Origin of the sequence: Pseudomonas sp. NCIMB 10586, assembly GCF_023127895.1 — a bacterium.
Taxonomy (GTDB): domain Bacteria; phylum Pseudomonadota; class Gammaproteobacteria; order Pseudomonadales; family Pseudomonadaceae; genus Aquipseudomonas; species Aquipseudomonas synxantha_A.
Genome location: NZ_SPKQ01000015.1, coordinates 103,730 through 161,400, shown reverse-complemented (window position 1 = coordinate 161,400; position 57,671 = coordinate 103,730). Strand labels below are relative to the sequence as shown.

The 57,671-nt window shown below is 59.8% G+C and carries 47 protein-coding genes (2 of these 47 running past the window's edge); 20 read left to right on the top strand and 27 right to left on the bottom strand.

Annotation, left to right across the window (positions count from 1 at the left end; all coding sequences use genetic code 11):
* Window positions 1-3,233, bottom strand: partial view of an NEL-type E3 ubiquitin ligase domain-containing protein gene (locus E4P01_RS07815; protein ID WP_216091541.1) — the start only. It extends 4,018 nt beyond the left edge of the window; 3,233 of the gene's 7,251 nt are visible here — the first part of the coding sequence; the start codon lies at window positions 3,231-3,233; the stop codon falls past the left edge of the window.
* Between the two features lie 179 nt (window positions 3,234-3,412).
* Here E4P01_RS07815 and E4P01_RS07810 point away from each other — a divergent pair, with 179 nt between their 5' ends.
* The gene (locus E4P01_RS07810; RefSeq protein ID WP_248129964.1) at window positions 3,413-8,260 is read left to right on the top strand and encodes a DUF6543 domain-containing protein; all 4,848 of its coding nucleotides are present in this window, start codon (window positions 3,413-3,415) and stop codon (window positions 8,258-8,260) included.
* Between the two features lie 114 nt (window positions 8,261-8,374).
* The gene (locus tag E4P01_RS07805) at window positions 8,375-8,593 is read left to right on the top strand and encodes a DUF2970 domain-containing protein (protein ID WP_032875959.1); all 219 of its coding nucleotides are present in this window, start codon (window positions 8,375-8,377) and stop codon (window positions 8,591-8,593) included.
* Here the strand turns inward: E4P01_RS07805 and E4P01_RS07800 are convergent.
* Window positions 8,590-9,657, bottom strand: a complete 1,068-nt coding sequence (locus tag E4P01_RS07800; RefSeq protein WP_216091543.1) for an ABC transporter substrate-binding protein — start codon at window positions 9,655-9,657, stop codon at window positions 8,590-8,592. The genes E4P01_RS07805 and E4P01_RS07800 overlap by 4 nt on opposite strands.
* A gap of 424 nt (window positions 9,658-10,081) precedes the next feature.
* Here E4P01_RS07800 and E4P01_RS07795 point away from each other — a divergent pair, with 424 nt between their 5' ends.
* The 3 genes from E4P01_RS07795 to poxB all read left to right on the top strand — a co-directional run bounded on the left by E4P01_RS07795 (window position 10,082) and on the right by poxB (window position 14,261).
* Window positions 10,082-11,740, top strand: a complete 1,659-nt coding sequence (locus E4P01_RS07795; RefSeq protein ID WP_122734705.1) for a nitrite/sulfite reductase — start codon at window positions 10,082-10,084, stop codon at window positions 11,738-11,740.
* Window positions 11,724-12,218, top strand: a complete 495-nt coding sequence (locus tag E4P01_RS07790; RefSeq protein WP_005788729.1) for a DUF934 domain-containing protein — start codon at window positions 11,724-11,726, stop codon at window positions 12,216-12,218. The genes E4P01_RS07795 and E4P01_RS07790 overlap by 17 nt, the downstream gene beginning before the upstream one ends.
* 318 nt (window positions 12,219-12,536) lie before the next feature.
* The gene (gene poxB / locus E4P01_RS07785) at window positions 12,537-14,261 is read left to right on the top strand and encodes a ubiquinone-dependent pyruvate dehydrogenase (RefSeq protein ID WP_103734337.1); all 1,725 of its coding nucleotides are present in this window, start codon (window positions 12,537-12,539) and stop codon (window positions 14,259-14,261) included.
* Between the two features lie 51 nt (window positions 14,262-14,312).
* On the opposite strand, the gene E4P01_RS07780 is transcribed toward poxB, so the two are convergent.
* The gene (locus tag E4P01_RS07780; RefSeq protein WP_216091544.1) at window positions 14,313-14,870 is read right to left on the bottom strand and encodes an NAD(P)H-dependent oxidoreductase; all 558 of its coding nucleotides are present in this window, start codon (window positions 14,868-14,870) and stop codon (window positions 14,313-14,315) included.
* Between the two features lie 227 nt (window positions 14,871-15,097).
* Here E4P01_RS07780 and E4P01_RS07775 point away from each other — a divergent pair, with 227 nt between their 5' ends.
* Entirely contained in the window at window positions 15,098-15,334 is a 237-nt protein-coding gene (locus tag E4P01_RS07775) for a hypothetical protein (protein WP_032875971.1), read from the top strand.
* Window positions 15,335-15,396: 62 nt separating this feature from the next.
* On the opposite strand, the gene E4P01_RS07770 is transcribed toward E4P01_RS07775, so the two are convergent.
* Window positions 15,397-15,735, bottom strand: a complete 339-nt coding sequence (locus tag E4P01_RS07770; protein ID WP_032880976.1) for a hypothetical protein — start codon at window positions 15,733-15,735, stop codon at window positions 15,397-15,399.
* 183 nt (window positions 15,736-15,918) lie between these two features.
* On the opposite strand from E4P01_RS07770, the gene E4P01_RS07765 reads away from it, so the two are divergent.
* Window positions 15,919-16,827 carry a LysR substrate-binding domain-containing protein gene (locus tag E4P01_RS07765; protein ID WP_078821516.1) on the top strand — a complete coding sequence of 303 codons (909 nt, stop codon included), beginning with the start codon at window positions 15,919-15,921 and terminating at the stop codon, window positions 16,825-16,827.
* An 8-nt stretch (window positions 16,828-16,835) separates the two neighbouring features.
* Here the strand turns inward: E4P01_RS07765 and E4P01_RS07760 are convergent, their stop codons facing one another.
* The 5 genes from E4P01_RS07760 to E4P01_RS07740 all read right to left on the bottom strand — a co-directional run bounded on the left by E4P01_RS07760 (window position 16,836) and on the right by E4P01_RS07740 (window position 21,911).
* Window positions 16,836-17,405 carry a GNAT family N-acetyltransferase gene (locus E4P01_RS07760; RefSeq protein ID WP_078821556.1) on the bottom strand — a complete coding sequence of 190 codons (570 nt, stop codon included), beginning with the start codon at window positions 17,403-17,405 and terminating at the stop codon, window positions 16,836-16,838.
* A gap of 23 nt (window positions 17,406-17,428) precedes the next feature.
* Window positions 17,429-19,684, bottom strand: a complete 2,256-nt coding sequence (locus E4P01_RS07755; protein WP_248129962.1) for an Orn/Lys/Arg decarboxylase N-terminal domain-containing protein — start codon at window positions 19,682-19,684, stop codon at window positions 17,429-17,431.
* A gap of 105 nt (window positions 19,685-19,789) precedes the next feature.
* Window positions 19,790-20,530: a DNA polymerase III subunit epsilon gene (dnaQ, locus tag E4P01_RS07750; RefSeq protein ID WP_164699548.1), complete on the bottom strand. Its 741-nt coding sequence runs from the start codon at window positions 20,528-20,530 to the stop codon at window positions 19,790-19,792.
* Between the two features lie 84 nt (window positions 20,531-20,614).
* Entirely contained in the window at window positions 20,615-21,067 is a 453-nt protein-coding gene (gene rnhA / locus E4P01_RS07745) for a ribonuclease HI (RefSeq protein WP_034097030.1), read from the bottom strand.
* An 85-nt stretch (window positions 21,068-21,152) separates the two neighbouring features.
* Window positions 21,153-21,911 (bottom strand): methyltransferase domain-containing protein, encoded by a 759-nt coding sequence (locus E4P01_RS07740; RefSeq protein WP_216091545.1) that lies wholly within the window; start codon window positions 21,909-21,911, stop codon window positions 21,153-21,155.
* A gap of 65 nt (window positions 21,912-21,976) precedes the next feature.
* Here E4P01_RS07740 and gloB point away from each other — a divergent pair, with 65 nt between their 5' ends.
* The 8 genes from gloB to E4P01_RS07700 all read left to right on the top strand — a co-directional run bounded on the left by gloB (window position 21,977) and on the right by E4P01_RS07700 (window position 32,787).
* On the top strand, window positions 21,977-22,744 hold the full coding sequence (gene gloB / locus E4P01_RS07735) for a hydroxyacylglutathione hydrolase (protein WP_216091546.1): 768 nt from the start codon (window positions 21,977-21,979) through the stop codon (window positions 22,742-22,744).
* A gap of 98 nt (window positions 22,745-22,842) precedes the next feature.
* Complete coding sequence (locus E4P01_RS07730) at window positions 22,843-24,243, top strand: transglycosylase SLT domain-containing protein (RefSeq protein ID WP_216091547.1); 1,401 nt, start codon at window positions 22,843-22,845, stop codon at window positions 24,241-24,243.
* Between the two features lie 210 nt (window positions 24,244-24,453).
* Window positions 24,454-26,283 (top strand): extracellular solute-binding protein, encoded by a 1,830-nt coding sequence (locus E4P01_RS07725; RefSeq protein WP_078821521.1) that lies wholly within the window; start codon window positions 24,454-24,456, stop codon window positions 26,281-26,283.
* Window positions 26,280-28,118, top strand: coding sequence for an extracellular solute-binding protein (locus E4P01_RS07720; protein ID WP_216091548.1), 1,839 nt, complete (start codon window positions 26,280-26,282; stop codon window positions 28,116-28,118). The genes E4P01_RS07725 and E4P01_RS07720 overlap by 4 nt, the downstream gene beginning before the upstream one ends.
* Window positions 28,119-29,192: a microcin C ABC transporter permease YejB gene (locus E4P01_RS07715; RefSeq protein ID WP_216091549.1), complete on the top strand. Its 1,074-nt coding sequence runs from the start codon at window positions 28,119-28,121 to the stop codon at window positions 29,190-29,192.
* A gap of 1 nt (window position 29,193) precedes the next feature.
* Window positions 29,194-30,213: an ABC transporter permease gene (locus E4P01_RS07710; RefSeq protein WP_216091550.1), complete on the top strand. Its 1,020-nt coding sequence runs from the start codon at window positions 29,194-29,196 to the stop codon at window positions 30,211-30,213.
* Between the two features lies 1 nt (window position 30,214).
* On the top strand, window positions 30,215-31,816 hold the full coding sequence (locus E4P01_RS07705) for an ABC transporter ATP-binding protein (protein ID WP_078821523.1): 1,602 nt from the start codon (window positions 30,215-30,217) through the stop codon (window positions 31,814-31,816).
* Between the two features lie 77 nt (window positions 31,817-31,893).
* Window positions 31,894-32,787, top strand: a complete 894-nt coding sequence (locus E4P01_RS07700) for an AraC family transcriptional regulator (protein WP_078821524.1) — start codon at window positions 31,894-31,896, stop codon at window positions 32,785-32,787.
* Here the strand turns inward: E4P01_RS07700 and E4P01_RS07695 are convergent.
* Window positions 32,729-33,316, bottom strand: a complete 588-nt coding sequence (locus E4P01_RS07695) for a LysE family translocator (RefSeq protein ID WP_032803577.1) — start codon at window positions 33,314-33,316, stop codon at window positions 32,729-32,731. The genes E4P01_RS07700 and E4P01_RS07695 overlap by 59 nt on opposite strands.
* Before the next feature lie 173 nt (window positions 33,317-33,489).
* Between E4P01_RS07695 and E4P01_RS07690 the strand changes: the two genes are divergently transcribed.
* The gene (locus E4P01_RS07690; protein WP_216091551.1) at window positions 33,490-34,947 is read left to right on the top strand and encodes an alpha/beta hydrolase; all 1,458 of its coding nucleotides are present in this window, start codon (window positions 33,490-33,492) and stop codon (window positions 34,945-34,947) included.
* 58 nt (window positions 34,948-35,005) lie between these two features.
* Here the strand turns inward: E4P01_RS07690 and E4P01_RS07685 are convergent, their stop codons facing one another.
* Window positions 35,006-37,075, bottom strand: a complete 2,070-nt coding sequence (locus E4P01_RS07685; protein ID WP_078821526.1) for an EAL domain-containing protein — start codon at window positions 37,073-37,075, stop codon at window positions 35,006-35,008.
* Between the two features lie 343 nt (window positions 37,076-37,418).
* Here E4P01_RS07685 and E4P01_RS07680 point away from each other — a divergent pair, with 343 nt between their 5' ends.
* Both E4P01_RS07680 and E4P01_RS07675 read left to right on the top strand, forming a co-directional pair.
* A complete protein-coding gene (locus tag E4P01_RS07680; RefSeq protein WP_228309798.1) occupies window positions 37,419-37,673 on the top strand; it encodes a hypothetical protein in 255 nt (84 codons plus the stop codon).
* 10 nt (window positions 37,674-37,683) lie between these two features.
* Window positions 37,684-38,013, top strand: a complete 330-nt coding sequence (locus E4P01_RS07675) for a DUF6388 family protein (RefSeq protein WP_032876009.1) — start codon at window positions 37,684-37,686, stop codon at window positions 38,011-38,013.
* A gap of 8 nt (window positions 38,014-38,021) precedes the next feature.
* Here the strand turns inward: E4P01_RS07675 and E4P01_RS07670 are convergent, their stop codons facing one another.
* The 15 genes from E4P01_RS07670 to tssA are packed head-to-tail and all read right to left on the bottom strand — an operon-like array spanning window position 38,022 to window position 55,328.
* Complete coding sequence (locus E4P01_RS07670) at window positions 38,022-38,864, bottom strand: serine/threonine-protein kinase (RefSeq protein WP_078821528.1); 843 nt, start codon at window positions 38,862-38,864, stop codon at window positions 38,022-38,024.
* On the bottom strand, window positions 38,861-39,622 hold the full coding sequence (locus E4P01_RS07665; protein WP_050549295.1) for a PP2C family serine/threonine-protein phosphatase: 762 nt from the start codon (window positions 39,620-39,622) through the stop codon (window positions 38,861-38,863). Before E4P01_RS07665 ends, E4P01_RS07670 begins: the two co-directional genes overlap by 4 nt.
* Window positions 39,589-42,957, bottom strand: a complete 3,369-nt coding sequence (tssM, locus tag E4P01_RS07660) for a type VI secretion system membrane subunit TssM (protein WP_216091552.1) — start codon at window positions 42,955-42,957, stop codon at window positions 39,589-39,591. Before tssM ends, E4P01_RS07665 begins: the two co-directional genes overlap by 34 nt.
* Window positions 42,958-42,973: 16 nt before the next feature.
* Window positions 42,974-43,834, bottom strand: a complete 861-nt coding sequence (icmH, locus tag E4P01_RS07655; RefSeq protein WP_216091553.1) for a type IVB secretion system protein IcmH/DotU — start codon at window positions 43,832-43,834, stop codon at window positions 42,974-42,976.
* A gap of 5 nt (window positions 43,835-43,839) precedes the next feature.
* On the bottom strand, window positions 43,840-45,168 hold the full coding sequence (tssK, locus tag E4P01_RS07650) for a type VI secretion system baseplate subunit TssK (RefSeq protein WP_216091554.1): 1,329 nt from the start codon (window positions 45,166-45,168) through the stop codon (window positions 43,840-43,842).
* A 1-nt stretch (window position 45,169) separates the two neighbouring features.
* On the bottom strand, window positions 45,170-45,655 hold the full coding sequence (tssJ, locus tag E4P01_RS07645; protein ID WP_032876027.1) for a type VI secretion system lipoprotein TssJ: 486 nt from the start codon (window positions 45,653-45,655) through the stop codon (window positions 45,170-45,172).
* Between the two features lie 5 nt (window positions 45,656-45,660).
* Window positions 45,661-46,857 (bottom strand): type VI secretion system-associated FHA domain protein TagH, encoded by a 1,197-nt coding sequence (gene tagH, locus E4P01_RS07640; RefSeq protein ID WP_216091555.1) that lies wholly within the window; start codon window positions 46,855-46,857, stop codon window positions 45,661-45,663.
* Window positions 46,858-46,868: 11 nt separating this feature from the next.
* Window positions 46,869-47,000 (bottom strand): type VI secretion protein, encoded by a 132-nt coding sequence (locus E4P01_RS07635; RefSeq protein WP_078821533.1) that lies wholly within the window; start codon window positions 46,998-47,000, stop codon window positions 46,869-46,871.
* A gap of 34 nt (window positions 47,001-47,034) precedes the next feature.
* Window positions 47,035-48,564, bottom strand: a complete 1,530-nt coding sequence (locus tag E4P01_RS07630) for a sigma 54-interacting transcriptional regulator (protein ID WP_216092169.1) — start codon at window positions 48,562-48,564, stop codon at window positions 47,035-47,037.
* 8 nt (window positions 48,565-48,572) lie between these two features.
* A complete protein-coding gene (gene tssG, locus E4P01_RS07625; protein WP_216091556.1) occupies window positions 48,573-49,586 on the bottom strand; it encodes a type VI secretion system baseplate subunit TssG in 1,014 nt (337 codons plus the stop codon).
* Entirely contained in the window at window positions 49,550-51,337 is a 1,788-nt protein-coding gene (gene tssF / locus E4P01_RS07620; protein WP_216091557.1) for a type VI secretion system baseplate subunit TssF, read from the bottom strand. The genes tssG and tssF overlap by 37 nt, the downstream gene beginning before the upstream one ends.
* Entirely contained in the window at window positions 51,327-51,728 is a 402-nt protein-coding gene (tssE, locus tag E4P01_RS07615; protein ID WP_078821536.1) for a type VI secretion system baseplate subunit TssE, read from the bottom strand. Before tssE ends, tssF begins: the two co-directional genes overlap by 11 nt.
* A gap of 14 nt (window positions 51,729-51,742) precedes the next feature.
* Window positions 51,743-53,221, bottom strand: a complete 1,479-nt coding sequence (gene tssC, locus E4P01_RS07610) for a type VI secretion system contractile sheath large subunit (RefSeq protein WP_216091558.1) — start codon at window positions 53,219-53,221, stop codon at window positions 51,743-51,745.
* Between the two features lie 27 nt (window positions 53,222-53,248).
* Window positions 53,249-53,746, bottom strand: a complete 498-nt coding sequence (gene tssB / locus E4P01_RS07605) for a type VI secretion system contractile sheath small subunit (protein ID WP_078821537.1) — start codon at window positions 53,744-53,746, stop codon at window positions 53,249-53,251.
* A 28-nt stretch (window positions 53,747-53,774) separates the two neighbouring features.
* Window positions 53,775-55,328, bottom strand: coding sequence for a type VI secretion system protein TssA (tssA, locus tag E4P01_RS07600; RefSeq protein ID WP_216091559.1), 1,554 nt, complete (start codon window positions 55,326-55,328; stop codon window positions 53,775-53,777).
* 483 nt (window positions 55,329-55,811) lie between these two features.
* On the opposite strand from tssA, the gene E4P01_RS07595 reads away from it, so the two are divergent.
* A complete protein-coding gene (locus E4P01_RS07595) occupies window positions 55,812-56,327 on the top strand; it encodes an Hcp family type VI secretion system effector (RefSeq protein WP_005788794.1) in 516 nt (171 codons plus the stop codon).
* A gap of 53 nt (window positions 56,328-56,380) precedes the next feature.
* Here the strand turns inward: E4P01_RS07595 and E4P01_RS07590 are convergent, their stop codons facing one another.
* On the bottom strand, window positions 56,381-57,202 hold the full coding sequence (locus E4P01_RS07590) for an aldo/keto reductase (RefSeq protein WP_032876043.1): 822 nt from the start codon (window positions 57,200-57,202) through the stop codon (window positions 56,381-56,383).
* A gap of 106 nt (window positions 57,203-57,308) precedes the next feature.
* On the opposite strand from E4P01_RS07590, the gene E4P01_RS07585 reads away from it, so the two are divergent.
* Window positions 57,309-57,671, top strand: partial view of a DUF1543 domain-containing protein gene (locus E4P01_RS07585; RefSeq protein ID WP_216091560.1) — the 5' portion only. Its footprint extends 132 nt past the window's final position; only the first 363 of its 495 coding nucleotides appear in the window; its start codon is at window positions 57,309-57,311; its stop codon lies off the right edge, out of view.

Here is a 57,671-nt window from a genome sequence, read left to right as displayed (position 1 = left end):
TGATAACCTATCAGTGTGTCGTTGATGCGCACCGGCGGCTTGAACCTGGGCACTTTCGGCTCCAGCCACGCCGAGGCCTCCAGACGATGCGCATCGGCTTGCTCGATCAGTTTGCGTTGCAACACGGCGTGTTGGCTGACCTGCGGCACTCCCAGGCTCTGGCGCGCCTCATCGGGCAAGGCATGCATCAGCGAGGCGAAAAAGTTGTCGCCCTCCGGTGCCAGACTGTTGAGTGCTTCGCCCCGCTCATCGAACGCCTGGTAGCTGGGGCCGTGCTTGACCAAGTATTTTTTCTGCGCCGCGGTGGATGCACCAATGCTGTCGATCAGCGTGCCACGCGTGTGGGTGCTGCGCACTTCCAGGCGCAACGTATCCGGCCAGCCCGGCAGCGTTTGAAGGGCATGCAGCGCCAGCCGTCGGCTGTCGGCCGCGGCAATCGTCTCGCTACGCAGCCCGGCGTAGGCTCGGGCCAACCGTCCTTGTCGCGCATACCAGCGAGCTTCCTCGAGCATGTTCAAGGGTACGCGCGCGGTGGCGGCTAGCCGTTCAAGCTCATCGACACGGGCGTGGTCGAGCACCGTTTGCGCTGCCGCCTTGCTGAGCCCCGGGCAGGTGTGCTGCAGCAGGCTGATACGCTTGTCCAGCGGCTCGGTGCCGCCGTAGATACTGTCGAAAATCGCCGGCCTGCGCTGGCGCGCATAGTCGGCCAGTCGCTGGTTGAACCTCGCCTTGCGCGCGTCGAGGCTGCCTGGGCCGTCGGTGCCGAGCAACTGCACCCGCTCTGAATCGTCCAACGCCAATAGAATCCGCGCAGGCACTTCGCCGCCGAGAATATCGCTGCGCCCCACCTTGATCGGCAGCGCTGCGCGCCCACCTTTAAACGAGCGGTGAGCACCATACTTGACCGACCGGCCGAAGGTACCAGCCCCCTCGAACACTTCCAGTACGCGCCCTCGCGGCCAACCGGGCATTTCAACGATCAACGGCAGCGCATACAGGTACAGGTCATCAATATCACGGGTACCCTCTAGTTGCTCGATCACCCGTGACACATCTGCATCCGCCTTGAACAGGCGCAGCGTATCAATCAGCTCGGGCGGCGCAAGCGTATGGTCCATATGCATCTTGCGCAGCGTGTTGTCGCTGACGCCGCTGACATCGGCGATCTTGAGCAACTCCTGGTCAGTGAATACCTCGGTTTGATGCCCCATGCGCCGCAACAGCGTCAACCGATCCCACTCCAGCGGGCGCTCCAGGGTATGCCGCCAGGCGCCGTGACCGTTGTGCTCAAGCACCGGTTGGTAGGCCTGGGGGTCGGAGGGGTGCTTGATCCGCCACTTCTGAATTGACTCGTCAAAGTATTGCTCGTAAACCTGAGGGCCTTGGCGGATATAGGTCCTGCCCTCTTTCGCATACTGCCCTTGGGCGTTGGGGTAGGCGGCGCGGTCCAGGGTCACGGGGTGTTCATAACCACTCAGGCTCGGCTTCCACAAGCGTTCCTGGCCATCGGGCCGCTTAACCTCGCTCAGTGCCTCGATCACCGGCTCGGCCTTGGCCGCTCGCCAGCGACTGACGCCCGCCCCCACACCGGCCATCACGGCGATCTGTGCCAGGTTCTCGGCCACGTCAATCAAGTGCGCCTTGGCCGCCTTGCGGTCACCTTCGCCCCATTCAATCGCACCTTCCAGGGTTTCATAGAGCAACTGCCCGGCCATCACCCCCATCATGACCTCGCCCAGCACCGGTACGAACATCGACACCATGTTCAACCCCAGCATGCCGATTTCCAGCAGGTGCGCCAGTTTGGCGTCACGGGCCTTGGCATCCACGTCCGCGGTGGGCACGGCATGGGCCCGTGCATCTGCGATTACCTGCTCGCGGTGTTGCTCGTAGAAGTACTGCCAAGGGTCGATGTTCGCCGCCCAGATCCCTTTACCGCGCCGCGTGCGCGTTGAGGGATCAAGGAAAGGGTCGGGGTTGGGTTCAAGCTTGGCAGGCGCCTCGGGCGGCAACTCCTTGATGCCGGTGATGAAGTGCGGCGTGGTGAAATCCAGCAATTTCTTCCACGGTGAGCGCCAGATGTCGGTGGGTGAGTCGGCGGCTTTCTGGGTGAACTGGCTGAAGTAGTAGGGCCGCTTGTCGTAGGGCACGAAGCGACTGAAAAACTGCTGGTACGGCGTCGGCGAGGGATCATTGGCCTTGGCCGGGTCGCGGGCGGTGAACAGGCGCTTGAATTCAGCCTGCATTTGCCGCCAGCGGTAGCGCTTGAGCGGATGCTCAGGGTCCTGGGGCACATAGATGATCAGCTCGTCCGGGTAGCTGTATTTCTTGCAGATCGAGAACACCATGCAGCCGGTCATCCGCAGCCGCATCAGGCCCAGGGTCCTGAACCAGACCTGCTTGTCGCCCATCCAGGGATGAATTTCACCCTCGATCACCGACAGCAGCATGCGGTGATCGGCCGGCTCGATATCGCCGGTCAACAGTGCCTGCTCGGCGGCGGCCCTGACGGCGGCCTTCTGATTGGCGATGAACTGGTCACGTAGGGTGACTTGCGCGCTGGCGTCTTCGGGGTAGAAAAATGATTGCAGGTAGGCCTGGTATTTGGCGCCGATATTGAGGTTTCGACACAGCGTCAAAAACTGGCTGACCTTCAGGTTGATCGCCACCGAGTGGTAGGTGCCGGAGGTGCCGGTGGCTTGCATGAACCCGGAGGTCTTGTGGTAAGCGCCCTCCTTGCACTCGTAGGCCTCAAAGTTGTGCAAGGCCGCTTCCAGCAGGGGCAGTTTCAAAAACTCGAAATCCCCCGCCTCGACTTCGGCAATCCCCACCGCCAGCGGGCGGCGCAGGCACAACAGGGTTTTGTCGACATCGAGGTCCAGTCGGTACTGATCCTTCAGGGCTGTGAGCAGCAAGGGCCGGGCGAAGTCGTCGATGCCCTGGAAGGAGGCCATCGTCTTGTCCAGTTGCGTCTGGGTGGTGAGGTTGGCAAGAAAACGGCCGGTCACCTCATTGCGTTGCTCAGGCGTGGCGTTCGCGAGCCACGCTGGCATGACCGTGCTGGCGTCCTTGAGCGCCTGCTTGCGGGCCGGCGTCGCGCTGATCAGCCAATCAGGACTGCTGCGCTCCAGGAAGTCACCGTGCAGGCTTTGGGTGGCGTTGAGCTTTTTCACCGGCTCAGGTACGTCGTTGGTTGGCACGCCCGGCGAAGAAAGCTGGGATGAAGAGTCCATCGTGTCACTCCTTTGAAATGGACTGACAGCACATCACGGCGCCCGCTAGGCCAGGCGGTGCATATATGACGTCGTGCGCGTTCGGGGCGGGGCGCCGGCAGTGGTATTCCTGTACCGCCTGCGGGGTCACCACATTCGATTTCCTGTCGCTTCTATCAAACAGGTAAAAGGATTTCATCATGCCCACCCCGAGCACCCCCACGACCCTGAGCCAACTGCCCGCCCAGGCCATCCATGCGCATTTCGCTACGCGCCCGGCCTTGTATTCCGTGGTGTTCAACGCCCTGCGCAGCCGTATCCTGGAGCGCTACCCATCGCTCAAGCTGGACTTGGCTACCGTCAAGCTGGCCAGCCCGCACCCCGATGGTGTGTACACCTATCGGTCGTTGATGGAAGTTGCCATCGCCCATGTGCTCAACCCACAGTTGCTCGACCTGCGGCCCAAACACGGAATGGCGTACTACCTGACGCAACAGATCCCCACGATCCTCAAGCCTGATGCCGCGCCGCTGATCGACATGCAGGCAATCGCAAGCATCATTGATGAACTGCCCGAATCGATTCACCTGTATTTCCAGGCTGCGCTGGCCGACTACTGGAGCGAAACCGACAGCCATGGCAGCAGCCGTTGGCAGTGGCTGGGCGAATTTCTCAACGGCCGGATGACGGCAATAGCCGCCAGCCAATCGAGCTTGAACCCGACCCAGCGGGACATGCTCAGGGTCGTCGCTACCTGGCCGGTGCAAGCCGCGCGCCTGCCCCAATCCTCACCCGCCACCTATGTTTATTTGATTGAGAACACATTCACCCATGCCGGCGAACAGGTCAGCCTGCTAACCCCCGACCTGCTGCTGGTGCGCGACAAGCAGGTGCTGCTGTACAGCGTGGCCGGGGATACCCAGGCGTTTGACGGCCTCGATGACTTCGGTGTTGCCTGGGGAGCCAGGATGCAGGCGCGCTTCCAGTTCGACAGCCTTACGTGGCGGCGCAACGAACCGGACGGCAATGTGTTCGAGCAACAGGCCGGCCTGATCCTCAATCAGCAACTGGAAGACCTGGCGACGTTGAAATTTCAGGGCCAGGACGAAAGAACGCTTGAACGACGCCTGGAAAAACTCACCGATCCGGCGCTGCTGTTTACCCAGGTGCCGACAGCCGCTGAGCCGACCTTGCAAAAGGTCAATGAGCAACTGCCGCCATGGCTCGCCCAGGCCAGCGCCACCGACCGTTTTGCCTACCATCGCCACGTACAGGACATGGCGCAGGTGCTGCAACGCAACCAGGGCCGCTCGTTCAACGAGGGCATTGAAAACATCTACGGTTTCAGCCGCGCCGCGCTGCGCAAGCAGATGCAAGCCGATCATGGCGACTGCGACCCTGACGAAGTGGTGCTGGACTTTGCCGTGGCCGCCGGTTATCCAGGCGGCGCCGGTATTATCGAGCATGTGCGCATGTCGCTGACGGAGTTGGCGCTGAAGAACCTGGCCGGCAAACCTAAAGGCACACTGACGCTCTCAGCCAAAGGCTCCCAGGCGCTGCCGACCTGGCTGGACGAAGACTACCTGCTGGGCAGTACCGGGCTGATCCAGCGTGTCGATATCGGCGCCACCTATCCACAAACAGTCAAAGACACCTTGTTGTCCGACACGGTTGACGCGCGCCGCCGGGAAACCCTGTTTACCCGCGAACTCAAGGTCAAGCTGCCGATGCAGGCACTGGAATACAAGATTCGCGGGCAGCATGGCGTCACCGTCACCGGTTATCGCTACGTCAAAGCGTTGATGGGTGAAATGCCCTCGGACCGAATCGTCGACGAACAGGAGATTGTTCTGCGCCCATTGGCCCTGTGCCGCAAGCACGGGGCCGCACCGGATGAAGTCAACAACGCGTTCATTATCGAGCCGCGTGATACGAGTGTCGGCCCGCACCTGCTGTACCAGCCGCTGTATGCCGAGGCCCTGCATGAATCCCCGACCCGCCAGGCCTTGCTCGACGCACTGGCCGCGCCCGGTGCGTTGCAAGACACGGTGCTGGCGTGGCTGAGCGACACGGCCCGCCCCATCTATGACCATGGCGGCATCAAGGAACCGCACATCATTCGTTTCCTGCCCGGGGATGAATTCAGCATCCCTGAAAAGCCAGCACCTGCGACGCTCGCCGTCGATGAAGGCGCGGGCGAATGGCTGCAATCGCAAGTCAACGGTCAACTGCTCAATCATCTGTTCGGCAGCACGGCACGGGCCTTGGTCGACCTGGCGGACCGCGAGTCGGTGTCCAACCACGAAAGCCGCTGGGCCGTCGTGATGGAAGGCGCGTGGTTGCTGTTCAATACCCTACTGTTACCGCTGGTACAGGGCCCGGCCATGCTGGCTGGTTGGTTCATGGTGCTGGTCAGCAGCCTGGAGCAGGATCTGGCCGGCCTGGACAGCAACGATCCCACCACCCGTGAGCTGGCCCTGATCGATCTTTTGCTCAACACCGCCATGGTGCTGCTGCACGCCACTGCCCCTTCCGATCGGTCTCGACAGCCGTTGTCGGAGCCCTCCGCGCAGGAGCATGCCCTGCACCTGGAAACGTGGCGACGCCCGGTGGGCCTGCCCGCTGCGCAAGAAGCGCCCATAGTGCGCCATGGCCCAGTATCGCTGCCCGGTGAACCACCGGCGACCGGCCACACGGCCCTGGACTTCGGTCACTCGATTGCCAGCCCTCAAGCCGGCGCGAAGTTGCTCAAGGCGCTGCTCGATGTGCAAGTTCCGTGGCCCACTCCGCTACCCTCCCCTCTAACACACGGTGTTCTCAAAGGGCTGTACTGGATTGACGGCAAGTGGCACGCCAGCATCGGCGGGTTGTTGTTTCAGGCGAACGTGGTGCCGGGTTTCAACGAGGTCTACCTGGTGCATCCGGACCATCCCCAGCATCCCGGCTTCAAGCTGGTCAGCGATGGCCAAGGGCATTGGCGGCTGGACCGGCGTGCCAGGCTGGAGGGTGGCATGCCCAGGGACAGCTTGAGTGGGTGGAAGTCAAAGCGTGACCAGCGTATTCGCACGTTAAAACAAGAATTTGACGCGCTCTTGATAGAGATGAATTCAGAAGTGATCTCTACCGCGGTGTTGGAGTCCATCTTGAATACGACCCGCGCCAATCTGGCCGACCAGGCAACACTTCTGAGAAAGGACTGGCTACTCCTCGGCACCTCAGCCAGCATCCCGCAGCTCCACGCCCAGGTCGCCAGGCGCCACGCGGCCAGGCGAGTCGATACAGCACATGCCAGGGCCCAGTGGGAAACAGCACTCGACAACTACCAACAAAACGGCCGGACATTGATCCCTGTGATGCAACGAATCGAAGCCAAGGCCGATGAACTGATGCAAGCCGACCGCACAGATTCCACACGCAGGCAAACACGAGATAAGGCCACAAGAATCATCTATAGCTACTGGAGTTCGGTCTTTGCGTGTCTGGCGCAAAAAATGGCCGACACTCTGGTAAGCGACAACGGCGAAAACTCCGACGAGCTCGGTGAGCGCGCCAATCGAGAATTACCGGAAAACATCACCCATGCCTACGATGAGTACATCAACACCAAAAAGCGCCAAGTAGCGGCCCTCAATCAAATGATCGAGCCGGCAGAACAGATCGAGACCTTCCTCAAGCAAGCCGACCCTGCACTGCGCCCATTACTGTTGGAAGGAGACCCTTCCGATCAAAACATCTCCTCAGTGGCGATCAAACAGCATGCACTGCTAGTGTTCACTGATTTGGTGTTCAATCGAACCCATCGCCCAATGGGGGTGATGGAGTTTCCGTTCATCCGTGTACTCCACGACCCCCAAATCGTCAGCATTGTGCTCGCACATACAGAAATGCGCACCACCTCAGGCTACTCGACGGTGGAGCAAATCAATGTCCTCAAGGGTGCCCTTGAGCGCTATGAGCAACTGGAGAATGCCGTTAAGTCGTTGTACGAAATGAACTCCGGTTTCGTGCGGGAGGCTTATCGCGTGTCGTACCTGGAACACCTGGGTGAGGCACGTTCAAGCCTTGAGGCGCAACTGGCCAACTTGATCCTCGTTGAAGAAAAGATTGCCCCCAGGCCGGCTCTCGACAAAACCAAACGACAAAAATCCACCACCCGGCGGGTGATCAAAACCGCAGACAAGAAGAGTCTGGTGGGCGACATGCGTACGCACCAGCCCAATGAACCGGGCAATTATGTCGACATTGCCGACCCACTCACCGGCGCAATCATCGCCTCTTACCACGAACATCCCAGCGAAGGCGTTTGGAAAATCGTCAAGCCCGAGAGTGTGCCGGCAAAAACGCCCGCGCCTGTGGTTCGCTCATTGAAAAGAATCAAAGCGGATGCACAAACCATCGAAAACGAGCGAACCAGTATCAATGAACGTATTAGCTTCCAACAGCGCAAACTCCAGGAGCCCAGTCAACGCGAGACAGTCAACCCCAGGGATTGGGAGGAGATGCTGAGTCAACATGCGGCAAAATTTTCAGCATTGGCCAAGGAGCTTGAGAGCGCGACTGGCGAAGAAGCCGCTGCCCTGCGCAAGCGCTACGATGACGCGGCAAAAGCTGCCTCTAAACAGGCTCACAAGGTGTGCGCCGAAGGGTATCTGTTACAGCGCCCCAAAGCCTACAAGGTCGATTATTTACACACACATGGTTTTGTTGATATCAACCTGGTGAAGAAAAAAAAACGTATTCCACTGAAGGCCGGTGACTTTCTCACCGAATATGTCATACGTGACAAACGTAAAATCAAACCAGGAATAAAGTGGGAGGAAGCTAACCTGTGGTACGCGCACTTCCATTACACCTCCGTCGACTCTCCCGTCTCACCGCCTAATTACGGCCACCTGAAGACCCCAGCAGAACGCCTGTTTACGCGCAAAGAACTGATGGAGCGGGACAAGGCCAATAACCGCGTCGTGATCTATCTGGATGACGCACGGATCGATGCGCCGCTTGATCAGAAGCTGTTCCTGCACCTGGAGGTGTACGGTCGTTCTTGATCGTTTCCACTCGTGGGAACGATCAAGAAGCAGGGTTCAGAGGGCTGATACAAGCCAGCCGCGTGCTGCCCAATTGTCTATGCTCTGTAAGACAGCCTTGCGCACGAGGGTTTTATGAACGATCCAGCCAACAACAAGCCGCCAACCTTCTGGCAAATGCTCCACAGCGTCCTGGCAGCGGCCTTTGGTGTTCAGAGCGGCAAGAACCGCACCCGTGACTTTACCCACGGCAAGCCCAGCCACTTTGTGATCCTGGGCCTGCTTTTCACGGCGGTATTTGCCTTGACGTTGTTCGGCATCGTCAAGCTTGTGCTGCACTTGGCCGGGGTTTAACGCAGCAGTAATTGCAGGCTGAACGGGTACCGGTAGGATGCCGGCTTGCCTACGGCCGACAGTGCGCGAAAATCCACCGACGGCGTCGACGCCTGCAACTGTCGCGCCTGGTCGGCATCGATCAGTTGGAACAATGCTTGTTGACGGTCGCGCGTGCCGGTCGCGCCGATATCGATACCCTTGGCATGGTCATTGATCAACACCATCGCCCATCCGCCCAAAGTGAAGTGCCCTGCCACCAAGGTACTCAGGCGCCCATCCAAGCGTGCCCTGAGGATTTCTGGCGAGCTATTGAGCGCACTGAACAACACGTCTTTACCCGGCACCCGCCCGCTGTCTTGCAGGGCCTGCATGGCACCCAGTGCCATTTCATCATTGGCCGACCACACCAATGCGGCCTGCGGGTAGCGTTTGAATAACAGTGTGGCCTGCTCAAAGGCACGCTGGCGGTTCCACTCACCGTAGACAAGCTGACGCAGACGCACTTGGGGGTGCTCGGCCAACGCACGGCGCAAACCTTTTTCACGCAACTGCGCAGCCGGGGTGTTCTTGGCTCCGGAAAACGCCAACAGCTCAAGGGATGCCCCTGGCGCGAGCGGGGCATGGTTGCCTAGCAGGTCGATGAGCATCAGGTAACCGGCCTGCTCATCGTCGGCCACCAGGCTGCCGATCCACTCAGCGTCTTTATGGGCATCCAGCAATTGCACCTGATCGCTGGTCAGTGCGTTATTCACAATCAGTAGCTTGACCCCACTGCCCCGGGCCATGCGCAAGATCGGCGGGGCTACATATTGCTCATTGACCAGCACCAGATAGTCGGGCCGCTGACTGCCCTGCAGCGTCTCACGGGCTTGTGCCAGGGTGTTATCGGCGTTCCGCTCGGAATAGCGCACGCGCAAATCCAGGCCGAGGTCCTTGGCGGCGGCCTGCATGAATTGCGCATAACTGACCCAAAAGGTTTCCGTGGACGAGCCTGGGTTAAGAAAAACCACCGACGCCGCCCGGGCCATCGCCCCGTACGTCGATCCTGCTAACCACATACACGTAATCAGAACCTTCAACATGGTTGTTTCGAGCCTGGAATATTGATCGCCATAATAGTGGCAATGCGACAGCAAATCGAGGCTCAGTCAACGCTCTTTTACTGGTGGCTGACCCAGAACACGGCCGTCCCGACCACCAAGATGATCAGGAACAGAATGGCCCAAGCATCCACGGTACTGTCAGGTTTACGGGCTTTGGTGGAATTGCTCATTGCATCGCCTCTTGTCAGTTTTATAGGTGACGGCACTAAGACTCGACCACAGTAAAGACCAGAGTTGCCCCTATGACAAATGTGGGTATGGCGATAACAGTTCTCATTAGTCAGTTTGGTTATTTACATATACCCAAACATCACTTTTGCGCATATACGCAAACTGGTATCGTGCGCCGGCTCCGTTGGGAGTGCGCGGCCGTGCGCGCAGATTTGCCGAGAACAGGACCTATATGTACGTATACGACGAATACGATCAGCGCATCATCGAGGACCGCGTCAAGCAGTTCCGTGATCAGACCCGACGCTACTTAGCAGGTGAACTGAGCGAAGAAGAGTTCCGCCCTCTGCGCCTGCAAAATGGCCTTTATGTTCAGCGCTTTGCGCCGATGCTGCGGGTCGCCGTGCCCTATGGCCAGCTGACTTCGCGCCAGACGCGAATGATGGCCAGGATTGCCCGCGACTTCGACAAAGGCTATGCCCACATCAGTACCCGCCAGAATGTGCAGTTCAACTGGCCGGCCCTGGAAGACGTGCCGGACATCCTGGCTGAACTGGCCACTGTGCAAATGCACGCCATTCAGACCAGCGGTAACTGCCTGCGCAACGTGACCACCGATCAGTTTGCCGGCGTCGCTGCCGACGAGTTGATCGACCCACGGCCGTGGTGCGAGATCGTGCGCCAGTGGACTACCTTCCACCCTGAGTTCGCCTACCTGCCGCGCAAGTTCAAGATCGCCATCAATGGCTCGACCTCGGACCGCGCCGCCATCGAAGTGCACGATATCGGCCTGGAGCCGGTGTACAACGCTGCCGGTGAGCTGGGTTTCCGCGTGCTGGTGGGTGGTGGATTGGGCCGTACCCCGGTGGTCGGCGCGTTCATCAACGAGTTCCTGCCGTGGCAGGACCTGCTGAGTTACCTCGACGCCATCCTGCGGGTCTACAACCGCTACGGCCGTCGTGACAACAAGTACAAAGCCCGGATCAAGATCCTGGTCAAAGCGCTGACCCCTGAGGTGTTTGCCCAGAAAGTCGATGCCGAAATGGAACACCTGCGCGGCGGCCAGACCACCCTGACCGAAGCCGAAGTGCACCGCGTCGCCAAGCATTTTGTCGATCCTGAATATAAAGCCCTGAGCAACCAGGACGCCGAACTGGCCGCCCTTGACCAGCAACACCCAGGTTTCGCCCGCTGGCGCACGCGCAACACCCTGGCGCACAAGAAGCCAGGCTATGTGGCGGTGACCCTGTCGCTCAAGCCCACCGGCGTTGCCCCAGGCGATATCACCGACAAGCAGCTGGACGCCGTTGCCGACCTGGCCGAGCGCTACAGCTTTGGCCAACTGCGTACCTCCCACGAGCAGAACATCATTCTTGCGGACGTCGAGCAAAGCCAGCTGTTCAGCCTGTGGGGCGAGTTGCGCGAAGGCGGTTTTGCCACGCCGAACATTGGCCTGTTGACCGACATCATCTGCTGCCCGGGCGGCGACTTCTGCTCCCTGGCCAACGCCAAGTCGATCCCGATTGCCGAATCCATCCAGCGCCGTTTCGACGACCTGGACTACCTGTTCGACATCGGCGAGCTGGACCTGAACATCTCCGGTTGCATGAACGCCTGTGGTCACCACCACGTCGGCCACATCGGCATCCTGGGCGTGGACAAGAAAGGCGAAGAATTCTACCAAGTGTCCCTGGGTGGCAGCGCCAGCCGCGATGCGAGCCTGGGCAAGATCCTTGGCCCATCCTTCGCCCAGGAAGCCATGCCCGAGGTGATCGGCAAGCTGATCGACGTCTACATCGAACAGCGCACCGAAGATGAACGTTTCATCGACACCTACCAGCGCATCGGCATCGACCTGTTCAAGGAGCGCGTCTATGCAGCGAATCATTAAGAACAACGAAGTCGTCGACGAAACCTGGCACCTGCTGCCCAAGGACGCGAGCTTCGACGGCATCTCCAACTGCGACGACCTGATCGTGCCGCTGGCCCTGTGGCGCGAACACGGCCATGCGCTCAAGGCCCGTGATGGCGGCCTGGGCGTGTGGCTGGACGCCGATGAAGAAGCCGAGGAAATCGGTGACGACGTGGAACACTTCCAGGTCATCGCCCTGAACTTCCCGGCGTTCACCGATGGCCGCAACTACTCGAACGCCCGCCTGCTACGTGACCGTTATGGCTACAAGGGCGAACTGCGGGCGATTGGCGATGTGCTGCGTGACCAGTTGTTCTACCTGCACCGCTGCGGGTTCGATGCCTTCGCCTTGCGCGCCGACAAAGACCCGTACGAAGCGCTGGAAAGCCTCAAGGATTTCTCGGTGACCTATCAGGCGGCCACTGACGAGCCGCTGCCGCTGTTCCGTCGACGCTGAGTATCAAAATGTGGGAGGGGGCTTGCCCCCGATAACGGAGTACCAGTCAACAGATTCGTTGCCTGATCCACCGCTATCGGGAGCAAGCCCCCTCCCACATTTGGTTCTGCTTGGCTCTGCAAATTTGGGTGGGCAGACCAAGGCCAACGTCGCCCCGTGCATTGCGCTGGTACGTGACCAGTGGTTCACCCCCCGGCGCCCCCGCCAATACCGCGTGGCCATGAAGCAATCTTCACACTATAGGGTGAGCATTCGCCGTAATCGAACTGTCCTCTACTGATCAGCAGTTTTTAACCTCACTGACGACTGGAGTTCCTTATGGCGAAAATCAACCTGGCCCAGCAACTGGCGACCACCCTTGAACAGGCGGGTATCAAGCGCATCTGGGGCCTGACCGGTGACAGTCTCAATGGCCTGACCGACGCACTGCGCAGCATGGACAGTATCGAGTGGATGCATGTGCGCCACGAAGAAGTCGCCGCCTTTGCCGCCGGTGCCGAAGCCGCCGCCACGGGGGAGTTGACGGTGTGTGCCGGCAGTTGCGGGCCGGGCAACCTGCATTTGATCAATGGTTTGTTCGACTGCCATCGCAACCATGTGCCGGTGCTGGCGATTGCTGCGCAAATTCCGTCGTCGGAGATCGGCCTCAACTATTTCCAGGAAACCCATCCCCAGGAACTGTTCAAGGAGTGCAGCCATTTCATCGAGCTGGTGAGCAACCCCGAGCAGATGCCCCAGGTACTGCACCGTGCCATGCGCTCGGCAATCCTCAACCGCGGCGTAGCGGTGGTGGTGATTCCGGGGGATGTGTCGTTGCTTGAAGTGGAAGATAAACTCAAGCCCTGGCCAGCTCTGCACGCACCGCGCACCTTACCGGCTGAGCAGGACTTGCAACGCCTCAGCGAGATCCTTCAGGGCAGTGAAAAGGTCACCCTGCTGTGCGGCAGCGGCTGTGCCGGTGCCCACGACCAAGTCGTAGCGCTGGCCGATGCGCTCGGCGCGCCGGTGGTGCACGCGTTGCGCGGCAAGGAACATGTGGAGTGGGATAACCCGTTTGACGTGGGCATGACCGGCCTGATCGGTTTCAGTTCCGGTTACCACGCCATGCTCGACTGCGACACTTTGATCATGCTCGGCACCGACTTCCCCTACCGCCAGTTCTACCCCACCGACGCCAAGATCATTCAGGTTGATCGCGACCCGCAAGCCCTGGGACGACGCGCCACGCTGGATCTGGGCATCGCCGCCGATGTCAGGGAGACCATCGATGCCCTGCTGCCGCGCCTGACCCGCAAGACCGATCGCAGCTTTCTTGAGACCTCGTTGAAGCACTACGAGAAGGCCCGTCAGGGGCTGGATGACTTGGCGCAACCCTCCAAGGCGAATCGACCGATCCACCCCCAGTACGTCGCACGCTTGCTCAGCGAGCTGGCCGACGATGATGCGATCTTCACCGCCGACGTCGGCTCACCCACGGTGTGGGCGGCGCGTTATTTGAAGATGAATGGCAAACGCCGGCTGATCGGCTCGTTCAATCATGGCTCTATGGCCAACGCCATGCCCCAGGCCATCGGCGCCCAGGCGGCATTCCCTGGGCGCCAGGTGATTTCAATGTCGGGCGATGGCGGGTTTACCATGTTGATGGGGGATTTCATTTCACTGGCGCAGTTGAATCTGCCGGTCAAACTCATTGTGTTCAATAACTCGTCCCTGGGGTTTGTGGCCATGGAAATGAAGGCTGCCGGGTACCTGGACACTGGCACCGAGTTGAAAAACCCGGACTTCGCGGCCATGTCCAATGCCATGGGCATCCTGGGGATTCGCGTGGAGCAATCCGAAGACCTCGAGCCGGCTTTGCGCCGCGCATTGGCCCATGATGGCCCGGTGCTGGTAGACGTGGTGACCGCCACTCAGGAACTGGTGATGCCGCCAAGTATCAAGCTGGAACAGGCCAAAGGGTTCAGCTTGTATATGCTCAAAGCGGTGATGAGTGGGCGCGGGGATGAGGTGATTGAACTGGCCCGGACCAACTGGCTGCGTTAAACGAAAAGGTGGGAGGGGCTTGCTCCTCCCACACCTGAGCGCATTGCCCGATCAAGCCTTCTGTTTTTCCACCCATTTGCCGTAGGCATCGATAAATGCTTGCAAGAATGGTTTGGTCTTTTCCGACACCTTGCCCGCCTCATCGAACACACTGCCCGCCCCACCCAGGTAAGCTTCCGGCTGCTGCATGCACCACACATCCAGGAACACCAGTGACTGGCGCAGGTGATGATTGGCGCCGAAACCACCAATGGCACCCGGCGACACACTGATGATCGCACCAGGCTTGCCGCTCCAGGCGCTTTGCCCATATGGACGAGAACCTACGTCGATAGCGTTCTTCAACGCTGCCGGTACGGAGCGGTTGTATTCCGGGGTCACGAACAGCACCGCGTCGGATGAACTCACCTGTTGGCGGAAAGTACTGTAGGCTGCGGGCGGTGTTGCACCGTCGATGTCCTCGTTGTAGAGCGGCAAGTCGCCGATTTCAACAATGTTCAACTTGAGATTGGCAGGCGCCAGCTCGGCCAAGGTCAGGGCGACCTTGCGGTTGATCGACGCTTTTCTCAAGCTGCCCACCAGGACGGCAATCGTGTAGACCTTGCTCATTGAGGTTTCCCGACTTCTGAATAAAGGAGCTTGTAGTTATAAAGGCTTAGCGGCGTGTTCACCAGAGGGTTTCGATGATTACCAGGGCGTTTTCCTTGCAGTAACCTGCGTAGGAAGTGTCTGAAAATATCAGCGAATAGTATTTTTTTCTTATCGGTAAACTACCCCGCTCCCTGACGGTCTACAGAACCGCAAATCGAGCGTTTATCTCCAGAGGTTCTAAACAGATGGCAGCAGTACTAGTCGGACAGTTCCATGCCAGAGACGCGGAAGGCCGCGTATATTCGGTGCATGAGTTCCAGGAATCCAACCCGGCGCAAGGCGACCTGGCTGGCTCGACGCCCACCACCACCTACAAGCTGGCCATTGGCGACCGTGTAGAGAAACTGGAAGGCGATGAATTCAAACTGATCCAGTCGGGGACCATTCTCGTCCGCGAATCGAAAACTACCCTGGCATCATAAGGGTCCCCGTTTGTACACCCGCTCAGTCCTGGCCATCGATGGCGTTGACTGGGCCGGGGCCATCAAGGACTGCGGATCTGCGTCACTTCGATGCCCTGCTCACTTTGTTTGAGCGTCACCACCAGTTGCCCTCTCTCCCCCTCCACCGCGTACATCGAGCGCTTGTAGCCCGACCGGTTGGACGCGGGGTACGCCTCCACTTGCTTGATCAAGGTAACCGCCAACACGGTGCCGACCTGCTCGTTCACTTTTTCCTGGGAACGGATGAACGTTTCAAGTGCAAGGCCTTCGGATGGGTGTTCCGTGGGGTCGTTGAAGAGGTAAGCCGCCACGCATCCCACGGTCACAAGAACCACGAGTTGCTTGGCCGTCACCCCGAAGAACGTCGAGGGTAGAGGCATTTGAGACCAGACCTGTTTTTTGTTGTAAGTACCGGCAAGCCGGCATTGGTCGTTGCTGATCAGACGCACCATTCTAATGAGGTCATGGCCGAGCGCCATAGGCCGGGGCGACCCGCGCAGTCTTTTTTGCGCCTGAGGGCTTGCACCATTGAATACCCATCGCGCTGCACATAGACTCCGGCCATGCGTTTACGTCATATCGAAGTGATTCAGGCCATCTTGCAAACCGGACACCTGGGCACGGCCGCCGAATGGTTGCAACTCTCTGTGGGTGAAGTAGACGCAATCCTGAAGGACGCCGAGTTGCAGCTGGGGTTCATGCTGTTTGCCAGCGTGCGCGGTCGGCTCCAGGCAACACGGGAAACGCTGGAGTTGCAGACGCACATTGCCCAACTGTACGAAGCCTTTGAGCCAGTACAGCGATTGGCCAGCCGTTTGAAACACCATCACGCTCCAACCCTGCGTGCCCTTTGCACCCCGCCCCTGGCCAACCAGCTGTTGCCGCAAAGCATCGCCATGCTGCGCAGACGTTTCCAGGATACGCCGTGCAATCTGTCGAGCCAGCCGACCCGGGAGATCGTCAGGAGCCTGCTGCTGCACGAAGCGGATGTGGGCCTGAGCCTGCATGACCCGGAACATGCGCAAATCCAAAGCACGGTGCTGGCCCAGGGCAAGCTGCAATTGCTCGCGCCCCATGGCTGGCTCAAACCCAGGCAGAAGTACATTGCGCTGCAAGACCTGGCCGGGCAGTCGCTGATCGGACTTGAGGGGCATGACCCGCTCAGCCGCCTGCTGGATGCCAAGCTGCAAGCCCTGCGCCCGCTGCCGGTGGTGCAAACGCGGGTGCAGACGTACCAGATGATGCGCAGCATGGTCGAGGCCGGAGAAGGCTTGGCGATTGTCGACCCCTTTACCGCCTTTGGTGCAAGGGAGGCCGGGCTGGATGTATGCCCGGTGTCGCCCCCCATACTGGTCAGCCTCTATGCACTGACCCTGAAGGACGGTGCGACATCACCAGCCTTGAATGCGCTGCTGGAAATAGTCACCCAGAAAGCCGAAAGCCTGGCTTGCAACGACACCAAACCCTTGTAGAAGCGAGTTCAGACTGCTTCCACCTCGGTCTTGAACAACCGATACCAGAAAATCGCCACCTCGCGTGTTTGTGGATCAATCCCGCGATAACGCAGTTGGTCTATCCCGCCCATCACGTACCCGCAGCGCTCATACAGGCGGCAGGCACCCAGATTATTGTTCTGGGTTTCCAGCATCATGCCCGGTAGGTTTTTCTTGCGCGCCCAGAACTGCGCCACATCCAGCAGCGCCTTGGCCACGCCATGGCGTCGCGCCGGCAACACCACGGCCAACTCATCAACATGCGCAAAACCGTTCCAGTTGGTGCTGACCACAATGTGCCCTACCGCACGGTCATCCAGGTAGGCCATGAAGATCGCACTGTCGGCGGCATCGCGAAAGCTGGCGAACTCTTCCGGGTCGATGCCATAGCATTTGCGATACGGCAGGACGCGCTCAACCGGCCATTGCTCGACGCGCTGGCCCATCTGCGGTATGCCATAGGCGCTGACCTCGAAGCTGAAGTCATTGCCCCATACGTATGCGTCGAAGCCTTCGTCGGCGACGCGCACACTGAGCCCTGGGTACTTCGGGTTCATCACAGCTTGCTGCATAAACATTCTTAACCCTTGATGCAATCGACGGTGTAACGACGGCCACTGCCGTCATCTTCGTGTTGCAGCCCATGAACATCGGCGACAAAACCGGGGAAACTGCTATCGAACGTGCGGGCAAATGCCAGGTAGTCGATGATTGACCGCGTTGATTCGGTAAAGCGCTCGCCGGGCATGATCAATGGAATGCCCGGTGGATAAGGCACCAGCATTACGGCTGCGATGCGTCCTGGCAAGGCATCGATGGATACCGCTTCAACTTCGCCTCTGACCAGTTGGTCGTAGGCATCGGCGGGGTTCATCGCAATCTGCGGCAATACCGTGTACATGCGCTTGAGATGCTTGGCGGTGGCGTTGCTACGGTAACAGCTGTGCAACTGGTCGCAAAGATCGCGCAGGCCCAAGCCCTGATAACGTATCGGCCCCTGGGCGTACACCGAGGGCAAGCAACTGGCCAGGCTGACGTTGGCATCGTAACTGCGCTTGAACTCCAGCAACTCGGTGAGCAAGGTGCTCCACTTGCCTTTGGTGATCCCCATGGAAAACAACACGAGGAACGAATAAAGCCCGGTTTTTTCCACCACGAGGCCGCGCTCCCAGAGAAACTTGCTGACCACCGCGGCGGGAATCCCACAATCGCTCAAGGCGCCACCTGCATTGAGGCCAGGCATCACCAGGGTGACTTTGATCGGGTCCAGCAAGACATAATCTTCAGCCACATCGCCAAAGCCGTGCCAATCATCCTGGGGATGCAATAGCCAGTCCGCCGTGGCAACGCGGTCGATACCCGCCACCGATTGTGGCTGCCAGATCGAAAACCACCAATCCTCGGCAGCAATATGCTGGCGCAGATTGGCCAGCGCGCGGCGGAAACTCAGGGCCTCGTCGAACATTTCCTGCAACAGCGAGCGCCCGGCGGGGCCTTCCATCATCGCCGAAGCGACATCCAGCGAAGCGATGATGCTGTATTGCGGTGAAGTCGAGATGTGCATCATGAAGGCTTCGTTGAAACGGTCACGGTCCAGCTGCCGTGCGCCGCCATCCTGCACATGAATCATCGATGCCTGGCTGAATGCGGCCAGCAGTTTGTGGGTGGAGTGGGTGGTAAATACCAGCGGGCTGTCCGGTGTGCGCGAGGTGCCCATGCCATAGCGCCCGGCGAAAAACTCGTGAAATGCCGCATAGGCATACCAGGCTTCATCGAAGTGCAGCACCTCTACGCTATTACCCAATTGCTGCTTGATCAGTTCGGCGTTGTAGCACAGGCCGTCGTAGGTGGAATTGGTCACCACCGCCAGCTTCACCTTGGGTGGCCGGCCATATGCCAACGGACTGGCGTCGATCTTGGCGCGGATTGACTCGGGGCTGAATTCGCTCAGGGGGATCGGGCCGATGATCCCCAGTTCGTTGCGCTCCGGGCACAGGTACAGCGGGATAGCGCCGGTCATGATGATCGAGTGCAACACCGATTTGTGGCAGTTGCGGTCCACCAACACCAGGTCGTCGCGACCGACCATGGAATGCCAGACGATCTTGTTGGCGGTGGAGGTGCCATTGATGACGAAGAACGTATGGTCGGCGCCAAAGTTGCGCGCGGCGCGGGCCTCGGCTTCGGCCAGGGGCCCGGTATGATCGAGCAGCGAGCCCAGTTCAGGGACAGAAACAGACAAGTCCGAGCGCAGGGTGTTCTCCCCGAAGAACTGGTGAAACGCCTGCCCCACCGGGCTTTTACGATACGCCACGCCACCGCCATGGCCAGGGGTGTGCCAGGAATAATTGGAATCGGCGGTGTGCTGCACCAAGGCCTTGAAGAACGGCGGTAACAGGCCGTCCAGGTAAGTGCGTGCAGAGCGGGCGACCTGGCGCGCCAGGAACGGCACGGTGTCTTCGAACAGATAAAGAATGCCGCGTAGCTGGTTAAGCTCGCTCATCGCATCGGCCGGCGCGTTTTCCAGGGTGACTTGCTCACCCAGGGCAAAGATCGGCAGGTTGGGTGCCCTCACCCGCGCCAGGCGGATCAGCTCGACCATGTTTTGCAGCAGGTGGGTATTTTCCCCGGCGCCTTCTGCTGCGATCAACATGCACGCCAAACCGTGATGGGTGGAAGCCACCAACCGCCCTTCGGCGTAGTCCACCGCAGAAAATATACTGAAGCCCTCTTGTTCCAACTCCCTGGCGATGCCTCGAACCCGGTCACCGGCAACGGTGTCGGCCTTGATGTCACGGTGCACGATAAGAATAGGGAACTTGAGGTCTTTGTACATGAGCGCTCTTACTCCGGAGGGCTTTGCACTCAGGGTAGAAGCTGGAAGCGAATGTGGCGAATGAAGATTTGGCAGCCCATCAAGATCAACTGCACTGCCCCGTGCTTATTGTTGTGTCAATTGAGTCCACAACGCCGGCGCACCCGCCGCCTTGGCAATCGCTTCCAACCGCGCCACGTGCTCGGCCAGGTCCTGCTCGCTGGCGCGGATGATCGGCGTAGGCTTGCGATCGGCCGGCAGGCGGCGGATTTCCGAAGGGCGATTGCCGGAGCCTTCTGCCGAGCCGCTGCCATCAGAGGCATTACCAGCCAGGGACAGGCTGGTTTGCCCGCCGGTCATGGTCAGGTAAACGTCGGCCAGGATCTCGGAGTCGAGCAAGGCGCCGTGCAGTTCACGGCCGGAGTTATCGACACCATAACGCTTGCACAAGGCATCGAGGCTGTTGCGTTGGCCCGGGTGACGCTCACGGGCCATCATCAAGGTATCGAGGATCGTGCAGTGCTGGGAAATGTCCGCACGGTCCGTCTGCCCCATCAGGGCAAATTCGTTGTTGATGAAGCCGATGTCGAACGCCGCGTTATGGATGATCAACTGGGCGCCGTTGATGAACTCGAAGAACTCATCAGCGACTTCGGCAAAGCGTGGCTTGCCCTTGAGGAATTCATCGGTGATGCCGTGGACGCCGATCGCGCCTTCGTCACTGTCACGGTCCGGTTGCAGGTAAACGTGGAAGTGGCGGCCGGTCAGCCGGCGCCCCATCAGTTCGACGCAACCGATTTCGATGATCCGGTGACCATCGGTCACCGGCATGCCGGTGGTTTCGGTATCGAGTACAACAGATCGGATGGCCATCAGGGTTCAGCTCTCAACGGTGTGGTGTGCAATGTGATGTGGTGAATCAAAGGGCGCGATGTTAACACGTGAGCTGATTCAGCCCTGCTTGTAGCCGCGCACTTCATCCACGCCACGATTGGCCAACTGGTCGGCGCGTTCGTTGCCAGGGTGGCCGATGTGCCCACGCACCCATTTCCAGGTGATGTCGTGACGGTTGCATTGCTCGTCGAGCAACTGCCACAAGTCAGCATTCTTGACCGGCTCCTTGGCCGCCGTCTTCCAACCGCGCTTCTTCCAGTTGACCATCCACTCGTTGATGCCCTTCATCACGTATTGCGAGTCGGTCACCAGCAAGACGTTGCAGCGCCGCTTGAGCTCTTCCAGGCCACGAATAGCGCCCATCAGCTCCATGCGGTTATTGGTGGTATTGGCTTCACCACCCCACAGTTCCTTCTCCACGCCCTTGCACACCAGCAAGGCGCCCCAACCGCCGGGGCCGGGGTTGCCCTTGCAGGCGCCATCGGTGAAGAGTTCTACGCTATCGGTCATCGGTTGTATCCATCAAAACGGGCTGGCGGTAATCGACCGACAGTATCCCGAGGCCGGACAAACCGGCCTGAAATCAAAAAAGGGTTCAGCGTTCGCTTTGCTTGCGGTTGACCTTGGCCATCGGCATCGGCACGAGCTTGCCAATGGGCTGGCGCGCAACCTGACGCACCGGCCGCAAACCGACCACGATCTTGCGCGCTACCAGTAGATAGAAGCCGCCGCCGGATAATTGCCAGGTACCTGCACGGCGTTCCCAGCCCGCCAGGCGGCCCTGCCACTTGGCTGTCGCAAGCGGCGGACGATAGCACCCGAAGCGACGTTTCTCCAGCGCAAAGCCCAGCAGGTTCAGCCAGTCTCCCACCCGCGATGGCGAGATGCAGCGCGCCTGACGCAGGCCATCACGGGCGAACACACGGCGCAAGCCCCAGCTGCTCCAGGGGTTGATACCGACAATCAGCAAATGGCCACCTGGGCGCACGCTGCTCGCGGCTTCGCGCAGCAACCCATGGGGCGACAGGCAGAAATCCAGGCCATGCTGCAGCACCACCACATCAGCGGCGTGCTCGCTCAAGGGCCAGGCCTGTTCCTCACAGACGATTTCCACCCCCGGCAGCGGCGCGCCCAGGCGAACATTGCGTTGCACCTGGGGCGCCGAAGGCGGCGTCTGGGCCGAGGGGCCGTAATGCACCAGATAGCCGCCAAAGAACCGGCCCAGCTCGTCGTCGAGCATACGCCGCTCTTCGTCCAGCAGAAATTGTCCAATCGGCCCGGACAACCATTCGCGGGCCGCGCTGATCAGGGCCAGCCACTCAGGATCGGCCTGGGCGAACGCTTTATCAGTCATTGCATTCTCCAACTCGCCTAGACGTTCTAAGATGCACCAATGTGTTCAGCTTGGCGAATCGAAGAATGATACAGATCAGTGCCCTACCCGCCTTCACCGACAACTACATCTGGTTGTTACAAGACCCTTCCACCCTGCGCTGCACCGTGGTCGACCCCGGCGATGCCGCGCCGGTGCTGGCCTGGCTCAAGCAGAACACCGAGTGGACCCTCAGCGACATTCTGGTCACCCACCATCACCATGATCATGTGGGCGGTGTCGAGCAACTGAAAAATACCACCGGCGCCAAGGTCTACGGCCCGGCCAATGAAAAGATTCCGGCGCGGGATGTAGCCCTGCACGACAATGACCGCATCAACGTGCTGGGCTGGGACTTCGACGTGTACGCCGTGCCGGGGCACACGCTGGGGCATATCGCCTTTTACCATCAGGGCGTGTTGTTGTGTGGCGATACGCTGTTCGCTGCCGGTTGCGGCCGCCTGTTCGAGGGCACGCCGGAGCAGATGCATGCTTCCCTGCAGCGCCTGGCCGCCCTGCCTGCCGATACACTTGTGTACTGCACCCATGAATACACACAAAGCAACCTCAAGTTTGCCCAGGCCGTTGAACCGGACAACATCGATATCGCCGAACGGGTGGAAAATGTTGCCCAACTTCGCGCCCGTGGCGAGATCACGCTGCCTTCGAGCCTGGCGCTGGAAAAACTCACGAATCCCTTTTTGCGCACCGCTGAAACATCCGTTAAACAAAAAGCGGACGAACGGAACGGCCGCGATAACCGCTCTGGGGCCGAGGTGTTTGCTAGCTTGAGGGCTTGGAAAGATAAGTTCTAAGAGGATGCAATCTGATACGTAATTTCTGAATGGTTGACCGGAACCAAAGCGCTTTCTAGAATCGCCCGACATTTTTGCCCGGAACTTACTTCCAGCCAATGTCGTCATCTATTCGTAAATCCATTTCTTCAGACGCATTGACCCGCCTGGCTCAAGCCGTGGCGGTGGCCGTTTCCGCAACTCTGGCGGGCTGCCAATCGACCAATTACGCTGCACAATCCACCGTGCAACCCAAACCCAATCTTGCTGCCAAGATCAAGCAAAAACCTATTTGGCTATCAGAGAAGCCCAGCCCCGAAGTACCCCAGGATGTCTGGGAACGCATGCGTCGGGGCTTTCAATTGCAGGACGGTGTCGGCGTCAACCCACGCATCGAGCAACAGCGTCTGTGGTTCGCCAGCAACCCGTCCTTTCTGGAGAACGCCGGTGAACGCGGCAGCCTCTACATTCATTACATCGTCGAACGCCTTGAAGAACGCAACATGCCTCTGGAGCTGGCCCTGCTGCCAGTGATTGAAAGTGCCTACAACCCGATGGCTTATTCGCGCAGCGATGCGGTCGGCTTGTGGCAGTTCATTCCCTCCACCGGGCGCTACTTCAACCTGCGCCAGACCCGTGCCTACGACGGCCGCCGCGACATTACCGCCTCCACCACCGCCGCCCTGGACTATCTGACACGTCTGCATGACATGTTCAACGGCGACTGGCTGCTGGCATTGGCGGCTTATAACGCCGGCGAAGGTACGGTCAGCCGGGCGATCGAGCGCAACGAAAAGCTCGGCCTGCCTACCGATTACTGGAACCTGCCCCTGCCCCAGGAAACCAAGGACTATGTGCCCAAGTTCCTGGCCCTGTCCCAGGTGGTTCTGGCGCCAGAGGCCTACGGCGTCAACCTGAACCCGATTGCCAACACGCCGTACTTCGAAGTGGTTGAAGTCAAGCAAAGCATGGACCTGTCACGGGTTGCCGCGTTGGCCGAGATCGACGAAGACGAACTGTTCCAGCTCAACCCGGCCCTGAAACAACGCACCACCCTGGACGGCCCCCAGCATTTGCTGGTGCCGACCTCCAAGGCGCAGCTGCTCACCAGCACCCTTTCGACGATGAAGCCGGAAGAATTGCTGAGCATGCGCCCCAAGAAGCCGGTGTTCGACGAAGTCGAGACCAAGTCGGTGGCCGGGCGTACCCGCAGCTACAAGGTGCGCAGTGGCGATAACCTTACCTTGATCGCCAAGGCCAACAAGGTCGACGTGCATGACCTGCAACGCTGGAACAAGCTCAACGGCCAGGCACTCAAGGTCGGCCAGACCCTGGTGATGCAGGACACCCGCAAGGCCGCAGCGAAAAAACCGGTGCAGTACAAGGTCAAGAAAGGCGACTCGTTGTACATGGTCGCCAAGCGTTTCAACGTTGAGATGCAACATCTCAAGCGTTGGAACCCGCGCACCGGCCAGGCGTTAAAGCCAGGGCAGATGCTGGTGGTTTCCGGGCCAAGATAAAGCCCTCAAGAACACCGGAGGCTAATGTGGGAGGGGGCTTGCTCCCGATAGCAGTGGGTCAGTCAGCCTATGTATTGGCTGACATGCCGCTATCGGGAGCAAGCCCCCTCCCACATTGGATCGCCATCGCCCTAACTGGCTTTTTCCAACCGGAACAAGCTGTTACTGTACCGATCATAAAGCCCAAGCCGCCTGGATCGGATCTCTGACTTGAAGCGTCCTCTCCTTCTACTAACAAGTCTGGCCTTGAGCTTTGCTGCGAACGCGACGATTACCGAGAGCCACGGTTACGCGCAGTTCGGCTCACTCAAGTACCCGGCCAAATTCACCCATTACGATTGGGTAAACCCTGCAGCGCCCAAAGGCGGCACGCTGCGGGTTATGGCCTTTGGCACGTTCGACACGCTCAACCCCTATACCTTCAAGGGCACCAGCCCGGTTTCCACCGGCAATTTCCTGCAATACGGCGTCAATGAGCTGAACGAACCCTTGATGGTCGGCACCGGCCAGTACGCGCCGTCGGGCGACGAGCCCACTTCCAGCTATGGCCTGATTGCCCAGTCGGTGGAATACAGCGAGGACCGCAGTTGGGTGGTGTTCAACCTGCGCCCCGAAGCGCGCTTTCACGACGGCAAGCCGATCACCGCCGCAGACGTGGCGTTTTCCTATCGCACGCTGTTGACCGAAGGCCATCCGCAATACCGTACGAGCCTGCAGGAAGTGGCCCGGGTCGATATTCTCAACCGCCACCGCATCCGTTTTGTATTCAAACGTGCGGGCAACCCGTTGCTGATCCTGCGCCTGGGCGAATTGCCGGTGCTGCCCCTGCACTACTGGAAGAACCGCGATTTCAAGGCCACCACCTTCGAGCCGCCGCTGGGCAGCGGGCCATACCGCATCACCAAGGTCGCCCCTGGGCGGCAGTTGGTGTTTGAACGGGTCAAGAATTACTGGGGCAAGGACCTGCCGGTCAACCGAGGCTTCTACAACTACGACAAGGTCGAGGTGGAGTTCTATCGCGACAGCGACGTGGCTTTTGAAGCCTTCAAGGCTGGTGAATTCGACATTTATATCGAGCATCAGGCCAAGAACTGGGCCACGGGCTACAACTTCCCCGCGGTCAATCGTGGCGATGTGATCAAGGCGCAGATTGCCCACCAGATCCCCACCCAGAGCCAGGGCCTGTTCATGAATACCCGGCGGCCCGCCTTCAGCCAGGCCAAGGTCCGCGAAGCCCTGGGGTTGATGTTCGACTTCGAGTGGACCAACCGCACCCTGTTCAGCAGCGCCTACAAGCGTTCGGTGAGCTATTACCCCAACAGCGAATTCTCGGCCACCGGCCTGCCCGTGGGCCATGAGTGGCTGATGCTCTCGCCCTATCGCGACCAACTGCCGGCCGCACTGTTTACCCAGCCGTTCAGCCTGCCGCAGACCGACGGTCGCGGTATCCCCCGCGACACGCTGCGTCGCGCCCTGGCACTGCTTGGCGAAGCCGGCTGGAAACTGTCGGGCCAACGCCTGCTCAACAAGGATGGGCAACCGCTGCGCCTGGAGATCCTGTTGGTCAACCCGAACCTTGAGCGCATCCTGCAACCTTATGTCGAAAATCTGACCCGCATCGGCATCGACGCCCGCTTGCGCACCGTCGACCGGGCACAGTACAAACAGCGCCTCGATCAATTCGATTTCGACATGATTCTGATGACTCTCAACCAGACCCTAAGCCCGGGTCTGGAGCAGTGGCAGTACTTTCACTCCAGCCAGGCCACGATCAAAGGCAGCAAGAACTACGCCGGCATCGCCAACCCGGTGGTCGACCATCTGTTGGATCAACTGCTGGCGGCGCAGACCCGAGAAGAACAACTGGCGGCCGGCCGCGCCCTGGACCGCGTGCTGCTGTGGCAGCACTACAGCATTCCCAACTGGTACCTCAACTATCATCGCCTGGCGTACCGCAACCGGTTCGCCTTCGTTACCACGCCGCCCTATAGCCTGGGCCTGAGTGCGTGGTGGCTGAAAGCTTCGGAGAAAGCCCAATGATGTCTTTGCGTACTACCCTGCTCGCCAGCCTGTTGCTGTGCACCGCGGCCCAAGCCGCCCCGCAACACGCGCTGACCCTCTACAACGAGCCCCCCAAGTACCCCGCCGACTTCAAGCATTTCGACTACGTCAACCCCGACGCCCCCAAAGGCGGCACCTTCCGCGAATCGGCCATGGGCGGCTTCGACAGCCTCAACCCCTACATCAGCAAGGGTGTGCCGGCGGATAACCTGCCGTTGATCTACGACACCCTGGCCATGCAAAGCCTGGACGAGCCCATTACCGAATACGGGCTGGTGGCGGGCAAGATCGAAAAAGCCCCGGACAACAGTTGGGTGCGTTTCTACCTGCGCCCCGAAGCGCGCTTCCACGATGGCCATCCGATGCGCGCCGAAGACGTGGTGTTTACCTTCCAGACCCTGATCAAGGACGGTAACCCGCTTTACCGCAACTACTACGCCGATGTCGACGAAGTGGTGGCCGAAGACCCGTTGCGTGTGCTGTTCAAGTTCAAGCGCACCAACAACCGCGAATTGCCGCTGATACTCGGGCAGTTGCCAGTACTGCCCAAGCACTGGTGGGCGAGCCGCGACTTTTCCAAGGGCAACCTGGAAGCGCCCCTGGGCAGCGGGCCGTACCAGGTGTCGGAGGTCAAGCCCGGACGCATGATTCGCTACGAGCGGGTCAAGGACTACTGGGCCAGGGACCTGCCGGTGAACAAGGGCTTCTACAATTTCGACACCCGCATCACGGATTACTACCGTGACAGCACCGTGTCCCTGGAAGCCTTGAAGGCCGGGCAATTCGATTACTGGCTGGAGTTCAGCGCAAAGAACTGGGCCAACGCCTACAACATTCCAGCGGTGACCCAGGGCCGACTGATCAAGGAAGAAATCCCCAACGGCAACCCCACCGGCATGCAGGGCTTTGTGTTCAATATGCGCAAGCCGATGTTTCAGGATGTGCGGGTGCGCAAGGCGATCAGCCTGCTACTGGATTTCGAATGGAGCAACAAGCAGCTGTTCAACGGCGCGTACACCCGAACCCGCAGCTATTTCGAAAACTCGGAAATGGCCGCCACCGGTTTACCTGGCCCGGATGAACTGGCGATCCTTGAGCCTTTGCGCGACAAGATCCCGCCCGAAGTCTTCACTCAGGCCTTCGAACCTTCCAAAACCGATGGCAGCGGCATGATCCGCACCCAGCAGCGCGAGGCTTACCAGCTGTTGCAAGCTGCCGGCTGGAAGATTGTCGATGACAAGATGGTCGACAGCACCGGCAAACCGGTGACTATTGAATTCCTGCTGGCCCAGACCGAATTCGAACGCATCCTGCTGCCGTTCAAGCGCAACCTGTCCGACCTGGGCATCGACCTGGTGATTCGCCGAGTGGATGTCTCGCAGTTCGTCAACCGCCTGCGCTCACGGGATTTCGACATGCTGGTGGGCAGCTTCCCACAGTCCACCTCGCCGGGTAACGAGCAGCGCGAATTCTGGAAATCGTCCAGCGCCGACAAGCCCGGCAGCCGTAACTACATGGGCCTCAAGGATCCGGCCGTTGACCAACTGGTCGAAGAGCTGATCGATGCCGGCTCGCGCCAAAGCCTGATTGCCCACGCCAGGGCGCTCGACCGCGTACTCCAGTTTGGTTACTACGTGGTGCCCAACTGGCACATCAAGACCTTCCGCGTGGCGTACTGGGACCACTTGGGTCATCCCAAAGTCTCGCCACGCTACGACGTGGGCACGGCCACCTGGTGGGCCAAACCCGATGTCAAACCGGCGGTCTCCCTGGACACCACACAAAACGCCGATGCGGCGAGCGGAGGCGATTGAATGCTGGCCTATATTGTTCGCCGCCTGTTGCTGATCATTCCCACGCTGTTCGGGATTTTGCTGATCAATTTCGTCATCATCCAGGCCGCCCCCGGCGGGCCGGTGGAGCAGATGATCGCCAAGCTGGAAGGCTTCGACGGCGCCACCAGCCGTATTGCCGGGGGCGGGGCCGAAGTTGCGGTGGCCGGCTCCAGCTACCGTGGCGCCCAGGGCCTGGACCCGGCGCTGATCAAGGAAATCGAAAAGATGTACGGCTTCGACAAGTCGGCGCCGGAACGCTTGTGGATCATGGTCAAGAACTACGCCCGGCTGGATTTTGGCGACAGCTTTTTTCGTGACGCCAAGGTCATCGACCTGATCAAGGAAAAGATGCCGGTGTCCATCTCTCTCGGGTTATGGAGCACCCTGATCATGTACCTGGTGTCGATTCCGCTGGGGATCGCCAAGGCCACGCGACACGGCAGCCACTTCGATGTGTGGACCAGCTCGGCCATCATCGTGGGTTATGCGATTCCGGCGTTCCTGTTTGCGATCTTGCTGATCGTGGTGTTTGCCGGCGGCAGTTATTTCGACTGGTTCCCCTTGCGCGGGCTGACCTCCAACAACTTCGACGAGTTGAGCGTTGGCGGCAAGATCCTCGATTACTTCTGGCACTTGGCGCTGCCTGTCACCGCACTGGTGATCGGCAACTTCGCGACCATGACCCTGCTGACCAAGAACAGCTTTCTCGACGAGATCAACAAGCAATACGTGGTCACTGCCAAGGCCAAAGGGCTGACCAACCACCGCGTGCTCTACGGCCACGTCTTCCGCAATGCGATGCTGCTGGTGATCGCCGGCTTCCCCTCGGCGTTCATCGGCATCTTCTTTACCGGCTCGCTGCTGGTGGAGGTGACCTTCTCCCTCGACGGCCTGGGCCTGATGAGCTTTGAAGCGGCAATCAACCGCGACTATCCGGTGGTATTCGGCACGCTGTTTATCTTCACCCTGCTGGGGCTGGTCGTGAAACTGATCGGTGACCTCACCTATACCCTGGTCGATCCGCGTATCGACTTCGCCAGCCGGGAGCATTGAGATGAACCTGTCCCCCCTCAATCGCCGCCGGTTCGAGCGGTTCAAGGCCAACAAACGTGGCTGGTGGTCGCTGTGGCTGTTCCTGATCCTGTTCGGGCTGAGCCTGGGCGCCGAGCTGATCGCCAACGACAAACCCCTGGCCGTGCATTACGACGGCGACTGGTATTTCCCGGCGCTCAAGCGCTACCCCGAGACCACCTTCGGCGGCGAATTCCCCCTGGAAGCCAACTACAAGAGCCCGTATATCCAGGAGCTGCTCAAGGCCAAGGATGCCTGGACCTTGTGGGCGCCGATCCCGTTCAGCTACCAGAGCATCAACTACGACCTGAAGGTCCCCGCCCCCGCGCCCCCTTCAAGCGTCAACCTGCTGGGTACCGATGACCAGGGGCGTGACGTGCTGGCGCGGGTGATCTACGGCTTTCGCGTATCGGTGCTGTTTGCCCTGACCCTGACCGTGCTCAGCTCGATCATCGGCGTGATTGCCGGCGCGTTGCAGGGGTTCTATGGCGGCTGGGTCGACCTGGCCGGGCAGCGCTTTCTGGAGATCTGGTCGGGGCTGCCGGTGCTCTACCTGCTGATCATCCTCGCGAGTTTCGTGCAACCCAACTTCTGGTGGCTGCTGGGGATCATGCTGCTGTTTTCCTGGATGAGCCTGGTGGATGTGGTGCGCGCCGAGTTCCTGCGCGGGCGCAACCTTGAGTACGTGCGCGCAGCACGGGCGCTGGGCATGCAGAACGGCGTGATCATGTTCCGCCATATCCTGCCCAATGCGATGGTCTCGACCATGACCTTTTTGCCATTCATCCTTACCGGCGCCATCGGCACCCTCACCGCCCTGGATTTCCTTGGCTTCGGCCTGCCGGCGGGTTCGCCGTCGCTGGGTGAACTGGTGGCCCAGGGTAAATCCAACCTGCAAGCGCCGTGGCTGGGCATGAGTGCCTTTGCCGTACTGGCGATCATGTTGAGCCTGCTGGTGTTTATCGGCGAGTCCGCTCGCGATGCGTTCGACCCGAGGAAATGAGATGAATCCGGACAATCTGATCGAAATCCGTGACCTCAGTGTCGAGTTTGTCACCGGTGAACATCACCACCGCGTGGTCAACCAAGTGAGTTTCGACATCAAACGGGGTGAGACCCTGGCACTGGTCGGCGAAAGCGGCTCCGGAAAGTCGGTAACGGCCCACTCGATCCTGCGGCTGCTGCCCTACCCGTTGGCGCGACACCCGAGCGGCACTATCGAATACGCCGGGCAAGACCTGCTGACCCTTAAAGAAAAGACCCTGCGGCATATTCGCGGCAACCGCATTGCAATGATCTTCCAGGAGCCGATGACCTCGTTGAACCCGCTGCACTCCATCGAGAAGCAAATCAACGAAGTACTCGGCCTGCACAAGGGCCTGACGGGCAAGGTCGCCACCCGGCGCACGTTGGAATTGCTGGAGCTGGTGGGCATCCCCGAACCGCACAAACGCCTCAAGGCGCTGCCCCACGAATTGTCCGGCGGCCAGCGCCAGCGGGTGATGATCGCCATGGCGTTGGCCAATGAGCCGGAGCTGCTGATCGCCGATGAGCCGACCACGGCCCTGGATGTCACCGTGCAGTTGAAGATCCTGGAGTTGCTCAAGGAGTTGCAGGCGCGGCTGGGCATGGCGCTGTTGCTGATCAGCCACGACCTCAACCTGGTACGGCGCATCGCCCATCGCGTGTGCGTGATGCAGCAAGGTTGCATCGTGGAGCAGGCCGAGTGCGAGACATTGTTCCGGTCGCCCCAGCACCCCTATACCCAGGAATTATTGGCAGCAGAGCCCAGCGGCGGGCCGGCCGGCAATGAGGTCGGCCCACCGTTGCTGGAAGTAGACGACCTGAAAGTCTGGTTCCCGATCAAGAAGGGCTTTTTGCGCAACACCGTGGATTACGTCAAGGCGGTGGACGGCATCAATTTCAGCCTGCCCCAGGGACAAACCCTGGGCATCGTCGGTGAAAGTGGCTCGGGCAAGTCCACCCTGGGCCTGGCGATTTTGCGCCTGATCGGCAGCAAGGGCGGGATACGCTTCGAAGGCCAGCAACTGGACACGCTTACCCAGCAACAGGTGCGCCCGTTGCGCCGGGAAATGCAGGTGGTGTTCCAGGACCCATTCGGCAGCCTGAGCCCGCGCATGTGCGTCAGCGAAATCGTCGGCGAGGGCTTGCGCATCCACAAGATGGGCACGCCTGACGAGCAGGAAGCAGCGATTATCGCAGCGCTCAGGGAAGTGGGCCTGGACCCCGAATCCCGTCATCGCTACCCCCACGAATTCTCCGGTGGCCAACGCCAACGTATCGCCATCGCCCGCGCCCTGGTGCTCAAGCCGCGCCTGATTCTGCTGGACGAGCCCACCTCGGCCCTGGACCGCACGGTACAACGCCAGGTGGTTGAGTTGCTGCGCGGCTTGCAGGCCAAGTACAACCTGACGTACCTGTTTATCAGCCATGACCTGGCGGTGGTGAAGGCGCTCAGCCATCAACTGATGGTGGTCAAGCAAGGCCAGGTGGTGGAGCAAGGCGATGCCAAGGCGATTTTTGCCGACCCACAACATGCCTACACCCGCCAGTTGCTCAAGGCCGCCTTTTTGGTACCTGCCTGACATCACATCAAGGCTGACGCCACTGGCGGTGTGTGTAAAGATCAGCCCTCGATCTCTCAAGGGATGGAGCCACCGCCATGTCGCTGAACACCACTGCCCGCCCCGCCCAGGCGCCTTGTTTCTGGCGCGACGAACGCTTGCCGTTTATCGAGGCGCGCACCATTGCCGACGGGCGCAAAGTCACCTATACCCGGCACGCCCATGAGCACTTTTCCATCGGTGCGATCACCACGGGGCGCAGCTATTACCACTACGACACACAGACGTTCGAGATCAGCGCAGGCACCGTGGTGCTGATGAACCCCGGCGACGTGCACGCCTGTAACCCTATCCAGAATGAGCATTGGTCCTACCATATGCTCTACCTGGACACACCCTGGCTGACCGACCTGCAGCACCAGTTGGGTTTCAGCACCGACCAGGGTTACCGCCCGTTCAGCACCCCCTATACCCTAGACGTCTCGCTGTACAACGGCTTATTGGCGTTGTACCGACTGCTGGTGGATGAGCAGGCCGAACTGCTGCACAAACAGAGCGCGCTGGTGGGTTACTTCAGCGAAGTCCAGCAGCGTTTGAACCCCTCGCTTACGCCGATAAGAGAGGTCAATCACAAGCTGGAGCGTGCAGCGGACTTCATCCGTGAACACTGCACCGAGGCGTTGAAGCTGGAGGACATTTGCCTGGCAGCCGAGCTGTCGCCGTCGTACCTGATTCGTGCCTTCAAGCAGTATTACGGGCTGACACCCCATGCCTTCCTGGTCAATCGCCGTATCCAGTTCGCCCGCGCTCGATTGCGCGACGGCGAACTGATTGCCGACGTCGCCCTGGCCGCAGGCTTTGCCGACCAGGCGCACTTCCAGCGCACGTTCAAACAGCACTTTGCCGCCACGCCCGGGCAGTACCGCGAGAACCTCAAGCCATCAGCAAATAACCCACACTGGCCACCAGCAACGCGGCCATTGAGCGGTTGAACAGGCGCACGCCCTGCGGGTTGTTCAAGTAGCGACGTAAGAACGTCCCGGCATACGCCCAGCACGCTACCGACAGGTAGCAAATCACCAGGTAAAGCGCCGCAAACAGCCATACCTGCCCCGCATCGCCATCGGCCACGAACAGCCCCATCCCGGCCACGCAGGCCAGCCAGGCTTTGGGGTTGAGCCATTGCATGATCGCGCCGTACAGCATCGATGGCGCGGTAGCGGCGCCTTCAGCGTCAAGTCGACCGTCATCCATCGCCAGTTTCCAAGCCATATACAACAGGAAAGCCACCCCGCCCCACTGGATCACCTGAGTCAGTATCGGCCAGCGCACCAGCACTTCATGCAGCCCCAGGCCGATCAGCACCAGCAGTAAAGTGAAGCCGACTGCCGCGCCGAACACATGTTTCTGGCTGGCGGCAAAGCCAAAGCGTGCACCGCTGCTCAGGGCAACCACGTTGACCGGGCCAGGGGTAATGGAGGTGGCCAGGGCGAAAGCGGCCATGGAAATGATCAAGCTCATTGCAGTCCCTTCTTGTTATGTCAAACACAGGTGACTTCACGGTAAAGGCTCAGACACTGCAGATATTGAACAAAATGCCCCTTGGTGAACATTTGTGGTGATTCTGTAAAGGCGTGATTCCAGGCCACCTATCTCGGTTAAGGTAGGCGCCCTTTGGCCTTGACTCACTCTTCATGTCAACACTCAAGCACCTGCTGGTACTGCTCCCGCTGATCATCCTGTCCCAGTCTGCCCACGCCCAGCCCGGCGCTGTGCGTTGGCAGCCGTGCACCGACAGCCCGTTCGACAATTGGTTTGACGCTGAGCCACCGGAGGATCTGCTGTGCGGCTATGTTGAGGCGCCTTTGGGATATTCGGGCCACGCCAAGGCGGACAAGGTACGACTCGCGCTGACCCGCTTGCCTGCCACCAGCGTCAAACAGGGCAGCGTAGTGGTGATCAGCGGGGGACCGGGGCTGCCCGGGATCAACCCCTTCCTGGCCGATGACGACACCGTGGCCAGGCTCACGCGGTCCTACGACATTATCGGCTACGACCCGCGAGGCGTGGGGCAGTCAACACCGAAGATTTCCTGTGCCTTGCCCGAGCGGGACGAAAAAACGGTCATCGACGAAAACGACGTTGGCGCCTTGGAAGCCCAGGTCCGCAAAACCCTGGCCGCCTGCATCGAACATACCGGCGCAAAGGTCTTGCAGCGCATGGGCACCGACGACGCGGTCAATGACCTTGATGTGATCCGGGCTGCGTTGGGCGAACCCGGTTTAACCGCAGTGGCCTACTCCTACGGCACCCAGGTCGCGGCACTCTATGCCGAACGTTTTCCAGCGCAAACCCGTGCATTGGTGCTGGACGGCGTGGTGGACCTTTCAGAGGACGATTACACCCAACTACTGAATCAGGCTCGCGGCTACCAGCAGACCTTCAAGCGCTTTGCAGCGTACTGCGCAAAAAACCGTGACTGCCCTTTACCGCCCGATGAGGCGGGAGCGAACGAGGCGTTTCATCAACTATTACGCCAGGTATACGACACAGCCTTGATCACGCCCGACGGGGACGAAGTGACCGCCGACGACCTATTGACCACCACTCAAGCACTGCTGCTGTGGTCCGACCGCTGGCCCGAGCTGATGGCTTTGTTGCAAAAGGCCAACGACAGGATCGCCGATGAACAGGTAGCCGGGTTGATTGACGAAAACGTCGGGGAAGATGCCGATGATGCCCTGAGCGTAATCTCTTGTGCAGACGTCGCAATCCCGGGTCGCGATGTTCAGTTATTGCGCAAACAGAGACAGGCGATTCGAGAGGCCTCGCCCTTCACCAATTACCTGGCGGTGCAGCAGTCGGGCCTGGAACTGTGCGACCTGTGGCCATGGCGCGGCACACTTTCAGCCCACGTGCCGGTGGCCGCACCGAGCCTGCCACCGTTGCTGTTTGTCGGCCAGCGATTCGATCCGACTACGCCCTACATCAACGCACGGCAGATGGCGAAATGGTTTAAAAGCCCACTGGTCACCCGTGAGGGAGACGGGCACACCCTGGTGCTCAACGGCATCGACCGCTGCGTGGACGAGGCTGTCGTCGACTATCTGCTGGCGCCTCGTGAGACCAGAACGGACAAGACCTGCCGCTAGCCAAGTGCCGAGTGGTGGGGCAAGAGCGTCTGGCTATCCGGTCGTCCCCACCGCCGGATCAAACCACCGCCGCCCGCTCGCGCACAAAGCGCGGCAACTGATCACCCGGCAATGCCTTGCTGAAATACCACCCCTGGATAAACAACTCAGGTCCCGTACTCAAGAACGCCAGTTGCTCGGCAGTCTCCACCCCCTCCACTACCACGCCCAGGTTCAACGCCTCACAAAACCGCAACATGCCGGTCAGCACCTGGGCGCCCTTGGGGTCGCGCTGGGCCACCACAAAACTGCGGTCGATCTTGATAAAGTCCACAGGGAACTGGTGCAGGTAACTCAACGCGGAAAACCCGGTGCCAAAATCATCGAGATACACTTTTGCTCCGGTGGCCTGCAGTTTATGGATGGTTTGGCGGGCGGCGGGAATATCGCTGACCAGCGCATCTTCGGTGATTTCCACCGACACCCGGCCATCGGCCTGGGCAAGAATTTCCACCAGGCGATCACCATAGGCGGCGTCCTTCAAGGTGGCACTGGAAATGTTTATGGTCATGGGCAGTTCAAAGCCGATCTTGCGCCACTTCTGATACTGGCGCACGGCCTGGGACGCCACCCACACGTCCACGTCCGGCATCAGCCTGGCTTGCGCCAGCCATTGCAGGAACTCCCAGGGTGAATGCACCGTGCCGTGGCTGTCCCGGGCGCGCATCAATGCCTCGCACCCGGTGCACAAGCCGGTACGGGTAGACACCTGGGGTTGGAATTCAAGGTAGAACTCGTAATCGCTGATCTGCTGGATCCGGCTCAATTCAACGGCCTGCCGCGCCAGGGTCCGGTGGGAGGCCATTACCGGATCGAACTCCAGCAGGCGGCCTTTTTCTTCGAGTCCGCGAAAGGTCATGTCCAGAGACTTGAGGTAAACCGTGCCACCGTCGATGGACTGACGATGAATGGCCCGCACGTAGGGCGCATACACCAGCGTGCCCATGCCCAACAGCAACACTTGCAGGGCCACAGCCGCCACGTCGCCATGGGTGCTGAGGTAGGCATTGAGCAGCACCGGCGCGGTAAACGGCACGCTGGCCACCGCCGGCGAGACCCAGCCCAATTGCACCACCGTCAAAGCCACCATCGCGTTGAACGCCGGCACCAGTAGAAACGGTATGAACAAACGCGGGTTGAGAATGATCGGCAAGCCAAACAACAGCACCTCGCTGACGTTGAATAACGACAACGGCAAGCTGGCGATCGCCAGCAACCGCATGGAGTGGCTGCGGGAAAACACCAGGATCGCCAGCAGCAGGCACAAGGTCGCGCCCGATCCGCCGATAAACGCAAAACTGCCGAGCAGGCCGTTATTGAGCAGGTATTGGACCGGCTGTCCCGCCGCCAGCGCCGCACCGTTGAGCACCACGGCCTGGTCCAGTACATCGAACAACGGCTGCATGGCATAGACGCCGTGAATGCCGAAGAACCACAGCAGCGAATTCATCAGCGTTACAAACAACCCAGTGCTGTAAGGCGATTGCAACGCATCGAGCACCTGAGGCCCCTGCAATTGCGCCACGTAGGGAATCAGCAACAGCAACGTCAGTATCATCACCAGTGACAACGCCGTGATCGCGCCAGGGATCACCATGTTGATGGTGCCCTTGAGGTTATGCCCAACCAGGTCTTCGTTGACCAGACGTGTCCAGCGAAAACGGTGCAGCCAGGCAATGGCCGGCACATTGATCAAGGGCGAAGCGATGGCAATAAACAGCAGGAAGGTGGCCGACGCCCGGGGATACTCGCGCAATACGAACGTGGCAACCACCACGTGGGCCAGGCACAGGAAGGCGACCGGCAGCTGTGGCAGGCGATGCTGGATCGCCAACATGTAACCGATGGAGGCCGCAACCAGCAAGGGAATCACCGAGCTGATCTGGTTGTGCAACCCCGCCAGGAAACTCACTACCTGAGGGGCGAACCCCAACGCCTGGGCGCACTCGGACAGGATCAGGAATCCGGCGGATACCAACAAACACGGCAGTATCCACAACAACCCCTCGCGAATCGCACGCAACGACTCGGTGCTGGCCAAGACCGCCAGGCGCTGGGTAAGGAAAAGTTTGAACAGCGTTTGCGCCATGAGCCGTTCTCTGCCCGTCACCTATTGCCGCTGGAAGCCAGGGCCGGAAACACACGCTAACGCTACACGCCCTGAGTGCAGGAGCGAAAGACTTTTGCCAACCCGTACCGCGCTTCTTGGGATAAAACGCACGATAGCCGCACCTATTTCCCACCGAATTATCGAACTTTCTGACTTGAAGCAACCCCTAAGGCTATCTGAGTCGGTATCATCCGCGTCCGTCTGCGTGTTAAAGGATGTTACAACTTGCAAACCAGCAGGTACGCAGTCAGGGAATCAGGCCTGGAACGACAACAGGCACAAAGGAGAGAGCTTCACTATGCAAGACAAGCGGTCAAGCAACATGCGTCCCCTATTTGTCACCATTTTGCTGTGGTTGTGCAGTGTGGTGCTGCTGTTTGTAATCAAGAATGTCATTGAGCTGTTCACCGGGCCTGTCGCTGAAACCTGGGTTGACCTGGCATTGGTGCTAGTCGCTTACCTGATGTTCTTCTTGCTGGCGCCGTTGCAGAACTGGATGCGACGCAGAGCCCGCAAACGTGCGCGCCTTCACCCCAGCGCGCACTCAGGCGATTCCAAGTCCCGTCCTTCGCACTAAGGGCACATCCTTGTCAGCACCCAGCGATACTTACCAGCTCGCCTTGGACAGGTTTTTGCGCGATCAGCCACACATCGCCGCTGAGCTGGACAACCTCAACCCGTTGGCCGCCCAGGCCAGGGGGGAAACCCTGGCGCAGTATCGCGCCGAGCGCTTGCACGAAGCGTTCGAAGCCCACGCGGAGCAGCAACACCTGTTCGCCTGGGAACTGACCCTTAAACTGACGGCCGACTCCACCGAAACCTTCGAGGCCCAGCGCCGCGAAGTGCATAAAGAAGTCGCACAGATGGCCGGTATGGACTGGGTGGAATATTGCCAGCTGCATGGCCTGGCGGTCTGACCTTTACCCTACAAGCACCAGCGTGGCCGGCTACAGGCCATCACTTGGCGCAATTCGGCGACTGTTACGGTTCGACGCTGCGGATCTATCGCCAACGCCGAATGTAATGCCGGCCAGCAGTGCCTGGGTAATTGCGCGGGCCGGGCCAGCCGGTCAGTGAAAGAGCGTGCGCCGATGCGCTGGCCACTAGCCAGCTCATACACAATGCAGGCCATGCCGTATACGTCCGCAGCGCCGCTCAGCGCACCGCCGTCCAGTAACTCCGGGGCCGCGTAGGCGGGTGTCCAGGCATTGAAACGAGTACGGCTGACACTTGGCAAACCCATCGCCTCCTGCGTCTGAGCATGCCCCAGGCCAAAATCGAACAAACATACGCCCTCCTCTCCTACCATGACGTTGGCGGGTTTCACATCGCCATGCAGGACGTTCTTCTGGTGGATGTAGGCCAAAGCATCCAGCAACTGCAGCGCGATGGGTTGCAGTTCCTGCCAGGGCAAACCATAGGGGCACTCCAGCAGCAGCCGGTCGAGGGTCACCCCTTGCAGCAGCTCCATGGTGAAAAACGCAATTTTGCTGTGGGTGTCGACCTCAAAGGAAAACACCCGTACCACACGGTCATGTCGCAGGCTGCGAGCCAACGCAAACTCGCCGTACAACAGCACATGCGCGTCGGGGCACTGGGAAATGGACTCGCCCAGCAGCTTAAGTGCCACCCTGGAGCAAGGCTGGCCCAATTGCTCATGCAACAGATCGCGCGCGCGGTACACCACACCCATGCCGCCGCTGCCCAGGACGTGCTCAAGGTGATAACGCCCTGCCAGCAGACGGGATGGTGCGACCGCCAGGTTCAAGGTTGCACCACAACTGCGGTCAGGTCATCTCGCACCGGCCTGCGCAACGCCCCGGCGAATAATTGTTCCACCGCCTGCCGGGGCGTTCTCCTGCTCAACGCCCGTCCCACCTCGACATGGCTGAGGGTCTGATACAGGCCATCGCTGCACAGCAGGAATACATCCCCAGGGCGAGTACTGAGCTCCAATACCTCAAGGTCCAAACGCGAGCGCGCACCAACGGCGCGGGTCAAGGCCCTGGCATCGGGGTGCGCCTGGGCTTGCGCCACGCTGATATGACGCTCGTCCATGAGGCGCCGCAGCAGCGAGTGATCCTTGGACAACTGGTACAAGTTCTGGCCCCGCCATAGATAGCAGCGACTGTCTCCAGCCCAGACACAGGCCGCCCGCCCGTTCTCCAACAGCAAGGCAACCACGGTACTGCCCATCGTCGCGCCATCATTTGTGTCGGGCTCTGTCCACGCGCGCCGCAATCGCTGGTTAACGCCTTGCAAACTTTCCCGAACGGCATTGATCCGTTGATGGAGGTTGCCATGAGCCGGCACTGAAGCCAGGTGGCTGACCACCCAACGACTGGCGACATCACCGTGCCGATAGCCGCCCATTCCGTCCGCCACAGCCCAGCAACCGCCATGCGGGTTGTCCAGAAACGCATCTTCATTACGCAGCCGCGCCTGCCCTCGCTGGGTGCGCCCGGCACTGCGCCAATGGGCGCCGGCCTGGCTCACAGTTGCTCCGGCAATCGAAAGGTGCGCCATGTGTCCATATCAAACGGCCCTGGCGTGCGCTGGCTGGTCAGCAGGTAATTGGCGCGCAGACCGGCGAGGTCTGCCTTGAAAATCTGCATATTTGCACCACTTGCGGGTTCTTTCTGCAGCAGATCGAAAAACCGGAACAGCGACCAGGCGCCTGCGTTTTTCTCGATGCCCAACGGGCGCTGCTCCGTACCTCTGTCCAGCACAAGGCTGCTGCGCCCATTCTCTGCCTCGGTGGGCCAATGAAACGGCATGGGCGTGATCGGGCCGTGCCGATATTCCAACTGCTGGTCGCCAAACCGCAGTACGGCTCGGCTGACCGATTGGTCCAGGCTGTAGGGCGCCAAGGTAAATCGCACAGATAACTCCCCCGAGTCCTCGCTGAAAAAGCCGCGGCGGATTACCTGGGTTTTCGTCAGTTGGTCCAGCAGCGAGCGCGAAACCGGCAAACTCTGGCCATCCAACCCACGCAACCTGTAGCGGCTGCCATCGGCGCTGATGAAAGGCCGAAGATATCCCTCATAAAAACGTGCCATTACCCCCTGCGGCTTGAAGAACTCCTGAAAATCATGCAGCGCAACATCACTGCTTGCATGGGCATTGAATGGATAACGTCGGCGAAGGGCCTTGGCATAAAGGCTATGTACGTCGCTTTGATACCGTTGATTGACATGCACATACGCCTGCTCCAGCAAATGCCGCCAACTGTCGTCGGCCACGCCCTCGAACCAACCGGCAAGCGGCAGCGGCAGACGCGCAGCAGCATCACGCAAATTGCCCAGTACATCCTGCTGCCCCTCCATACGCTGTCGAGCCCGCAGGAAGGCCGCCTGTTCTGGCGCACTGTCACGGTTCAATGCCGTGAGTTGCAGGTGCAGCTCACCGAGCAAACGCAACGCCTGGGCCAGCTCTGCGCCGGGGTTGTGCTGCTCATCGAGCAACTGATGCAAGGGTTCAAACCGCTGCTGCAATGCCCGCCGTGGCGCATCGTCAAAAACCGACTGCCCATCCGTCGACGTCGCCTTGGCCAGCCCTGCCAGCTCTCCCGAATGCTGGGACACCTTATCCAGCAGCACATGGCCTGGCAGCAAACGAGTGTTTTCACGCAACTGCTGCAATAGCCGAATCAAGGGGGACTGTGCCGAGGTCAGGCTCATGAGCTGGTCGGCATCCTGGCGCAGGCTGTCAGTCTGTTGCAGCCTGACTCGTCCGAGTACGTCGCTCCAGGCATCGGCATACTCACTGAAGTAGCGTTGCTGCAGTTCTGCCATCAACCGCCGCAGATCCTGTGGCCCCAGGTCGGTGCCCTGCCCCAGCACCCAATTATCCTGAGCGATGGCATTGACCAGCCTCGGGCCCTGCGCCTCAAAGTACTGCACATATCTTTTTGTATAGAAACCGGGAACAGGCGGGTCGATCGTGGCAAATACCTTACCCTCGGCCAGGCGCAACGGTTCCAGGTTGCGCGCTTGTTCGCGCAATACTCGATACACGCCATCGGCCAAAGACTCCCCTCTCAGCACTTCGCGGGCCTGGGCCACTCGTTCATCGTTGAGCGGTGTGACAAACGGCCGTTCAAGCAGCCGCGCCAAGTGCTCCCCCAGACGCTTCTGCGTGGGCATATCCCCGGCAAAACGCACCGACCAAAGGCCTGTCACATGCTGTGCCAGCCAGGTGGCGTCACGGCGCTCGCGCAGATTGAGCATCAAATACGCACGCAGGTTATCCAATAACCGTTCGCGGTCCCCCAGGCTTGCGTCTATCTGTTCTTCAAGCTGCGCGGTTATCCAGGCCAGCAGTTGCTGTTGCAGAGCCTGCTCATAAGCCTGGTCTACCCAGGGACGACTCACCTCGCCCTGATACAGGCCGAGGCGCTCGACCAAGCGCACATCCTGCGCCGCCGGAAACACCCGGGTCGCCGCCAACCGCGCATCCAACAGCCCCAACAACGCCGGGCTTTCATCGTTTTGAGCCCCTGTGGCCGGCATCGTCTGGGCGACCAATGCCGCCAGTTGGACCAGGCGTAGCTGGTTGACGCTGTAGCTGTACATCCACAGGCCACCGACACCGCCAAGAATCAGCGCGACTGTCATCGCTTGCAGGCCCTGGCGCTGACGGATGCGCCGCTGCTCCTGGGCTTGCAGGCTGGCAAGACCGGCTTCGGCAAAGATCACCTGGCTGAACAGCCCCCTCACAAAACGTGCATGCCTGTCATCGGCACAGGTCAGGAAGAACCCTCGCAAACCATTGATGGGTTGGTAGCGATGAGCAGAAAAGGCCATTTCAGCGAACAGGCTTACGCGCTCACCGACGCGTGCCGCCTGTTGGGGAAACTCCAGGATCTGACCACGACGTTCAACGTTGCCCTCCTGGTGCAGTCGCGCAATCAGCTCACCGTTCAAACGCTGCAACAATCCCTCGACGGCCTCGTGCACCTGAGTAATTTCAGCCATGCCGCTGCCGACGTCCAGTGGCTGCCCCAGCGGACTGTCGGCACTTTCCCCATGGGGTGAATCAAAGAACTCAGCGAATCCCGGCAATCGATCAGCCTGGGTCAACACCAGATAGATCGGCACATCCACATGTAGCGTTTGCCGGATCTCCTGCAAGCGCGCGTGCACACGACGGGCATGGTGATCCAGGTCGTACTCGCTGGTGTTGAGCAACGTGTCTACTGACAGCGCCACTACCACGCCGTTGAGCGGGCGCACCCGGCGGCGCCACCTGAGGAGATTCAGCAGGGTGGCCCAGCCTGCGGCATCCACTGCACTGTCAGGTTGGGTCAGATAGCGCCCCGGGGTGTCGACGAGTACGCCTTCGTCGGCGAAATACCACTCGCAATGAGCACTGCTGCTCGTCGGTCGCCTGTCAGCGTGTTCAGGCGATAACTGCAAGCCGGCTGCCGCCAGCAGCTGCGTCTTGCCACTGCCCGGCTCACCAATCAACAGGTACCAGGGCAACTCATGGCGCCAACGCGCGCTGCGCTCTCCATAACGGCTGGAGGTTTTCAGCAGGTGAACCGCATCCTTGAACCGAGTGCGTACGCAGCGGTATTCGTTCTCCACACGTGTCGACGGCTGCTGGCGGGGCTGGCGCTCAGACCGTGGACGCCGGGCGGCACGACCACCGCCGGCAAGGACCATCACCAACCCCCAAAGCAGAAACACGACACTGATGGTGACCAGGCGAGCCGTCGCACCCTGCCAAACAGGCTGATCATTCACCGCCAGCAGCGGCCCCCAAAACCACACCACTGCCGCACACGAAAGCGCCAGCAACAGGCTCCAAACCCAAGTCCGGCCCAGCACGGCGCCCACACCCTTGAAGAATGCGCTCATTCTTTGCTCCCTGCGTTTACAAGGACGTGCGGATCAAATCCGACGCCGAAAATTGAAGCGGTTGCAGCGCGTTCGCGCGCTCCTTGCTCAGCACCCAGGCAAATCCTGTGTACATTGCCAGCAAGCAAACCAGGGTGAAGATGACCAACCAGGTAACGGGAACAACGCACAACCCCGTACGCCGGCTCGCCCCGTGCATCGCGGGCACGGTTGGCGCCGGCGACGGCTCCCCGCGTACGTGCCGGATCTGGCGATACAAGGCATCGCGAACACCCTCCAGTTGCGACATGCCGCGCTCCATCACTCGGTATTTGCCCTCGAACCCCAGGGATAGGCACAGGTAAAGCAGCTCCAGCATCGGCAGGTTCTTCACCGGGTCGCGTGATAGACGCTCCAGCAGTTGGAAAACTTTTTCGCCCCCGAAGGTTTCGTTATGAAAGCGGCTCAACAGGCTAACCTTCGACCATTCACTCTGTGCCCCCCACGCCGTAGTAACAACCGCCTCATCGATCACACTGCACAACACATAACGCGCCGACATGACTTGGCTGCTTTCAACACCGCCCTGCAAGGCGCGGGTTTCGAATTGAGTCACCGTCAATGACAATCGGTCGTTGAGCGTGCCCAGGTCTTCGCGACCAGAGCAGACCCTGAGCGCCATGATCTCGGACAACACAGCCCAAGCCGCAGCCACCAGCGGGTTGAGCCCAGCCTTGAAGCTCGACGCATCGAGCATACGGCCGGCATAGATCATGCGATCTTCCAGCTGCTCATAGCGTGGCGGCGATGGGAAGTCCGTCAATGCCCCCTGTGCAGGCCCATGACCCTCGCGGTCGAGCAGGACGGTTCTTTCATCCTGTGTGTACTCACTGTCCATGGCATTCAATTCCTGATGGCCCAAAAGTTGAGTTCAAGCCCGGCGAAGTCACCGCCTACGTGGAACGCGAAACCGCCCGACTGCTGCAATTGCGCGATCTCGGGGGCACTCATATCGAGGATGAAGTAGGTCTTGCCGGCATGAAACGGAATCTGCCGCGGCGCCACTGGCAGCGGCTTGACCTTGATACCGGCCAGGTGCAGGTTGACCAACTCACGTATGCGCTCTACCGGCCCGACTTTCAGGTGTGCCGGCAGGCGCTGGCGCAGTTCCTCTGCCTCACACTGCGCGGTGGCTGCCAGGATGAACGTGGCCGTACCGAGCAATTTCAACTCGTTGACCGGGCAGACCAGAACGCCGTACTGGCGTGGTTGCAATGTCAATTCGATCGCATGTTGCTCAAGCACCACCGACAGGACGGCGCGTAGGCGCTCCATCAACCCACGAAAACTGGCGCCCTGGTCGCTGTGTCGATAATGCACGTCCAGCTGCGCGCGTTTACTGTCACAGGCGAACGTTGATAGCTCGCCGAGCATCGACACCAACAGGCGGAACAGCGCTTCGGGTCGAACCTGGGCCTGGCTCAGGCAGTGCCGCAGCGCAAGTTCGGTACGATTGATCACCTGCAGCATCAGGAAATCACCGAGTTGTGTGCTTGCAGCCGTGCTCTCGCCACGAATGCGCGCCGCGATGGCATCGCCGCGGCTGGCAAGCAGACCGACGACTTCGTTAAGGCACGACGCCAAGTAGCCATGCTCCTGCACGAAAATGAAGGTCGGGATGAACGCGGTATCCAGGCTCACGCCCCCTTCACCGCTGACGTCCAGTACCTGGGCAACCTTGAGTTTGACGAAGCTCTGATCACCCGCCTGCTCGCCCAATACAAGGCGTAAGTCGGGCCGTGCGCAGCTGATTCGGCAACGCGCATCTACACCCAGGTTGGAGTCTCCCACTTCCACTTCGCATCGCAGGTAACGCGCCAGAACATCGCTCTGTTCAGGCTGGCGGACCTCAAGGTGATTGCCGCTGGCCAGGGGCAGTGCCAGGTAAATGCCCTGCCTGCCCGCATCAGTTGGCACCTGCAACACCAGCGGTTCCATAGCGGCACTCAAATCAAACAAGCTACCGTCCGGCAAGACGCCACTCGCCTTGTTGACCACCAGTTTGCCCAGCTTTAGGTATTGCTCATTCAATTCCAGCGTAAGGAAGCCCCAGGCATCACTGCCCAACAGGCGCGTCTGGTTGAGTTGCTGCTGGTAATAGCGGTCGTTGTGCTGCAAGTGCTGTGGCCGCAGCAACATGCCTTCTTGCCAGATCACTTTATGAACAGGCATCTCAGCGCACCTCCATCCCGGCGAGCGAGTCGACGACGCGTATACCGTCCTGGTCCAGCACCAGATCGGCACGGTTGCGCTGGTGCATAGTCACGGGGATCAACTGCCGCCATTGAACGTGCGGCAAGTCTCGGTAAGCCGCCAACACCCCTACAAAACGACTGTCGGGACCGATACGGAGTTTGAGCGCCAGGTGGTCACCTGGACGCAGCTCGACTTCCTCACTGCTTACCCAGTCCTTTGCCAGCAATTGCTGCGCCTTGTCATACAGGCTGAAGAAGTCGGCATGTTCGAAGGCTACGCCATGGCGCAGTTCGATCAACTGCACCACCACGGGAGAGGGGCGACCGTGCAGGTCAGGGTTGACGTGCTCGTTGGCGGTCAACACAACGTCCAGCTTGGTCAGCGTGGAAAAAGGCGATACGGCGCTGCAACCCGCCAGGAAACCAAACAAAAGCAACACCAAAGCACGGGTAGCTCGATACATGAATATCATCCTGAAAAATCAATGTGCAGGGAGGAGATCAGGCGCACCTGTTCTTCATAGGCCGTGGCGAAATCTCCGTTCAACGGGCGATCATTCAACGGCCCTTGCGCCACCAAACGCTGGTAGTGACGCTGGTAAGCACGCCAACGCGCGCCATCGGTGAAAAATCGTGGCGGCTTGCCCTGAGATTCAAAGCACCAGGCCAAATGGTTCGGCTCGAAGGCCGTGTACACCTTGTTCACGGTGCTGCGACAGGCAGCCTGCAGCGCGACCTGATGCACCTGCAGCTCCCGATGAGCCTGACCAATGGCCCGCGAGGCGGGCATTTGGCCCAAAGCCCCTGTATCCAGCAGTGCGGATAACGCCGCGTTGGTGTCGCTGAACATTTTCAAGGGGTTCTGGGCTGCGCCCTGACTGTCGAACGACGACCTCCCCCATTCGTGATGCAACTCTTCACGCGTGCGCAGGGCTTGTTGCAGCCCCTGGATCGTCAAGCGAAACAAGCCCGCCACCTTGATCGCCAACACCTCCCTGGCCGCTGGATCGAGTGCGTCGAGCCCCACGCCCAAGGCCGCCGCGAACTGTGACCAGAACACTTCATCAGTCGAGGGTGCCATTGCACTAACGTGCACCGCAGCAACCTCTACCCCGGGCTCTGCCCGGCGCGGGAATGTCACATGCTCCCTATCGGTCCCGTGGCGTTCGGCCCACACCCCTTGCTCATCAACGGCCTCGCTCAATGCTGCCAGGTCATCCGAGATGGCCTGCTGCTGGTGCTCCAGGTCCAGCGCGTGCAGAGGATCCAGGGACAGGAAGGCATCATCGGGAATCGGTACTGCCGCACTGGCACGCAGCTCGCCGCAAGGTCGTGCGGGTTGCAACAAACGCGCACGTAGCACCAACGCCCCAAGTTCGAATACATCGCCATCATTGATCAATCGCGCCTGCCCCTTGCGCAGGCGTTCAGCACTGCCTGCCACGCCAATACCGTTGCGGCTGATATCAGTCAGGAAATAGCGTCCCTCACGGTAACCGACTAATCCATGGTGACTGGAGAGCACGCGGCTGGGGTCGGGTATCACCCAGTCACATCCGGGGCCGCGGCCAATCACGCCGCCCACTGCGTCAAATACTTTGTGGGCCGAGGGTTCGGCGCTGGCGCTGTCGACCGTACAGACCTCAAACACAAGCTGCATCGTCATGATCCCTCTATTCATCGGCCACGAATAATTGCCTGTGGGTCACCCAGAGGACGGTACTCGGCATCATCGAACACGTAGTTGGCGTTACAGCCACCCAGCAAACACAACACAAGCAACACGGCGTGCCATGGACGGTCAGGCATCAGGTTTCTCCCACAGTAAAAATCAAGTGCACCATTAGCATTTCTCCCTGGCATCGCCGACGGGGATATTCAAGCGTGCAAGACGGTAAAGCAGCGTGCGTCGGGCAACCCCTAGCTCCCGCGCGGTACGGGTGCGATTGCCATGGTTCTTGTGCAAGCAATCGAGCAGGAACACTCGCTCTACTCGTTCCATGCGCTGGCGCAGCGTCACATCGTCGCTCGCGGCCGGCGCCGCAGTCGGTGGCAGCGCCAGGTGCTCCGGCAAGATCACGCCGGCGTCACACAACAACACGGCACGCTCAACCATGCATTTAAGCTCGCGTACGTTGCCGGGAAAGGCGTGGCCGGACAGTTGATCAAGGGCCAGGGTGGACCAACCCACGGGAGACCTCTCCAGCGCCGCGCACGCCTCGTCAGTGAAATAGCGCGCCAGTTGCAGCAGGTCGCCGTCTCGCTCGCGCAGGGCCGGTAACGTGATCGGAAACTGCACGAGCCGGTAATAGAGGTCTTCGCGAAAGCGCCCCTCGGCGACCATCGCAGCGAGGTCGCGATGAGTGGCCGCAATGATCCGCACGTCGACCTTATGCGCCGCGCTGGCACCCAGCGGCCGGACCTCGCCCTCCTGCAAGGCCCGCAGCAATTTGGCTTGCAGTGCCAGCGGCATGTCGCCGATTTCATCCAGCAGCAACGTACCGCCGTGCGCGGCATCAAACAGACCCGCATGATTGCGCTCGGCCCCCGTGAACGCACCTTTGCGATAACCGAAGAGCTCGCTCTCAAGCAGCCCTTCAGGGAACGCTGCGCAGTTCTGCACGACGAAGGCTTTCTCCCGGCGCGGGCCGGCCGCATGAATGGCCCGAGCTACCACTTCCTTGCCGGTACCGGTCTCGCCGCACAGCAGTACGGTATACGGGGTATGCAGGACTTTACTGATCAAATGGCACGTCTGTTTCATCGCCGCACTGGAGCCAATCAATCCGTACTCCCTGGCCAATGGCTTGTTGCACCTGAGCCTTGAATCAACGTTGGGCTGCATACTGCGCAGTACCAGCAGCTGGTTCACGGCGAAGCTGCCCAACTGCGCCAGGGAGGTTGCGTAGCCTTGCAACTGGCCCGGCTGTTGCCGAGCGCACAGCAGCACACCGGCGACCCGCTCACCACGATTGAGCAACGGCACGCTCAACAGCGCCCGCCAGGGCTTCACCGGTACGGGCAGGAAATTAACGTCATGGCAACTGTTCTGTACATCTTCCAGGCTCAGGACAGCACCTTGGCTCAAGGTATGGTTCAACAATGGTGGATGGTGCAGATCAGCATCTGCGACCGCGACGACCATCGATGCCGCCTCGGACAAATGTTGGGCAATCAGTTCAAGGCGACCGGTCACTTCATTGAGCAGGTAAAACTGGCTGAGTTCGCACTGGCTCAGTTGTGCCACACCGGCGACGAGCGCGTCAGGCAGCGCCTGTTCATCACGGCACAACGCCAGGTGTGTAAAGCAGGCGGCCAGCGCATTGGCGTATACCAGTGGGTCGGACAATTCGCCTGGCAGGTCCACATTCATCATGATCATCAACCCCTGTTAAAATTGCCGGCAAGCGTAACCACGCCGTCGGCCTGTTCATGCGCCAGCCAGGTGGTCCAGCCCAGGCGGCAAAGCGTGTTTTCGCCGATGTGCAACGGCCTGACCTCGCCCGGCGCCAACGTCAGGCGCAGGTCGTATTCCAGAGGGTCGCGCAGGGTCAGTCGCACCAGCGCGCACAGCCGCTGGTACGCCTCAGCGATAGGCAGAAAATCATGGAAACGCTGCCAACCCAGCGCCAGAAGATGCACCCTGAACTTGCCGCCGCGGTCAGCGATGCGATGCCCCAGGACAAGGTCCTGGCCAAGGGCACTGTTGGCCTGCCCCAGATGATTGCATTGCAACTGGCTGACCTCGACCGTGCGCTCCACCCATTGCTCGATAAACAACGCGTCGTGCTTGAAGTAGTAACGCAGGACAGCCTCGATCAGCGCAGCCGAGTGCACTCGCAAACTCAGCAGGCCCAGATAAGGCAGCAGGCGCTTGCAATCAAGCTGCGAAGCACTGCGAATTGCGCTGTCGCCCAGCCCCATCAAGGCAAACATCTGCTCGGAAAACCTGTCGTTAGCACCTGCCCGGAAACACGCTCGATAACGGTATTTGCGCCAGATCGGCAACATCAAGCGCTGCAGGCGATGATGGAACAGATCAAGGAAATCTCGAGTCGGGTTGCCGCCCGAGCGCTCGGCAAACGCTTGCTCGGCGTAAAACGCAGGTAGCGGCGAGCCAGCACCGAATAACCCCAATACGTTGAGACGCAAGCGAGCGCGCAAGGCCCCGTGCTCGCTGAAAAACTCCACACGGTCGATATCGTGCGCGGCAAACCCAAAACCGGGGTTGGCCTGGAACTCCAATTGGTCATACAGCGCCTCGTCATCCAGCAGCGGATGGGCCTCGCGCAGTCGTTCGATGACCTGCACAATCGCCTGAAATAGCGTGTACTCACGAATCACACGGCAAAGTTGAGTCAAAACAGCGGTTGCTGCCCCATCCGGGATGGCCATAGGTACACGTCTCCTTGTGTGCTGATGACCCGCAACTCGTGATACGAATTGAGGCTTGCATAGAGCGCAAAGAACTGATTGAGAACAGAGGCGAATACAAACAGATCGCCCTGACCGACAAAGCCCTGGGAATCAACCGTCAGCTCGACCTGCAAGCCTCGAACAGGCAGACCGCGGTGCAGACGGTCCACTGCCTCATGGCGAATGGAGCGCAAAGCGCTCAACCTTTTCTGACTTACCTTCAGCGCCTGTCGATCGTGATAGCGCGGCAAGTCGTAGGTTTGGAGTATCACTTTCAAGGCATTGATATCGGTCAACGACAGATAGTTGACCGACATATTGCTGATGATCTTCCACAAAAAATCCTGGTCCAGTGGCGGCGCAAAGCTCGCTGTGGGCGTGGTGATGTTGCAAAACCCCAATGACTCCGGGGTCTGTTCCCCGGGCAGGGTGATTTCGCCTGCACGAAGTTGGCGCGGCAGGTTGCAATTGGTACAGGTCAGTTCGACCGACAGGGTTTCCTGGCCCTGTTCGCGGCGGCTGGGGAATCCCATCCAGGTATCAAGCCCGCCATGCTGTACCGACGAACGCTGGCGAATGCTGTAACTGGAGGGGGCCGCCGTAGCCTCGTGATCGCAGTCATGTTCGAACGACTCGAACGGCACATAGGTCTGGTAGCCCAACCCGCCGGGGCGCCACCCGGTGACCTGGTCCACGGAAAACACACTGGCATTGCCCGGCGTATATTCCCCAGGTACCAACAGGTACTCATCCTGTTTACCGTCCAGGCGAATGGGGATCGCATCCTGTTTGAACAGGTTGACGATGGGCGTGCAATACAGCTTCACGTTGTCCAGGGTTGGACGCAGGGGATCACGGCCCTGGGTGTGAAGTTCGAAGCGCATCACCATGCCATGCGCCTCCCGTAGCAGCTCGTCAGGCAGCGTGTGCACCACGTTCAGCCCTTCGACGTCGACAAACAGGTATTTCTCGGGAAAAGCGAAGTACTCCTGCAGATGCCGATAACCATCGAAGGTGTTCTGCGGATAAGGAATCAGCGCCTGCTCCGGGGAAAACCCCACTGGCTGGACCTGGCCGGCACTGAGGCGCAGCGTTACAGGTTGCCCGTCGCGGGTCCTCACCAGTACACCCTCGTGATCCAGCAGCGACAGGCAGATACTGTCGACATGGCGCAACAGGCTGAGGTACAGGCCCTGACTGATGTAGTGGTCGCCAGCCAAGTGCAGCCTCAGCGAATCAAATGCCAACTCACTGAAGTTACCTTGGGTACTCATGGTCAGTTGCAACTCCAGCCAGGCTCCCTCGCCCTGGCAGCGGTATTCCAGGCCACTGAGTTGCAGGGGCATGATGTCGGTGGCATAGCATGTGCGGAACCGGCAACGCTCACCCTTGATGGGAGCGCTTTCCACGGCGGTGTCCCGGGCCACTCGAACACTGGGGCCGGCACGTTTCAAGGGGTCGAATTGCAGGATGCTGAAGGCCGGTGTTGGCCGCATGTAATGGGGCCATAACAAGTGCATCAACGAATGCGTCAGCTCCGGCAGTTCGTCATCCAGCTTTTGTCGCAGGCGAGCGGTCAGAAATGCAACCCCCTCCAGTAAACGCTCGACATCCGGGTCCTGGCCGGCCTCAGCAAGAAACGGCGCCAGAGCTGGATTGCGCTCGGAAAAACGCCGCCCTTGTTGGCGCAGCGCGCTGAGTTCACTTTGAAAGTAGCGGTTAAACGTCATGGACGAAAACCTCTACCCGCCCGGCTTGCGCAAGACGGGCCTGAAACACGACCGGTTGCAGGACGCCGTCGATAACTCGCTCAGCTTCAATTGCAAATGCCAGGACCAGGGACCCACGCACATCGGGCAACAGCCTGACATGCACATTCGCCAGTCGCGGTTCGTAGGCCTGGATAAAACGCTCGATATGCAGCCGCGACTGAGTCAATGATTCATGCAGGCTCAGTCGCATGTCGTTGAGATCAGGCAAACCATAATCAGCCAGTGTCTGGACACTGCCCGCACGTGTGCTGAGCATTTTCCCCAGATGTGCGGCGATGGACGCCACAGGACACCCTCGAGTCGATGCACCGTATTCAAGACGCTCGAAAAGGCTGTTGTGCTGAATCATGCCCTGGCCTCTGCTCATTCTTTATCGAGCTTGCCAACCAGGGACAAGGTGAAGTCTGCCCCCATGTACTTGAAATGCGGGCGCACTGTCACGTTGACGCGGTACCAGCCGGGCTCGCCCTCGACATCACTGACGACGATGCGCGCGGCACGCAGTGGGCGCCGTCCACGCACTTCGGCGCTGGGGTTTTCCTGGTCCGCCACATATTGGCGAACCCACTTGTTGAGTTCCTGCTCAAGGTCCGTGCGCTCTTTCCAAGCGCCCAACTGTTCGCGTTGCAGAACCTTGAGGTAATGGGCCAGGCGGTTGACCACCATCATGTAGGGCAATTGGGTGCCCAAGCGGTAATTCAGTTCTGCCGCCCTGCCTTCTTCACTGATGCCAAAGAATTTGGGCTTTTGCACGGAGCTGGCGGAAAAGAACGCTGCATTGTCGCTGCCCTTGCGCATGGTCAAGGCGATGAACCCTTCTTGCGCCAGCTCGTATTCGCGCCGATCCGATACCAGCACTTCGGTAGGGATCTTGGTTTCAATCTCGCCCATGCTCTGGAAGTGATGCAGTGGGAGGTCCTCGACGGCCCCGCCGCTTTGCGGCCCGATGATATTCGGGCACCAGCGAAAGCGAGCGAAACTGTCTGTCAGGCGTGTGGCAAAGGCATAGGCGGTATTGCCCCACAGGTAATGCTCGTGGCTGTTAACCACGTTTTCCTGATACGCAAAGGTCTTGACTGGGCACTCAAGGGGGTCATACGGGGTGCGCAACAGAAAGCGCGGGACAGTAAGGCCAATGTAACGGGCGTCTTCGCTCTGGCGAAAGCTTTGCCATTTGGCAAACTGCGGCCCTTCGAAATGATCCCGCAGGTCTTTCAGGTCGGGCAGCCCGGTGAAGCTTTCCAAGCCAAAGAAACTCGGCCCCGCCGCAGCAATAAAGGGGGCGTGAGCCATGCTGGCGACGCTGGAGGCGTATTGCATCAGCTTTACATCGGGCGCACTGGGCGAGAGAAAATAATTGGCAATGATCGCACCCACCGGCTGCCCACCGAACTGACCGTATTCAGCGCTGTAAACATGCTTGTAAAGCCCGGACTGAGTGATTTCCGAGGAATCCTCGAAATCATCCAGCAGGTCTTCGCGTGAGACATTCAACAGCTCGATCTTGATGTTCTCGCGAAAATTGGTGCGGTCGACCAGCAACTGCAACCCCCGCCAGGAAGCTTCCAGCGCCTGGAAGTCGGGATGGTGCAGGATCTCATCCATTTGCTGGCTGAGCTTGGTATCGATTTCGGCGATCATCCGGTCGACCAGGCGTTTCTTTACCGGTTCGTCACGGTTGTGTGGCTTGAGCAGCTCCGCGATAAACGCCGATACGCCGCGCTTGGCGATGCCGTAAGCCTCGTCGTCGGCGCTCAGCAATGTCTGGGCGGTGATGTTGTCGAGGATGCTGCAGGTGTGGATAGTCTGTACCGATTGCAGCTCGTGTTGAATCGTGGTCATGGTATCAGTGTCCTTTTACTGAAAATGTCAGGCGTCTGGGCTGGGCAGCCCAAGCTCGGCCAGAACTCGTGCGCGGGAATCACCATGGGTCAATGCCTGCTCGATCGCCTTGCGAAAGCTTGGGGTGTTGCCCAATGGTCCCTTGAGCGCCACCAGTGCTTCACGCAGTGCCATCAGCTTTTGCAACTCCGGGATCTGCTCGACAAGATTCGCGGGATTGAAGTCTTTCATCGCGTTGATGCGAACCTGGATCGCCAGTTCTTCCACGTCGGCTTGATCCTGGAGGCGATTGGGTACGTTCAGCGTCAGGCTCACTGCTTGCTTGGCCAACACCTCGTCGAGGGTGTGCTTGTCGATACCGATGGGCTTGCGATCTTCCAGCTTGCGCAGGTCCGCACGTTGGGAAAAATCCCCCAGCACCAGCAGCTTCAACGGTAGCTCGACCTCTTCCTGGGCACCGCCGAGGGCGGGTTTGAAGGTAATATTGATACGTTCCTTGGGGGCTACCGAACCGTCTTTGGCCATGGTGCTTTTCCTTTTATTTAATGAGGCGCTATTGAAGTACTGCTTCCAGGTCGAAATGACACAACCGGCGATGCAGGGCATCCTTGCCGTCGCGTATGGCTTGGCTTTGAGGTAGCAGGTCGTAGCAGCGGTACAGGAGCTGAGCGACTTGCAGGGCCAACGCCGGCTCCCAACTTTCCAGGCCCGTGCGCTGTAATTGAAGATCGAGTTGCTCCAGCTGGATCCTGGCCAGCTCGTGTTTGCCGGCCGCCATGCACAGCCTGGCCAGCGCCAGGCGCCAATGAAAACGGCAGCGATCACTGACCGCGCCCTGCAAGCCTTGCTTGATCACACCCACCGCGGCTTTGAGCCCGTCCTTGCGCAGACAAGGCATTACCGCGTCCAACGCCGCGTCCCAGGGTTGGGTCGTCAGGTCGCTCACGACTTCACTGGGCGCAGGCTTGCGCACATGGCGCATCACGTGCAGCGCAATCCACTCGGCTGTCGCAGTGTCGGCAAAGGGGGTGCCGTCGTCGAAGCGGTACTCCGTCAGGTTTGGCAGGCGCTGCAGCAGCAGCGCGAAATGTATCTCCAGTTCGGCCATGGCCAGGTCCGCGTGCAAGCCGTCCAGACACTCCCAGGCCATGCGCAAACCATCGAACCAGAACAACGCACCGGCCAGACTGACTTCCAGTTCGAACAGCACATCGGCGTAATGGCCTTGGCTCAAGCGCTCCTGATAACGCTTGAGCTTGTCGGCGGCCAATGGGCGCAGCGCGGTTATGCGTTCACTGTTGGCGTCGGGGTAGTTGACGAGCATCAGCCACGCCAAGGTTCGGCCCAGGCGCAAAGCCCGCAGGTCGGTGGCGTTCTGGCGCAACCACCAGGCGCATAAAGGCCGGGCCTGTTCCTGTAATGAGCGCAGTAATTTGTGCGCCTCTTTTTCGCTGTTGACCGATTGCTCGGGGGTGGGCAACTGGACCGCCGCTTGCCTCACGCCGGGAATAGCACCCGCGCCCCCATCAGCTTCTGGCGCCCCTTGCGCGGCATCGGCCAGGCGCTCCGCCAATTGCCGTCGAATCGGCAGCAGCACGGGAGCATCACTCCCCAGATGTTGGGCCCATAGTTGGTCCAGATGTTCGAGGTGTTCCAGCAACGCTTGAAATAAAGGCTGTTGATCATTGAGCAAGGTTTTTTTTGCAAACGCTTGCTCAAGGCGCGACACCAACCAGCCAAACGCTGCAACGCGGGTACGCAGTTTGCCTGGGTAGACGTGCACCCAATGGTGCTCGCAGAGCTCACGCAGCACACCGAGGCCGGCCAGCAATCCAGCCAATGAATCACGCTGATACAAGGCCCAGGTCAACCAGCAGGCGACACGCAGATCCTTGGAGTGCTCACGCAGCAGGCATTCGCTGATTTCGCTGACCCGCTGCCAATCCGGCAGCCCATTGCCATGAACCGACTGCGCTTTGCCAAGTTCGCCTTCCAGCGCTTCGAACTCGTTGGAAAAGCGCATATCAATGCCCACGAAACTACCTGGCGAACAGGCTGCTCGTGCAAGTAGCAAATAATAGGCATACAGTTCTTTTGAATGACTCATTTTCGGCCGCACACAACCATCCAAGGCAAAATAGGCAAACTTAACGCCATTAAAGTACGTATCAGAGAGCCCTTAAGTTCCGTTCAAACATATCGAGACACAAGAACCTTAGCCATGCATAAAGCAATGAGCAAGCGACGGACCAAAACTTAAGAAACATCCTACGCACCGCTATAATCTTGGCCTGCGCAGCTATTTGCGCACACATTCGAGTAACAACAACTCTGTTAGCTCGGCCGGCCGTGTACTTCACCCTAAAAACACGTGAGCAACTAAGTGCGCATCGATGCGCAACTTTTATAACTAAAAACAGCCCATAGCCCGGAATAAAAACCCAATACGCAGCGCACCAAACAGTGCTCGCCCTTATTTCATTGAACTTCACACTTTCAGGCACGCTTCTTGTTATAGGTTATAGGCACCTACCCGTTCAGCCATTTCGCTGTTCGGCAAAACCTACTCAACCCGGCAAGGAAACCAATCATGCCAACACCCGCGTACCTCTCCATCACCGGAGTCAAACAAGGTTTGATCACGGCAGGCACATTTACTCAGGACTCGGTAGGCAACATTTATCAGGAAGGTCATGAGGATCAGATACTGGTCCAGGCATTTGCCCATCAGGTGATCATTCCTCGCGATCCGCAATCGGGCCAGCCGACAGGTCAGCGCGTGCACAAGCCGCTGATGATCAGCAAGGTTTTCGATAAATCGTCACCGTTGCTGTTCAGCGCCCTGACCAGCGGTGAAGAAGTCTCCTGCCGCCTCGAATGGCTGCGCACCTCGTCCGCCGGAACCCAGGAGCACTACTTCACCATTGAACTGGAGGGTGCGACTATCGTGGACATCCAGTCACGCATGCCCAACTGCCAGGACCCCGACAACGCCCACTTCACTCATCTGGAGGATGTGCACTTCACCTATCGCAAGATCATCTGGACTCACGAAGTGGCCGGAACTTCCGGCTCGGACGACTGGCGCAGCCCAGTGGCCGGCTAACCACGGCTAGAGCGGGAACAGCTGCCAGGGAAGGCGCCGTTCCTGCTGGCCGGTTACACCATCGCCAATGGGTGCTTACGCTTGGGCGCTGCGAACACACGATCGATAGCGTCCAGGTCATGTTCATCCAACACCAGCTTCGCAGCTGCGGCGTTGAGTCGGATGTGTTCAGGTGTGACCGCCTTGGGGATTGCGATGACACCCTCCTGGCGCAGGACCCACGCCAGCGATACCTGGGCCGGTGTGACCTCATGGCGACGTGCGATCTGCTTGAGGGTCGGGCTCGACAGCAGCTCACCACCCTGGGCGATGGGACAATAAGCCATCAGTGGTAAATGATGCTGTTGCCACCATGGCAACAGGTCGAACTCGATCCCGCGCTCTTCAATGTTGTAGAGCACTTGATTGGTCGCACATGCAGGGGATGCGAGCTCCTGCAGGTCTGCCACATCGAAGTTGGAAACACCCCAGCGGCCGATTTTGCCGGCCTCGCGCAAACGCTCGAACGCTTCGACAGTTTCTTCAAGTGGGTACTGGCCGCGCCAGTGCAACAGATACAAATCAATGTAATCGGTGCCAAGGCGCTGAAGGCTGGCTTCGCAGGCGCGAGGCACCCCCTTTTGGCTGGCGTTATGCGGATAGACCTTGCTGACCAGAAATACCTGGTCGCGCTTGCCACGAATCGCCTCTGCGACCACCTCTTCGGCACCGCCGTCGCCATACATCTCGGCGGTATCGATGAGCGTCAGGCCCTCATCGATACCCAGTTGCAGCGCAGCAACTTCGGCGCGGCGCCGGCTTGGGTCTTCGCCCATGCGCCAGGTCCCCTGGCCGATGACAGGGACGGGAACACCGGCCAGATCAATGGTACGCATGACAACCTCCTGGTGAGTGTGCTGATTAACAATGTGGCATTGAGCGGACAAAAGGGTTCAATCGCAGTATGGTTGCCCTTTCGCCAGTCGCCAGGAATCACCGGTAATGCTGTTTGTCGTCATGCTCGGGGGCAAGCATCCACGGGCAAAAATCGAAGTACACGATGTAGTGTTCGCCGTGGCGGATACGTTGCAGGCCAGCTACCCGCAATTGCGCGACGCCTGGTTTGGCAGCCCCAAGGGTGTGCACATCGACTCATGGATGGCGGTCGACGGCGTCGACGGCTGGAAAGTTGAACTGAGCAATCTGGCGCCTCATGGCGACGCGCCCCGCCTGTACTTCATCAACCTCGGTGGCTATGAAGCCCATAGCTTCGGCGAGGCCCATCACTACCTGCTGGTAGTCGCTCGTAACAAAAAGCAGGCCATGAGCCAGGGCAAGCAGCAGATGCTGCGCCACTGGTCCCAG

Excerpts from the sequence above, each read along its gene's own strand:
- E4P01_RS07810 (WP_248129964.1), top strand. The coding sequence starts at position 3,413 with ATGCCCACCCCGAGCACCCCCACGACCCTGAGCCAACTGCCCGCCCAG.
- E4P01_RS07805 (WP_032875959.1), top strand. The coding sequence starts at position 8,375 with ATGAACGATCCAGCCAACAACAAGCCGCCAACCTTCTGGCAAATGCTC.
- E4P01_RS07800 (WP_216091543.1), bottom strand. The coding sequence starts at position 9,657 with ATGTTGAAGGTTCTGATTACGTGTATGTGGTTAGCAGGATCGACGTAC.
- E4P01_RS07795 (WP_122734705.1), top strand. The coding sequence starts at position 10,082 with ATGTACGTATACGACGAATACGATCAGCGCATCATCGAGGACCGCGTC.
- E4P01_RS07790 (WP_005788729.1), top strand. The coding sequence starts at position 11,724 with ATGCAGCGAATCATTAAGAACAACGAAGTCGTCGACGAAACCTGGCAC.
- poxB (WP_103734337.1), top strand. The coding sequence starts at position 12,537 with ATGGCGAAAATCAACCTGGCCCAGCAACTGGCGACCACCCTTGAACAG.
- E4P01_RS07780 (WP_216091544.1), bottom strand. The coding sequence starts at position 14,870 with ATGAGCAAGGTCTACACGATTGCCGTCCTGGTGGGCAGCTTGAGAAAA.
- E4P01_RS07775 (WP_032875971.1), top strand. The coding sequence starts at position 15,098 with ATGGCAGCAGTACTAGTCGGACAGTTCCATGCCAGAGACGCGGAAGGC.
- E4P01_RS07770 (WP_032880976.1), bottom strand. The coding sequence starts at position 15,735 with ATGCCTCTACCCTCGACGTTCTTCGGGGTGACGGCCAAGCAACTCGTG.
- E4P01_RS07765 (WP_078821516.1), top strand. The coding sequence starts at position 15,919 with ATGCGTTTACGTCATATCGAAGTGATTCAGGCCATCTTGCAAACCGGA.
- E4P01_RS07760 (WP_078821556.1), bottom strand. The coding sequence starts at position 17,405 with ATGAACCCGAAGTACCCAGGGCTCAGTGTGCGCGTCGCCGACGAAGGC.
- E4P01_RS07755 (WP_248129962.1), bottom strand. The coding sequence starts at position 19,684 with ATGTACAAAGACCTCAAGTTCCCTATTCTTATCGTGCACCGTGACATC.
- rnhA (WP_034097030.1), bottom strand. The coding sequence starts at position 21,067 with ATGACCGATAGCGTAGAACTCTTCACCGATGGCGCCTGCAAGGGCAAC.
- E4P01_RS07740 (WP_216091545.1), bottom strand. The coding sequence starts at position 21,911 with ATGACTGATAAAGCGTTCGCCCAGGCCGATCCTGAGTGGCTGGCCCTG.
- gloB (WP_216091546.1), top strand. The coding sequence starts at position 21,977 with ATGATACAGATCAGTGCCCTACCCGCCTTCACCGACAACTACATCTGG.
- E4P01_RS07730 (WP_216091547.1), top strand. The coding sequence starts at position 22,843 with ATGTCGTCATCTATTCGTAAATCCATTTCTTCAGACGCATTGACCCGC.
- E4P01_RS07720 (WP_216091548.1), top strand. The coding sequence starts at position 26,280 with ATGATGTCTTTGCGTACTACCCTGCTCGCCAGCCTGTTGCTGTGCACC.
- E4P01_RS07715 (WP_216091549.1), top strand. The coding sequence starts at position 28,119 with ATGCTGGCCTATATTGTTCGCCGCCTGTTGCTGATCATTCCCACGCTG.
- E4P01_RS07710 (WP_216091550.1), top strand. The coding sequence starts at position 29,194 with ATGAACCTGTCCCCCCTCAATCGCCGCCGGTTCGAGCGGTTCAAGGCC.
- E4P01_RS07705 (WP_078821523.1), top strand. The coding sequence starts at position 30,215 with ATGAATCCGGACAATCTGATCGAAATCCGTGACCTCAGTGTCGAGTTT.
- E4P01_RS07700 (WP_078821524.1), top strand. The coding sequence starts at position 31,894 with ATGTCGCTGAACACCACTGCCCGCCCCGCCCAGGCGCCTTGTTTCTGG.
- E4P01_RS07695 (WP_032803577.1), bottom strand. The coding sequence starts at position 33,316 with ATGAGCTTGATCATTTCCATGGCCGCTTTCGCCCTGGCCACCTCCATT.
- E4P01_RS07690 (WP_216091551.1), top strand. The coding sequence starts at position 33,490 with ATGTCAACACTCAAGCACCTGCTGGTACTGCTCCCGCTGATCATCCTG.
- E4P01_RS07685 (WP_078821526.1), bottom strand. The coding sequence starts at position 37,075 with ATGGCGCAAACGCTGTTCAAACTTTTCCTTACCCAGCGCCTGGCGGTC.
- E4P01_RS07680 (WP_228309798.1), top strand. The coding sequence starts at position 37,419 with ATGCGTCCCCTATTTGTCACCATTTTGCTGTGGTTGTGCAGTGTGGTG.
- E4P01_RS07665 (WP_050549295.1), bottom strand. The coding sequence starts at position 39,622 with ATGGCGCACCTTTCGATTGCCGGAGCAACTGTGAGCCAGGCCGGCGCC.
- tssM (WP_216091552.1), bottom strand. The coding sequence starts at position 42,957 with ATGAGCGCATTCTTCAAGGGTGTGGGCGCCGTGCTGGGCCGGACTTGG.
- icmH (WP_216091553.1), bottom strand. The coding sequence starts at position 43,834 with ATGGACAGTGAGTACACACAGGATGAAAGAACCGTCCTGCTCGACCGC.
- tssK (WP_216091554.1), bottom strand. The coding sequence starts at position 45,168 with ATGCCTGTTCATAAAGTGATCTGGCAAGAAGGCATGTTGCTGCGGCCA.
- tssJ (WP_032876027.1), bottom strand. The coding sequence starts at position 45,655 with ATGTATCGAGCTACCCGTGCTTTGGTGTTGCTTTTGTTTGGTTTCCTG.
- tagH (WP_216091555.1), bottom strand. The coding sequence starts at position 46,857 with ATGACGATGCAGCTTGTGTTTGAGGTCTGTACGGTCGACAGCGCCAGC.
- E4P01_RS07635 (WP_078821533.1), bottom strand. The coding sequence starts at position 47,000 with ATGCCTGACCGTCCATGGCACGCCGTGTTGCTTGTGTTGTGTTTGCTG.
- E4P01_RS07630 (WP_216092169.1), bottom strand. The coding sequence starts at position 48,564 with ATGAATGTGGACCTGCCAGGCGAATTGTCCGACCCACTGGTATACGCC.
- tssG (WP_216091556.1), bottom strand. The coding sequence starts at position 49,586 with ATGGCCATCCCGGATGGGGCAGCAACCGCTGTTTTGACTCAACTTTGC.
- tssF (WP_216091557.1), bottom strand. The coding sequence starts at position 51,337 with ATGACGTTTAACCGCTACTTTCAAAGTGAACTCAGCGCGCTGCGCCAA.
- tssE (WP_078821536.1), bottom strand. The coding sequence starts at position 51,728 with ATGATTCAGCACAACAGCCTTTTCGAGCGTCTTGAATACGGTGCATCG.
- tssC (WP_216091558.1), bottom strand. The coding sequence starts at position 53,221 with ATGACCACGATTCAACACGAGCTGCAATCGGTACAGACTATCCACACC.
- tssB (WP_078821537.1), bottom strand. The coding sequence starts at position 53,746 with ATGGCCAAAGACGGTTCGGTAGCCCCCAAGGAACGTATCAATATTACC.
- tssA (WP_216091559.1), bottom strand. The coding sequence starts at position 55,328 with ATGAGTCATTCAAAAGAACTGTATGCCTATTATTTGCTACTTGCACGA.
- E4P01_RS07595 (WP_005788794.1), top strand. The coding sequence starts at position 55,812 with ATGCCAACACCCGCGTACCTCTCCATCACCGGAGTCAAACAAGGTTTG.
- E4P01_RS07590 (WP_032876043.1), bottom strand. The coding sequence starts at position 57,202 with ATGCGTACCATTGATCTGGCCGGTGTTCCCGTCCCTGTCATCGGCCAG.